The organism is Flavobacterium sp. (assembly GCF_027484205.1).
In the GTDB taxonomy this organism is placed as follows: domain Bacteria; phylum Bacteroidota; class Bacteroidia; order Flavobacteriales; family Flavobacteriaceae; genus Flavobacterium.
Genome location: NZ_JAIXUB010000023.1, coordinates 1 through 57,671, shown reverse-complemented (window position 1 = coordinate 57,671; position 57,671 = coordinate 1). Strand labels below are relative to the sequence as shown.

Annotated in this window: 53 protein-coding genes and 1 CRISPR repeat array; of the genes, 42 read left to right on the top strand and 11 right to left on the bottom strand. The window is 30.1% G+C overall.

What is annotated here, in order from left to right; translation table 11 throughout:
- The first annotated feature begins 262 nt into the window (after positions 1 to 262).
- The 6 genes from Q0049_RS10460 to Q0049_RS10435 all read left to right on the top strand — a co-directional run bounded on the left by Q0049_RS10460 (position 263) and on the right by Q0049_RS10435 (position 7,062).
- Positions 263 to 1,195 carry a hypothetical protein gene (locus Q0049_RS10460; RefSeq protein ID WP_298119471.1) on the top strand — a complete coding sequence of 311 codons (933 nt, stop codon included), beginning with the start codon at positions 263 to 265 and terminating at the stop codon, positions 1,193 to 1,195.
- A 22-nt stretch (positions 1,196 to 1,217) separates the two neighbouring features.
- Positions 1,218 to 3,038 (top strand): OmpA family protein, encoded by a 1,821-nt coding sequence (locus tag Q0049_RS10455; RefSeq protein WP_298119469.1) that lies wholly within the window; start codon positions 1,218 to 1,220, stop codon positions 3,036 to 3,038.
- Positions 3,039 to 3,057: 19 nt separating this feature from the next.
- The gene (locus Q0049_RS10450) at positions 3,058 to 4,434 is read left to right on the top strand and encodes a hypothetical protein (RefSeq protein ID WP_298119468.1); all 1,377 of its coding nucleotides are present in this window, start codon (positions 3,058 to 3,060) and stop codon (positions 4,432 to 4,434) included.
- A 188-nt stretch (positions 4,435 to 4,622) separates the two neighbouring features.
- A complete protein-coding gene (locus Q0049_RS10445) occupies positions 4,623 to 6,191 on the top strand; it encodes a YdiU family protein (protein ID WP_298119630.1) in 1,569 nt (522 codons plus the stop codon).
- 38 nt (positions 6,192 to 6,229) lie between these two features.
- Positions 6,230 to 6,601 (top strand): DUF1801 domain-containing protein, encoded by a 372-nt coding sequence (locus Q0049_RS10440; RefSeq protein ID WP_298119467.1) that lies wholly within the window; start codon positions 6,230 to 6,232, stop codon positions 6,599 to 6,601.
- 23 nt (positions 6,602 to 6,624) lie between these two features.
- Positions 6,625 to 7,062, top strand: coding sequence for a VOC family protein (locus Q0049_RS10435; RefSeq protein ID WP_298119466.1), 438 nt, complete (start codon positions 6,625 to 6,627; stop codon positions 7,060 to 7,062).
- A 27-nt stretch (positions 7,063 to 7,089) separates the two neighbouring features.
- On the opposite strand, the gene Q0049_RS10430 is transcribed toward Q0049_RS10435, so the two are convergent.
- From Q0049_RS10430 to glmM, 4 genes are all read right to left on the bottom strand, one after another.
- A complete protein-coding gene (locus Q0049_RS10430) occupies positions 7,090 to 8,694 on the bottom strand; it encodes a S41 family peptidase (RefSeq protein WP_298119465.1) in 1,605 nt (534 codons plus the stop codon).
- 5 nt (positions 8,695 to 8,699) lie between these two features.
- Positions 8,700 to 9,374 carry a putative phage abortive infection protein gene (locus tag Q0049_RS10425; RefSeq protein WP_298119464.1) on the bottom strand — a complete coding sequence of 225 codons (675 nt, stop codon included), beginning with the start codon at positions 9,372 to 9,374 and terminating at the stop codon, positions 8,700 to 8,702.
- Between the two features lie 219 nt (positions 9,375 to 9,593).
- Entirely contained in the window at positions 9,594 to 9,881 is a 288-nt protein-coding gene (locus Q0049_RS10420; RefSeq protein WP_298119462.1) for a hypothetical protein, read from the bottom strand.
- 211 nt (positions 9,882 to 10,092) lie between these two features.
- The gene (glmM, locus tag Q0049_RS10415; protein ID WP_298119460.1) at positions 10,093 to 11,481 is read right to left on the bottom strand and encodes a phosphoglucosamine mutase; all 1,389 of its coding nucleotides are present in this window, start codon (positions 11,479 to 11,481) and stop codon (positions 10,093 to 10,095) included.
- Positions 11,482 to 11,691: 210 nt separating this feature from the next.
- Between glmM and Q0049_RS10410 the strand changes: the two genes are divergently transcribed.
- Together Q0049_RS10410 and Q0049_RS10405 are read left to right on the top strand one after the other, a co-directional pair.
- Complete coding sequence (locus Q0049_RS10410; RefSeq protein ID WP_298119458.1) at positions 11,692 to 12,279, top strand: ACP phosphodiesterase; 588 nt, start codon at positions 11,692 to 11,694, stop codon at positions 12,277 to 12,279.
- Complete coding sequence (locus tag Q0049_RS10405; RefSeq protein ID WP_298119456.1) at positions 12,276 to 12,944, top strand: DNA alkylation repair protein; 669 nt, start codon at positions 12,276 to 12,278, stop codon at positions 12,942 to 12,944. The genes Q0049_RS10410 and Q0049_RS10405 overlap by 4 nt, the downstream gene beginning before the upstream one ends.
- Before the next feature lie 206 nt (positions 12,945 to 13,150).
- Here the strand turns inward: Q0049_RS10405 and Q0049_RS10400 are convergent, their stop codons facing one another.
- Together Q0049_RS10400 and Q0049_RS10395 are read right to left on the bottom strand one after the other, a co-directional pair.
- Positions 13,151 to 13,714 (bottom strand): hypothetical protein, encoded by a 564-nt coding sequence (locus Q0049_RS10400; RefSeq protein WP_298119454.1) that lies wholly within the window; start codon positions 13,712 to 13,714, stop codon positions 13,151 to 13,153.
- A 1-nt stretch (position 13,715) separates the two neighbouring features.
- On the bottom strand, positions 13,716 to 14,642 hold the full coding sequence (locus Q0049_RS10395) for a hypothetical protein (protein WP_298119452.1): 927 nt from the start codon (positions 14,640 to 14,642) through the stop codon (positions 13,716 to 13,718).
- 175 nt (positions 14,643 to 14,817) lie between these two features.
- On the opposite strand from Q0049_RS10395, the gene Q0049_RS10390 reads away from it, so the two are divergent.
- From Q0049_RS10390 to Q0049_RS10375, 4 genes are all read left to right on the top strand, one after another.
- Positions 14,818 to 15,825, top strand: coding sequence for an SIMPL domain-containing protein (locus tag Q0049_RS10390; protein ID WP_298119450.1), 1,008 nt, complete (start codon positions 14,818 to 14,820; stop codon positions 15,823 to 15,825).
- A gap of 6 nt (positions 15,826 to 15,831) precedes the next feature.
- Positions 15,832 to 16,302: a hypothetical protein gene (locus tag Q0049_RS10385; protein WP_298119448.1), complete on the top strand. Its 471-nt coding sequence runs from the start codon at positions 15,832 to 15,834 to the stop codon at positions 16,300 to 16,302.
- 97 nt (positions 16,303 to 16,399) lie between these two features.
- Complete coding sequence (locus Q0049_RS10380; protein ID WP_298119446.1) at positions 16,400 to 18,220, top strand: chloride channel protein; 1,821 nt, start codon at positions 16,400 to 16,402, stop codon at positions 18,218 to 18,220.
- 168 nt (positions 18,221 to 18,388) lie between these two features.
- On the top strand, positions 18,389 to 19,351 hold the full coding sequence (locus Q0049_RS10375) for a Fic family protein (protein WP_298119444.1): 963 nt from the start codon (positions 18,389 to 18,391) through the stop codon (positions 19,349 to 19,351).
- A 46-nt stretch (positions 19,352 to 19,397) separates the two neighbouring features.
- Here Q0049_RS10375 and Q0049_RS10370 read toward each other — a convergent pair whose 3' ends face one another.
- Entirely contained in the window at positions 19,398 to 19,919 is a 522-nt protein-coding gene (locus Q0049_RS10370) for a hypothetical protein (RefSeq protein WP_298119442.1), read from the bottom strand.
- A gap of 112 nt (positions 19,920 to 20,031) precedes the next feature.
- On the opposite strand from Q0049_RS10370, the gene uvrA reads away from it, so the two are divergent.
- From uvrA to Q0049_RS10285, 17 genes are all read left to right on the top strand, one after another.
- Positions 20,032 to 22,866, top strand: a complete 2,835-nt coding sequence (gene uvrA / locus Q0049_RS10365; RefSeq protein ID WP_298119440.1) for an excinuclease ABC subunit UvrA — start codon at positions 20,032 to 20,034, stop codon at positions 22,864 to 22,866.
- 10 nt (positions 22,867 to 22,876) lie between these two features.
- A complete protein-coding gene (locus tag Q0049_RS10360; RefSeq protein ID WP_298119438.1) occupies positions 22,877 to 23,698 on the top strand; it encodes a BRO family protein in 822 nt (273 codons plus the stop codon).
- A gap of 97 nt (positions 23,699 to 23,795) precedes the next feature.
- A complete protein-coding gene (locus tag Q0049_RS10355) occupies positions 23,796 to 24,521 on the top strand; it encodes a TIGR00730 family Rossman fold protein (protein ID WP_298119436.1) in 726 nt (241 codons plus the stop codon).
- A gap of 86 nt (positions 24,522 to 24,607) precedes the next feature.
- Positions 24,608 to 26,041, top strand: coding sequence for an MBOAT family O-acyltransferase (locus Q0049_RS10350; protein WP_298119434.1), 1,434 nt, complete (start codon positions 24,608 to 24,610; stop codon positions 26,039 to 26,041).
- The gene (locus Q0049_RS10345; protein WP_298119432.1) at positions 26,041 to 26,931 is read left to right on the top strand and encodes a hypothetical protein; all 891 of its coding nucleotides are present in this window, start codon (positions 26,041 to 26,043) and stop codon (positions 26,929 to 26,931) included. The genes Q0049_RS10350 and Q0049_RS10345 overlap by 1 nt, the downstream gene beginning before the upstream one ends.
- Positions 26,928 to 29,726: an aminopeptidase gene (locus Q0049_RS10340; RefSeq protein ID WP_366941680.1), complete on the top strand. Its 2,799-nt coding sequence runs from the start codon at positions 26,928 to 26,930 to the stop codon at positions 29,724 to 29,726. Before Q0049_RS10345 ends, Q0049_RS10340 begins: the two co-directional genes overlap by 4 nt.
- Before the next feature lie 184 nt (positions 29,727 to 29,910).
- Positions 29,911 to 32,313: a thiamine pyrophosphate-dependent enzyme gene (locus Q0049_RS10335; protein ID WP_298119430.1), complete on the top strand. Its 2,403-nt coding sequence runs from the start codon at positions 29,911 to 29,913 to the stop codon at positions 32,311 to 32,313.
- Positions 32,314 to 32,499: 186 nt separating this feature from the next.
- Positions 32,500 to 33,198 carry a hypothetical protein gene (locus Q0049_RS10330; RefSeq protein ID WP_298119428.1) on the top strand — a complete coding sequence of 233 codons (699 nt, stop codon included), beginning with the start codon at positions 32,500 to 32,502 and terminating at the stop codon, positions 33,196 to 33,198.
- 143 nt (positions 33,199 to 33,341) lie between these two features.
- On the top strand, positions 33,342 to 34,253 hold the full coding sequence (locus Q0049_RS10325; protein ID WP_298119426.1) for a hypothetical protein: 912 nt from the start codon (positions 33,342 to 33,344) through the stop codon (positions 34,251 to 34,253).
- Positions 34,254 to 34,407: 154 nt separating this feature from the next.
- The gene (locus Q0049_RS10320) at positions 34,408 to 35,433 is read left to right on the top strand and encodes a hypothetical protein (RefSeq protein WP_298119425.1); all 1,026 of its coding nucleotides are present in this window, start codon (positions 34,408 to 34,410) and stop codon (positions 35,431 to 35,433) included.
- Positions 35,434 to 35,612: 179 nt separating this feature from the next.
- The gene (locus Q0049_RS10315) at positions 35,613 to 36,254 is read left to right on the top strand and encodes a hypothetical protein (protein WP_298119423.1); all 642 of its coding nucleotides are present in this window, start codon (positions 35,613 to 35,615) and stop codon (positions 36,252 to 36,254) included.
- Between the two features lie 607 nt (positions 36,255 to 36,861).
- Positions 36,862 to 37,275 (top strand): hypothetical protein, encoded by a 414-nt coding sequence (locus tag Q0049_RS10310; protein WP_298119421.1) that lies wholly within the window; start codon positions 36,862 to 36,864, stop codon positions 37,273 to 37,275.
- Between the two features lie 90 nt (positions 37,276 to 37,365).
- Complete coding sequence (locus tag Q0049_RS10305) at positions 37,366 to 38,094, top strand: SH3 domain-containing protein (RefSeq protein WP_298119419.1); 729 nt, start codon at positions 37,366 to 37,368, stop codon at positions 38,092 to 38,094.
- 19 nt (positions 38,095 to 38,113) lie between these two features.
- Positions 38,114 to 38,779, top strand: coding sequence for a hypothetical protein (locus tag Q0049_RS10300; RefSeq protein ID WP_298119418.1), 666 nt, complete (start codon positions 38,114 to 38,116; stop codon positions 38,777 to 38,779).
- A gap of 128 nt (positions 38,780 to 38,907) precedes the next feature.
- Positions 38,908 to 39,450, top strand: a complete 543-nt coding sequence (locus Q0049_RS10295; protein ID WP_298119417.1) for a hypothetical protein — start codon at positions 38,908 to 38,910, stop codon at positions 39,448 to 39,450.
- Positions 39,451 to 39,633: 183 nt separating this feature from the next.
- Complete coding sequence (locus tag Q0049_RS10290; protein WP_298119415.1) at positions 39,634 to 40,521, top strand: hypothetical protein; 888 nt, start codon at positions 39,634 to 39,636, stop codon at positions 40,519 to 40,521.
- 212 nt (positions 40,522 to 40,733) lie between these two features.
- Positions 40,734 to 41,339, top strand: coding sequence for a hypothetical protein (locus tag Q0049_RS10285; protein WP_298119413.1), 606 nt, complete (start codon positions 40,734 to 40,736; stop codon positions 41,337 to 41,339).
- Between the two features lie 3 nt (positions 41,340 to 41,342).
- Here the strand turns inward: Q0049_RS10285 and Q0049_RS10280 are convergent, their stop codons facing one another.
- Entirely contained in the window at positions 41,343 to 42,614 is a 1,272-nt protein-coding gene (locus tag Q0049_RS10280; RefSeq protein ID WP_298119411.1) for a hypothetical protein, read from the bottom strand.
- Between the two features lie 180 nt (positions 42,615 to 42,794).
- Between Q0049_RS10280 and Q0049_RS10275 the strand changes: the two genes are divergently transcribed.
- The 10 genes from Q0049_RS10275 (at position 42,795) to Q0049_RS10235 (ending at position 48,514) form a co-directional block, all read left to right on the top strand.
- Positions 42,795 to 43,175: a VOC family protein gene (locus tag Q0049_RS10275; protein ID WP_298119409.1), complete on the top strand. Its 381-nt coding sequence runs from the start codon at positions 42,795 to 42,797 to the stop codon at positions 43,173 to 43,175.
- Between the two features lie 114 nt (positions 43,176 to 43,289).
- Positions 43,290 to 44,222 (top strand): helix-turn-helix transcriptional regulator, encoded by a 933-nt coding sequence (locus tag Q0049_RS10270; RefSeq protein ID WP_298119407.1) that lies wholly within the window; start codon positions 43,290 to 43,292, stop codon positions 44,220 to 44,222.
- A 93-nt stretch (positions 44,223 to 44,315) separates the two neighbouring features.
- Positions 44,316 to 45,083, top strand: a complete 768-nt coding sequence (locus Q0049_RS10265; protein WP_298119405.1) for an SDR family oxidoreductase — start codon at positions 44,316 to 44,318, stop codon at positions 45,081 to 45,083.
- A 246-nt stretch (positions 45,084 to 45,329) separates the two neighbouring features.
- Positions 45,330 to 45,815 (top strand): hypothetical protein, encoded by a 486-nt coding sequence (locus Q0049_RS10260; protein WP_298119404.1) that lies wholly within the window; start codon positions 45,330 to 45,332, stop codon positions 45,813 to 45,815.
- 118 nt (positions 45,816 to 45,933) lie between these two features.
- Positions 45,934 to 46,323, top strand: a complete 390-nt coding sequence (locus Q0049_RS10255; protein WP_298119402.1) for a hypothetical protein — start codon at positions 45,934 to 45,936, stop codon at positions 46,321 to 46,323.
- A gap of 282 nt (positions 46,324 to 46,605) precedes the next feature.
- Positions 46,606 to 46,932 carry a helix-turn-helix transcriptional regulator gene (locus Q0049_RS10250; RefSeq protein WP_298119400.1) on the top strand — a complete coding sequence of 109 codons (327 nt, stop codon included), beginning with the start codon at positions 46,606 to 46,608 and terminating at the stop codon, positions 46,930 to 46,932.
- Positions 46,922 to 47,095 (top strand): SRPBCC domain-containing protein, encoded by a 174-nt coding sequence (locus Q0049_RS16665; protein ID WP_367178979.1) that lies wholly within the window; start codon positions 46,922 to 46,924, stop codon positions 47,093 to 47,095. The genes Q0049_RS10250 and Q0049_RS16665 overlap by 11 nt, the downstream gene beginning before the upstream one ends.
- Positions 47,085 to 47,420 (top strand): SRPBCC domain-containing protein, encoded by a 336-nt coding sequence (locus Q0049_RS10245; protein WP_367178978.1) that lies wholly within the window; start codon positions 47,085 to 47,087, stop codon positions 47,418 to 47,420. The genes Q0049_RS16665 and Q0049_RS10245 overlap by 11 nt, the downstream gene beginning before the upstream one ends.
- A 4-nt stretch (positions 47,421 to 47,424) precedes the next feature.
- Entirely contained in the window at positions 47,425 to 47,919 is a 495-nt protein-coding gene (locus Q0049_RS10240) for an SRPBCC domain-containing protein (protein ID WP_298119390.1), read from the top strand.
- 4 nt (positions 47,920 to 47,923) lie between these two features.
- Positions 47,924 to 48,514 carry a VOC family protein gene (locus Q0049_RS10235; protein WP_298119388.1) on the top strand — a complete coding sequence of 197 codons (591 nt, stop codon included), beginning with the start codon at positions 47,924 to 47,926 and terminating at the stop codon, positions 48,512 to 48,514.
- Between the two features lie 105 nt (positions 48,515 to 48,619).
- Here the strand turns inward: Q0049_RS10235 and Q0049_RS10230 are convergent, their stop codons facing one another.
- From Q0049_RS10230 to Q0049_RS10220, 3 genes are all read right to left on the bottom strand, one after another.
- A complete protein-coding gene (locus Q0049_RS10230) occupies positions 48,620 to 48,874 on the bottom strand; it encodes a helix-turn-helix domain-containing protein (protein WP_298119385.1) in 255 nt (84 codons plus the stop codon).
- Between the two features lie 730 nt (positions 48,875 to 49,604).
- Complete coding sequence (locus Q0049_RS10225; RefSeq protein WP_298119384.1) at positions 49,605 to 49,898, bottom strand: GIY-YIG nuclease family protein; 294 nt, start codon at positions 49,896 to 49,898, stop codon at positions 49,605 to 49,607.
- Between the two features lie 461 nt (positions 49,899 to 50,359).
- The gene (locus Q0049_RS10220) at positions 50,360 to 51,157 is read right to left on the bottom strand and encodes a DUF6266 family protein (RefSeq protein WP_298119383.1); all 798 of its coding nucleotides are present in this window, start codon (positions 51,155 to 51,157) and stop codon (positions 50,360 to 50,362) included.
- A 462-nt stretch (positions 51,158 to 51,619) separates the two neighbouring features.
- On the opposite strand from Q0049_RS10220, the gene cas9 reads away from it, so the two are divergent.
- The 3 genes from cas9 (at position 51,620) to cas2 (ending at position 56,979) form a co-directional block, all read left to right on the top strand.
- The gene (gene cas9 / locus Q0049_RS10215; protein ID WP_298119382.1) at positions 51,620 to 55,660 is read left to right on the top strand and encodes a type II CRISPR RNA-guided endonuclease Cas9; all 4,041 of its coding nucleotides are present in this window, start codon (positions 51,620 to 51,622) and stop codon (positions 55,658 to 55,660) included.
- Between the two features lies 1 nt (position 55,661).
- Positions 55,662 to 56,558 (top strand): type II CRISPR-associated endonuclease Cas1, encoded by an 897-nt coding sequence (gene cas1 / locus Q0049_RS10210; RefSeq protein WP_298119380.1) that lies wholly within the window; start codon positions 55,662 to 55,664, stop codon positions 56,556 to 56,558.
- 73 nt (positions 56,559 to 56,631) lie between these two features.
- Positions 56,632 to 56,979, top strand: coding sequence for a CRISPR-associated endonuclease Cas2 (cas2, locus tag Q0049_RS10205; protein WP_298119378.1), 348 nt, complete (start codon positions 56,632 to 56,634; stop codon positions 56,977 to 56,979).
- A gap of 120 nt (positions 56,980 to 57,099) precedes the next feature.
- Positions 57,100 to 57,525: direct repeats of the CRISPR family, unit length 46 nt; unit sequence GTTGGGAATTATAAGTAAAGATACAATTTTGAAAGCAATTCACAAC.
- Positions 57,526 to 57,671 lie beyond the last annotated feature (146 nt).

The window sequence follows — 57,671 nt, the reverse complement described above, 5'->3', positions numbered from 1 at the left end:
TTTATCGATACAAAGTAAAAACAACACGAATAAAAAATCTACCGCTGTTTACCTATTTCTATATCCGTTAAAAGACGGTAAAAAATTCCGTTGTAACCTCAAGTCATTTCTAGTTAATAACTCATCAATTGAAAGTGAGGATGTTGGCAATTTTGTAGTGCAAATTATTATTCAAAATAAAATCAAAATTTGGGTAACAAATTATAAAACCAATTGATATACATCAGAATTTAAAATTAGAAACAACTTAAAAACAAAAATTATGAAACAATTAAAAAAAATCGGATTACTACTTTTAGTGACACTGTCATTTATAAGTTGCAACAATGACGATGGAAGTCCTGGAAAACAAGTTCCATCATCAGAAACTTTCAAAAATTTATTTGAAGCTAAATTAATAAGTATGAAACAAGCAGCAATCTTTGATGCAAGTTCTACTTATACGTTTACTTCTGCAAAAGGTGTTAAACTTACCATTAATGGTGGATGTTTGCGCAAAGCTGGTGTTCCTGTTACAGGAGAAGTAAAATTAGAATTCATCGAAATATTTGATCGTGGTGATATGCTTACATCAAATAAAGCTACGATGGGGAAAACTGCTGCTGGAGAAGATAGATTATTAGTTTCTGGAGGTGAATTCTTTATTGAGGCAACACAAAATGGAGTTGTTCTAACCTCTGATTGCTTCATGCAACTTGAAGTTCCAACAGCTTTATCAGGTGGAACTGATCCTGCAATGCTACCATTTGCTGGAACTCCAAATGAAGATGGCGACATCGCATGGGAACAAGTAACAGGTGTAGATTTTTCTATTCAAACAAATCCAACAAATGGAGATCCAAGTTATTTTGCTTTCTTCCAAGATTTTGGTTGGTTCAATTGTGATAGATTTTATGATTATTCAGGACCAAAAACTACAATCACTTCATTAGTTCCAGCGGGATATTCAGGTCCAAATAGTTTTGTGTTTCTCGCTTCAAAAGATTTTCCAAACTCATTAGGCAAATCTTATGGTGAATTTCCTGTAGGAATGGAATGCTATTTAATTTTTGTAACAGAAAAAGATGGAAAATTTAGATATGCGATAAAACCATCTACTCCACTCACAGAAAATCATCAAGTAACGTTCACTTTAGCAGAAACTATTGTTGGAACTCAAGAAAGCTTAACGGCCGCACTTAACGCTTTACCATAAACCTTTATTAATATTTATTATTATGAAACAATTTAAAATTCTTTTATTTATACTTTTCGCAAGTATAATATATAAAACAAATGCGCAAGTTACAACACCTGTAGCTTCTACAGTAAACAATTCAGGATTTCAATTTTCACTTCGTGGTGGCTATGATTTGATTCCGATGTATGACAACAACACACCTTATATTGATTATAAAGGTGGATTAGAACTTGGTGCTTCGGCTGATTATTATTGGAATTGGTTTGGATTAGGAGCAGATTTTGATTACATAAAAAATAGTCCTAAAAATACGTATCCAACTACAAATTTGTTTTTTGGTGGCGCACCAATTTCGGGTTTAAACTTTTCGAAAGATAATATTACTAGAACTTTCTATGGTATTGGACCAAGTTTTAAATACCAAAGAAGCAATAGATTTTCTACTGAATTAAAATTTAGAGCAGGTTTAGGAAATATTAAAGGAGGAAAACTTCAACTTGATGGAACAACTTCTACTCTATTGCCTATTCTTCTGAATTATCACGCTGGTTATGACGCAAAAAATGTACTTTCAGGAAAAGCGTCGTTACAATTCAACTATTTCTTTAATACTACTTTTGGAATCCATGCTGGAGCTTATTATTTAAGACATTTTGGTGTTGACGAACTTGTTGATACTTCAACAGGATATTCTTCTGCTTATGCACCTTTTACAACTACTTCAACTCTTAATGAAACTCCTAAAAATAATATTACAACGCTAACTCCAGCGAATCGTGAGTCATGCAATTGTGATATTTCTTCAATTGGAGTTTATGCCGGAATTACTATTAAATTAAGTCCTGGTGTTAAAGAGAAAAAAATATGTTCAGAATGTATTCAATGTACCGTTTGTGGAAAAACTCATATGCCACCAATGTGTGCTTGCCAAACTTGTGGTTGTAAAGTAAGTATAACTGCTAGAGATAAATATACTAAAGAAATCTTACCTGATACTGATATTGTTTTAGTAAATAGCTCTGGGCAAACAACTAATACAGGAAAAACAAATGGCTTTGGTGTAGTTGTTTTTGACAATGTAAAAGCAGATAACTACACAATTAAAGGTGTTTTAAATAGTGTAAATCTTATTGATGGAACATTAACTATTCAGGAATTATCTAATTGTCAAGCAAATGGTGGTGTCATTTCAAAAGAGATTTTATATGGTGATAGAAACTTCATTATCAAAGGTCGCGCTTTTGAATGTAACTCTACAACTCCAATTGCAGGAATCAATGTGACTTTAGAAAATAAAGATTTAGCTGTAAAAAAATCAACAATGACTGATTCACAAGGAAACTTCTTACTTCAATTACCTGAAACAGGAACTTATGAATTGTATGGTAGAAAAGAAAACTATTTTTCTCAAATCGAAAGAGTTACTGGTGGTGATTATAACAGAGATAAAAATCTATTCGTAAAACTTGAAATGTGTGCCGAGAAAGTAGATTGTGGAAAAGGATTAAACCTGAAAAATATTTTATTTGATTTAGATAAATATGTTATTAAGGAAGTTGCAAAACCTGAGCTAAATAGATTAGTTCGTTTTATGCTAGATAATCCAACTGTAAAAGTTGAAGTTGGTTCACACACTGATTGTCGCGACACTCATAAATACAATGCTACACTATCGCAAAATCGTGCAAATGCTTCAGTTGATTATGTTGTTTCTCAAGGAATAGACAGAAGTAGAATATCTGGTGTTGGATATGGTGAAACCCGATTATTAAACAGATGTGCTGATGGCGTAAACTGTAGCGAAGCAGAACATTCTATTAATAGAAGAACTGAGATGAAAGTAATTTGTCCTAACTAATTTCTAAAAACAGATAAAAATGAAAAAATCAATTATAAAAATTAGCGGCATTGCCATGTTGCTATTATCAACATCATGCAGCAAAGAATCATGCAGTTATGTAACTGAATGTACACCCAATGAACCCGAAGGTTTTATGGTAAATACAATGAATATGGATAATATTAGTAATACAGCAGCAATTTATAAAACTACATTTACTAGTAATGCACCAATTGGTTCCGATTGGAATGATTTATCTTTAGGTACAAATAAAGTTGTAGAAGTAATTCCAACTAGATGGAATAAATCGGACATCGGACAAGTTTTCGGAATTGCAATCGATGACAACAACGGAATTTATCTTTCAGCATCAAAGCTGTATAATATTGATTATCCTGTAGTTCCTTTTACAAGTTCTAGCTTTGGTACAGCAGGTTCAGCAGGAATTTATAAAACCGATGTTGTTAGTTTATCAACTATTGACTTTGTAACTACAGAAAATTTTTTAAATACAAACACTGTTGGCAGAGCAAAGATTCCAAACGCCGATACTGGATTAGGCAACATTGCATTTGATAAAAAAAACAATCAACTATTTGCTACAAATCTCGAAGATGGAAGAATATACAGAATTGATGGAACAACAGGTATTGTAAAGAGTATTTATGATCCATTTGTTCAAGAACTTACTCCAAGTGCAGGAATGGTTGCTGCTGGTGAACAATTATGGGGAATTGGTATTTTAGAAAAAAACAATAAAACCTATGTGTTTTTTGCCAGAACTTTAACCGAATCAATTCCAACATTCTCAAATTCATTCAACGGAATTACTGGTACAAAAAGCATTTATTCTATTGAGTTAGATTCTAGTGGTGAATTTTTAGCAAACGAAATTGGTTCAACCAAACTTTTTGTTGATTCTTCTTCACAACCAAAACTTGAAATAGCAAATGTTCCTGGTACACAAGCCAAAATAACTGATATAGCATTTTCTTGCTCAGGTAGAATGTTACTTGCCGAACGTGGTGCTCCACACGATTCTAAGGTTTTAGAATATATAAATTCAGGAAGTTCGTGGATTGTTGGCAGCATGTTTTATACCGGTGATTATCTTACTGGAGATAACTCTGCTGGCGGAGTTGACTATGGTGATAGAGAAAATTTAGGTTCGTTTGTTAAAGATGATGTTGTTTGGGCAACAGCAAACGCTATGAACTATGCAAATAATACAGGTGTACTCTTATATGGTGTTCAAGGAATGAGCTCTTCTGGTAATAGCCCAATAACTTCTGCAAATACTTTAACAGATTTGTTTATAGATTACGACCATGTTTATAACAATAGTGGGACAATAAAAGGTGGACATGGCGATGTGGAAATTTTTGATTCCAGTTGTCCATGTAACAAAAGATAAATTTTGTTTGGTTAGGTTGAAAAGAGTTAGGTAACAATAAAAACCTAACTCTTTTATTATTTCTTACTTTATAAAAGTTCCATTCAATTGATTGGGACTTTTTTGTAGATTTCATTTTACAAAAAACTATCATTTTTTTAACTGTAATTACCAATTTTATTGCTTAGATTTGAATAAATACATTTACAATAATGCAATTTAAATTAAATAATAGATTTTCCTCTGAATTAAAAGCAGACACTAACGAAACAAATACTACTCGTCAAGTGTTAAATGCGGCGTTTTCTTATGTAAATCCGAGAATACCTTCAAATCCAAAATTAATTCACTATTCTAAAGAAGTTGCTGATTTATTGAACATTACACCAGATGAAGCAAATTCAAAAGATTTTTTAGAACTATTTTCTGGTAAATCTGTTTTACCAAATTCTAGACCTTACGCAATGAATTACGCTGGACATCAATTTGGAAATTGGGCTGGTCAACTCGGCGATGGAAGAGCAATTGTTTTAGCAGAAATTAAAAATAATAATCAAACCTTTATGCTCCAGTTAAAAGGAGCTGGAGCAACACCATATTCTCGAAGAGCTGATGGTTTAGCGGTATTGCGCTCTTCTATTCGTGAACATCTTTGTAGTGAAGCTATGCATCATTTAGGTGTTCCAACAACTCGTTCGCTTTCATTAATTTCAACAGGTGACGAAGTTCTTAGAGATGTAATGTATGATGGAAATGCCGATTATGAAAAAGGCGCAGTTATTTGCAGAGTTGCTCCTACTTTCATTCGATTTGGAAATTTTGAACTTTTTTCAGCACAAAATGATATTGAAAATTTAAAAGCACTAGCTGATTTTACAATCAAATATTTTTACTCTGAAATTCAATCAGAAGGAAAAGAAAAGTACGTTCATTTTTTCAAATTAATTGCGGAAAGAACACGTAAAATGATTATTCATTGGCAACGTGTTGGTTTTGTTCATGGTGTCATGAATACAGATAACATGTCTATTTTAGGATTGACTATTGATTTTGGTCCTTATGGTTGGTTAGAAGATTACGATCCAAATTGGACTCCAAATACAACAGACAGAGAATACCGTCGTTATCGTTTTGGAAATCAACCTGATGTAGCACAATGGAATTTGTTTCAACTTGCCAATGCCTTGTATCCTTTAATTGAAGAATCATCAGAATTGGAAAAAATTTTAAATGATTTCAAAACTTTTTATGACGTTGATTATGTAGATATGATGAAGTCTAAACTTGGTCTAGAAAAATTTCATAAAAATGATGAGAAACTCATTTCTGAATTGGAAAATGTATTACAATTATCCGAAACTGATATGACCATATTCTTCAGAGAATTGAGTACTGTTAAAAAAGAAGATTCTGCAGGTTGTGGAATTTCAATTATTAATAATGCTTTCTACAATCCTAAAGAAATTACTAAATCTATTCTTAAAAGTTGGGAAAAATGGTTTACAAAATATATTGAGCGAATCAATTTAGAAGACCATTCTGATGACGTTCGTAAAGAAAAAATGGATAAAGTTAACCCAAAGTATGTTTTAAGAAACTACATGGCACAACTAGCAATAGATGCTGCAAATAATGAAGATTATTCTTTAGTTGAAGAATTACATCAAGTTTTGAAAAAACCTTATGATGAGCAACTTGAATTCGAAAAATGGTTTACAAAGCGACCAGATTGGGCAAGGGAAAAAATAGGTTGTTCGATGCTTTCTTGTAGTTCTTAATTATTTTTTATAGTTTAGTTTCATCAAATACTTGTTAAATGAATACTGATTTTAAAACAATTGACGATTATATCAAGTTACAATCTGAAAAAAATGTATTGATTCTTGAAAAAATTCGTCAATTAATTAGAACCATTGCTCCTAATGCTGAAGAGAAAATTAGTTATGGCATTCCAACATTCAAACTTCATGGAAATTTAGTACATTTTGCAGCTTATAAAAATCATATTGGTTTTTATCCTGGAGCAAGTGGTGTGGAACATTTCAAATCAGAATTATCAAAATACAACACCTCAAAAGGAACTATTCAATTTCAACTTGATGAAGAAATTCCCTATGATTTAATAAAGAAAATAACCGAATTTAGAATTAAAGAAAATATAGAAAAATCTAATAATAAGAAAAAATAACACATTAAATAGTACTCTAAAAAATGGCAACAGTAAATCCTTATTTAATTTTTAATGGAAATTGTGAAGAAGCATTTCTATTTTACAAATCAGTTTTTGGCGGAGAATTTCCTTATATGGGAAGATTTGGCGAAATGCCTTCTGACAATCCAAACGCACCAAAACCAAGTGAAGAAGAAGCAAATAGAATCATGCATGTTTCGTTACCAATAAGTTCAGAAACCGTATTAATGGGAAGCGATAGCACAAGTCAAAGTGGTGATGTTGTAATTGGTACTAACATTTCGATATCCATTAATACAGAAAGTACTGGAGAAGCTGACAGATTATTTGATGGTCTTTCTGCTAGCGGAACAGTTATAATGCCAATGACAAAAACATTTTGGGGTGCTTATTTTGGGATGTTCACCGATAAATTTGGTATTGGTTGGATGATAAATTTTGATGAAAAACCTCAATAAATTTAATTTTAAAAACGCTGATTAATTTCAGCGTTTTTTCTTTATATCATCCAAAATCCAATCTAATTGAGGATCTTTGTTTTTGACTTTATCACTTACCGTTAATGGAATTTCAACATCAGGAAAAACTCCTCTTCCGTCAACTTCCGTTTGATTGATAGTTTTTATATCCATTAATCCCAATCGCAATGGAATTTTAGAATTTGGTAAATCAACTACAGGCATAATTCCAGCAACTGTTCCGTTAAAAGCTCCGCCTGTTTCCTCTCCAACAAATGTTACATTAGGATTTGCTTTCAACGAAGCCGATAAAATACACGATGCTGAAAAACTTCCTCCATTAATCAAAACATAAATTTTTCCATCAAAATAATTTTCTGCATTAGGTCGTTTTTTCGAACCTATTAATTTGTATTGATACGTTCCATCATTATTTTTGGTAGTTCTAAAATATGAAAATCCCATATAAAAAGGATAAAAAGCCGCCGCAAATGGATAAGACAATTTTGGTATGTTTCTAAATAAACCTAACTTCCACAAACTGGTTTTAGAAGTAACAATGGCAGGTTGCAAAATGACAAACTCTTTATTTGTTAAATGCGAATATAAATCAACAGCATCAGCAACTTTTCCGCCTGGATTGTCACGTATATCAATAATTAAATTTTTGATATTTTTCTTTTTAATCGAATCAAAAATAGCTTCATAAGCTTTTTTATGAATTCCATCCGAAAAATTTTTAACTCTTAAAATTGCAACAGAACTATCAGATTGAAAAAACTTTAAACTTTTAGCATACTCGTTTAACAGTTTATTGTAACCATAAATTTTATTGAACTTATTCTCTTCTTTTAATTTTTTCTTGTCTACTGGTTTTTTAACTGCAGTTTTAACTGAATCAACTGATTTTACTTTAGTTTTAACCTTTACTCCTACTTTGTTATCTTTTTTAAATCTTGAAATAACTTGCTCAAAAACAGAATCTTTTTCTTTAAAAACAAATTTCAAACTATCATTAATTCCAATTTCATTAGTCATAAAAATAGTGTATCGTTTAGAAAATGATTTTCTAAGATACGTCGTATTAAAACCATCAGATACAAGACTTTTTTTGTATTTATTATAAATTGCTTGAGGTTGAATACCATTCACAGAAATAACTTCACTACCAAGTTTGATTTTTTTGTTAGCCGATTTATTTTGAGTGATAAATAATTTGTCGTTTTCCCATTCATAAAAAAACTGCGACATTGGTCCATCACCTGCTTTTTTCATGCGTTTGTTTTCTTTCTTAGTAACTTTTGGTAATACTGGCGTCATTGTCATGTGTCCTTGACGAACAGACGAAATTACAGGACTAATCACAAAATAAAACTCCTTGCTCGTCATAGGTTTGTTGACTACATTTCTAATACTATCAAATTTATAATCAAGCTTTTCTTTAGAAATATATCCATGCAAATTAGGATACAATCGATTCAGTTTTCGTTGTGTATAATCAATATCTTTTTGAAGTTTTTCAACAGGAATAGGTTGTGATAATTCAGAGTTATAACGTTCCACCGATTTACAGTTGGAGAAAAATACAACAATAATAAAAAATAAAAGTAGTTTTTGAATCTTGACAGGCATAAAAATTATTTTGATATTATTTGATTTATGGATTCTTGTTGAAAAAAATCTAATATTCTTTTAGTTGCTATTGCAGTTTCATCCCATTCAAAATAATTCTTTTCAATATTTTCTCTATCATTTTTTTCACTCCAAGCTTTCCATTCTTCCTCCCATTTGTAATTAAAAAAAGAATTTAATTTAGAATCAATCTTGGGAGAAAAACCAAAATTTAACAAATTAAATGGCATATTGTGTATTAAAGAAAACTCTTGAATAAATCCTAATCTAAACCAATTGATTCCTATTGAACTACATGAATTATAATAGAGTAAAACTTGTTCGTAATTTGATAATTGATTTTTTAATACACTGCTAAAAAATGAATCTTCAAGTTCAGCATTTCTCCTAAGCATTTTTGCAATTCCAAATAAATGTCTAAAGTAATGACCTAACCTATTCTGATGACCACAAAATGGCTCATAAAAAAAATCTATTTTATCAATTCTATCATTTATAGTAATACCAAAACAATACATTTTTTTATCCTCTAATTTATTTTCTCTAACATTTTCTTTTAAATATTCAACTAATGAATAAATCTCTTGCTCTCTTAAAACTAAATCTTCATTATGAATAAAAGCAGCTTGAAATATATTAGAGTTAATGGAATCATCCTTAATTCCAAAAAAGAAAAGCAAATAAGAAATATTTTGAATTTCCCATTCTTTATTAATCCAATTCGGATTATATTTTTCAATAACATTTTTATCTTTATAAAATTCATTAACGAAAAAGTAACTAATTTTAATTTCATTAAAAAATTCAATAAAAACTCTTCTTCCTTCAAACTTTCCGGAATTAGTTTTTTCTTTCTTAATTTCTTTTAAATTATCTCTATGAAATTTTATAGCCTCATATTACCTATTAATAACATTCTGTATCTGTTGATTTCTAAAAGCTATATAAGTTAAATATCCTGCTAATAAAGCAAATAATGGTGATAAAATACCTGTAAATGTAGCTCCTATTTTTTGAGTAACTGCATCAAAAAACAAAGAATTATTTACTAAGTCAAATCTAAAAGGGGAAATATTAAATTCATAGTGAGTAATTAGATAAAATAAAAAAAGACATAGATTAATATAAACAACAATCTTATATTCAAGTTTACTATCTCCTTTTTTCAAAGTACTTGAATTAGGCATACTAACTATTCTTTTTATAATAACTTTAAAAATAATTACATTAAATAAAATGTAAAAAAAAATTAAAACTACTTGAATCCACCAGTTAGTATTAAAAAAAATAAGACTTGATGTTATAAAAAATGCTAAAATACTAAAGTGAAAAAAAAAGTATTTTAATTTATGTGAATTAAGAAAAAACTTGTCCCAAAAATTTATATCATTTCTCATACTAAATTCCCGCAACTGCTTTAATCTCATCAATAATTCTAAACGCTAATGTATCGGCTTCAGCTTGCGTTGGAGCTTCAGTATAAATTCTGATTATTGGTTCAGTATTCGATTTTCTTAAATGAACCCATTCTGTTGCAAAATCAATTTTTACTCCATCAATAGTAGTAATATCCTCTGATTTATACTTTTCGGTCATTGCAACTAAAATAGCATCAACATCAATTTGAGGTGTCAATTCTATTTTATTTTTACTCATGTAATATTGTGGATAACTTGCTCGTAATTCGGCAACCGTTTTTTCTTGATTTGCTAAATAAGTTAAAAACAATGCAACTCCTACTAAACTATCTCTTCCGTAATGCAATTCTGGATAAATAATTCCGCCATTTCCTTCTCCACCAATAATGGCATTGGTTTTTTTCATCAATTCTACTACATTTACTTCTCCAACAGCACTTGCTTGATAACTTCCGTTGTGTATGTTAGTAATATCTCTTAAAGCACGAGACGAACTCATGTTAGAAACTGTATTTCCTGGAGTTTTGCTCAAAACGTAATCGGCAATAGCTACCAAAGTATATTCTTCACCAAACATTTCTCCATCGTTCGATATAAACGCTAATCTGTCAACATCTGGATCGACTACAATTCCGAAATCAGCTTTTTCTTCTACAACTAATTTACAAATGTCACCCAAATGCTCTTTCAATGGTTCTGGATTGTGCGGAAAATGACCATTTGGTTCGCAGTATAATTTAACCACTTCAACACCCATTTGCTCTAACAAATTCGGAATTATAATTCCACCAGTAGAATTTACAGCATCTACAACTACTTTATATTTTTTGGTTTTAACCAAATCAGCATCAACTAAAGGTAATTCTAGAACTTCATCAATGTGAATATCCATATAAGAATCATTAGTCGTAATTTCTCCCAACGAATCTACATCAACAAAATCAAAGGCTTCTGTTTCAGCAATTTCTAAAATCTTTGCACCATCATCACCATTCAAAAATTCACCTTTTGCATTCAATAATTTAAGAGCATTCCATTGTTTTGGATTATGAGAAGCTGTCAAGATAATTCCACCATCAGCTTTTTCCAATGGAACAGCTACTTCAACAGTTGGCGTTGTAGAAAGTCCCAAATCAATAACATTTATTCCTAATCCTATTAATGTATTTTGAACCAAATTATGAATCATTGAACCCGAAATTCTTGCATCACGGCCAATTACAACAGTTAATTTATCTTTTGAGCTATTATTTTTTAGAAAAGTTCCATAAGCCGAAGCAAATTTTACTGCGTCAACTGGTGTTAGATTATCACCAACTTTTCCGCCAATAGTTCCACGAATTCCTGATATTGATTTTATTAATGTCATTTTTTTTGTTTAAGAGTTTATGAGTTTAAATGTTTAAGAGTTAACTCATCTAAAATACAAATATAAAAAGTTATGATTTGGATTTCAATAAAACATTGAAAGATTTAATATATTTACAAAACCATATACAAATACTAAGAAAAGTTTTGTTAGTAAGATGGATTCAAAACCATTTAAACTCATAAACCTTAAACTTTTAAACTTAAAAATTTGAATTTCCTGGCTCACATATATCTTTCTGGGAACAACGATTTGCTTAAAATTGGAAATTTTATGGCAGATAGCGTTCGTGGAAATTCTTACTTAGATTATCCTGATGAAATCCGAAAAGGTATTCTTTTACATCGTTACATTGACACTTTTACAGATGCGCATCCCATTTACAGAAAAAGTAAACATCGATTACACGAAAAATACGGACATTATTCTGGTGTGATTATGGACATAGTTTATGACCATTTTTTAGCTAAGAATTGGAATAATTATTCTAACGAAAAACTAGAAGATTATTCCGCAAATTTTTACAAATTACTTCAAGATAATTACGAAATTCTAACAGAAAAAACGAAAGGAATGTTACCTTATATGATTGCCAGAAATTGGTTGGTTAGCTATGCGTCATTAGCAGGTTTAGAAATGATTTTATTCCAAATGGATTACCGAACAAAACATCGCGCCAATATGCAAGAATCGATTGTTGAAGTTCAAGAATTTTATTCCGAATTTGAAGAAGAATTTACTTTGTTTTTTGAGGAATTACGAAATCATTGTGAAGAGAAATTAAAAGAATTAGAATGAATTTTATAACTAATTTTAATACCGATTTACATCAAAAAGCCAATCGTGAAATCGCCATTCCGATGGAAAATTATATGAAAAATAATTTCTCTTTTTTAGGAATTAAAACCGAAGAAAGAAGAACTATTTTTAAAGAGAATTACGAAAAGTATAAAACGGATATTAAAGCCAATTTTAGAACTATTGCTTGGGAATTATTCAACAAAAATGAACGAGAATTTCATCAATGCGCAATAGATTTATTGGTCAAAGAATTCAAAAAAAACTATGTTTTAGAAGATGTTAAATTAATTGAAAATCTAATCATTACAAACTCTTGGTGGGATTCTGTTGATGTTGTGGCAAAATATTTATTAGGTGGCTATTTGCAACAATTTCCGAATGAAACGTTTGAAGTTATTGAACGATTTTCAAATTCTGAAAACATGTGGTTGAACCGAAGTGCCATCATTTTTCAGCTGAGTTATAAAGAAAAAACCAATTTCGATTTACTAAAATCAGAATGTGAAAAACACAAAGAATCAAATGAATTTTTTATTCAAAAAGCAATTGGTTGGGCTTTGAGAGATTACAGTCGTTTTAATCCAAATGGTGTTTTAGAATATGTGAATTCAACCAATTTAAAGCCTTTAAGCCAACGTGAAGCATTGAGAAATATCAAGTAGGCAAACCATTTCAAAAATCACATATAAACTTCACTGTTTAATTTAAATTTTACCACATAGAAACATAGATTGCTTATCTTAAAAAAGAATCTTCGATTTGGATAGATTACATAGCTATGTGAAAATGAAATGCCTAAAATTTTCTTTTTATAATTCATTGTTCTATGTTTCTTTGTGGTTAAAAAACGATAAGACTAATAAAGCAACTACATTTCACCCAAAATCGTAGAAAAAACCACTTTAGTTTCTTCTCCAAACATTTTTGGAGTTTCAAAGAAAAATACTTTTTGAACAATTTTAGTTTTAGTAACTATACCAGATTTTGTTCTTGAAACAGTGTATCCTGTTTTCCAACTTTGATATTCAACAGAATCAAATCTACTTTCATCTGAAACTGAAAATAAAATAGGTTCAGAAATTAATAGCTTCTGAATAAACTGTTGTAACGTAATTTTATCTAAAGAATCTGAAGTGAAATCAATCACTGTTGTATTCGGATTTTGAAACAATAAATTGATATTTTTGACTACTTCCTTCTTAAAATCATCATTCAATTTAGCATCAGTAAGCATCTGAAAATAAGTAAATAAGTCTTCTACTTTAGTTTTAGAATTTTCTTGATAAGCATTCAAAACTTTGGCAGAAAATCTTTTATTTAAAGTCTTAGCCGTTGCCGCTTTCTTTTCAGAAACACTTTCATTCATTGAGGATTGCGCTTCAACAAAAAAGCTACATAAAAATACAACTATAAGTAAAAATTTCTTATTCATTTTATTCTTGTTTGATTCTAATGAACTGAATCTTATCATTAGCATCGTTTTTAATTTCAACAATCTTCATCTTTTTCAATGAAGCCGTTGGTACAATCAACTTTTGTGAAAACTCGCTTTTATTGAAATATTCTGCGCCCAAATCGTCTTTCAACATCACGATTACCTCCAAATTATCTGATAATATTTTATTCAATTGCTCTTTTCTAGTTTGCCAATCTTTAATATCTGATAACATAAAAGCCTTAAGCATCATGGCATAATCATCGGGTTTTAAAGATACAACTTGACTTGGACCACTATATGGTTCACCCATTACCAAATTAACTGTTTTCGGTTCGTAAAACGGACTTTGAATGACTAATTTTGATTTCTCATTACCATTATTTGAAACTTGAACTTTACCTTCTTTTATCTCTAATTCTTGTTTGACTGAATCTTTTACCTCAAAAACTTTAACTTCTTCTGCATTGACTTTTTCATTCGTATATTCATTATTGAGTTGAATTGTTTTGGGTTTTGAATCTTCATTTCTAAAAAAAAATACAATCACAATTACAACGGCAAAAATCAATATTAAAAGAGTTAACCAAAGTCTATTTTTTGATTTAATTGGTTCTTTAGATTTTACAGATTCAAATAATTTCTCCTCAAATGAATACTCATCCCAACCTGAAAAACCCACAAATTCCGATAGAATATTCAGCATATCTTTTCGTGGAATTTTGTTGTTGGTTTCGGGTTTTAAATGCATGTAAATCCATTTTTCGCTAATGGTTTGCTTACACTTTTCTTCAATTAAACCAATCAAATTTTGAATATCCTGCGAACTAAACGTCTTCCAAGTTCCTTGAAAAAAAGGATGATGCTCTTGATATTTCAAAAGCACTTTTTGTTTCAATTCCTGAAATTTTTCAAGTTCTGTCATTCTAATAATTCGATTCAAAAGTAAATCTACAATTTGATATTTCTACTGAAAATCAACTGTAAAAGGACTGTAAATGTAAGTAAAAAACTTTACAGTTAGTTGAAAGTCGTTTTACCAAACCCACTTTGAAAAACGAGAGTAACATTGCATCATTAATTTTAAAAACTTATAAAAAATGAAGACAAATTTAATTACAACAATCGCTCTTACAATCGCATTCAATTTTGCTAATGCACAAGACATGGGAAATGCACAATACGAAAAAAAAGGAAATGCTGATTACGGTAATGGTGCTTACGGTAATGGTAGTTACACTATTAACAGAGTAAACACGATTCAAACCACGTCAAGTAGTCAAGACGAAATGGTTTTGACTATTAAAGGAATTTATAACGAACGTGCAACTGCTCAAATTGCCACGTTTGCGGTGCTTCAATTAGGAAAAACCGCAGAGGAAGCTACTAACTTAATTGACGAACGAATTGGTAACGTAATGAAAGAATTAGCATTATTCAATAAAGAAATTGTGGTTGAAACCGATATGATTTCGTTTGTACCTACTTACGATTATGCAGTTGAAAAAAAGATATTTAACCCAAAAACATACAACGAAAAACCATCTGGATTTGAATTGAAAAAGAATATTTTAATAAAGTTTAGAAACAATAATGACTTTGATAAAATTCTATCAATTTGTGGTAAAAACGAAATTTATGATATCGCAAAAGTCGATTATGTAACTACTAATTTTGATATGGTAAGAAGTCAAATGCAAAAGAAAGCTTTAGAAGTTTTTAGAGACCAAATGGCAAATTATTCTTTAATTATGAATACCGATTTAAACAAAAAAGAGAAAATCCTTCAAGAAGGTTTTAATGTTACTTATCCAATGGAAAGTTATAGAAGTTATCAAGCGTATTCTCAAGCTGATGCCAATTTTGACCCAAAAGGAGAAGTTCATAATATCAAGAAAAATACCACTCAATATTATAACCAAGCCTTAGTGAAAGACCACAATTTTGTGATGAATCCTGATATTACAGAACCAACGATTCAAGCTTTTTATGACATTACAATTCGTATCAAACTGAAAGAAGATCAATTGCCAAAAAATACTATCATTAGAAACAATCGTTATTATATCATCACGGCAACTGGAGATGTTAAACCTTTAAATTTGTAAATTAAGATGAAAAAAATTGCTCTATTTGTTATTTTACTAATTTCAAATTTCATTAATGCACAACATTGTCCTTATGATGGCTCTTCAATAATAGTTGTAAAAGTTCATACGAGAGAAAATATAAATACTATTCCAAATTTGAAAATCACTTTGGTTAAGAAAAAGAAAGATAAAATTATAAACAATAAAGTTTACATTTTAACTCAAAATAATAGATTCCCATTTTTATCTGACGAATATAGTGTAATAATTCCAAGTAGACTTGACATTGAAAATTACTATTTAAAAATTGAAAGTTTTTGCGAATATGGAAACAATGACTGGACTTTTTATGGAACTAAAGAAATTAAACTTACTGAAATTGATATATTCCCATTGTGTGGAAATTATAACTCGAATGATTATTATGATTCCTCATTTGGTGAAAGAGTTTATAAACCAATTGAGGTAATTCTTAACAAAAGAAGTTGTGAATAAATAAATTCAAAATCCGATGAAATAAATATCCTTCATCGGATTTTTTTATGTAAATTTTAAAACACTACTTTTGCCTTTTGCAGTGAATAAATAAAAAATGCCAAACAGAAAATCAGTAATCCTTCAATTATTTTTCAGAAAAATTGCGCGCCGATTAGAATCCATATTCTTCATGGCAAAAACGATTTTATCTGAACGTAATTTCATTTATTTATCTGCGGTTGTTGTAGCAATATCATGTGCTTTAGCTGTAATTATTCTTAAAAACTTTGCACATAATGTTTTCATCTTTGCAAATTATGCCAACAATTATTTAAAACTGCCCTTTGCAAATAGTATTTTCCCAATTATTGGTATTTTGCTAACCGTTTTTGTCATCAAAAAGTTTCTTGATGGATCAATTGAAAAAGGTAGTTCGCGTATTCTTTATGCCGTTGCTAAAAAAGGTGGAATCATTCCAAAAAAACAAATGTATGCGCAAATTATTACAAGTTCGTTAACCGTTGGATTAGGTGGTTCTGCTGGATTAGAAAGTCCAATTGTAATTACTGGTGCAGCTTTTGGTTCCAACTTTGCTCAAAAATATAAACTTTCTCAAAAAGATAGAATTTTATTACTTGCTTGCGGTGTTGCTGCCGGAATTGGTGCCGCTTTTAATGCTCCAATTGCTGGAGTTTTATTTGCCATAGAAGTGGTTTTGACCGATGTTAGTATTTCCGCTTTTATTCCGATTATCATTTCTGCTGCAACTGGTGCGTTAGTTTCTAAAGTACTTTTAAGTCAAGACGTTTTATTGAGTTTTGAGCAAGAACAAAATTTTGATTTTCACAACACACCTTACTATATTTTACTAGGAATTTTAGCAGGTTTAGTTTCTGTATATCATGCTAGAAATTTTAGAAAAGTAGAACATTTTTTTAGCCGATTTAAAAACAATACCTATAAAAAAGCATTATTTGGTGCGACTATTTTAGCCGTTTTAATATTCTTTTTTCCAACACTTTTTGGTGAAGGTTATGAAAGCATGAAAACACTTTCAACAGCGCATCCAGAAAGTTTACTAGAAAATACTTTATTAGAAAATCATAAAAGTAACGAATGGATTTTATTAGGATTCATTGGTCTAATTGTCCTATTAAAATCTTTTGCTACAGGTTTAACATTAGGTTCAGGTGGAAATGGAGGTAACTTCGCTCCTTCTTTGTTTGTGGGTTCGTATCTCGGTTTTTTTGTGGCAAAATTTATGGATTTGACCAATATCAATTCGCATCTTCCAGTAACTAATTTTACCATTGTAGGAATGGCAGGAATCCTTAGTGGTTTATTTCATGCACCATTAACAGCCATATTTTTAATTGGTGAAATCACTGGTGGTTATGATTTAATGGTTCCTTTAATGATTGTTTCTTCGATAAGTTATGCCGTTTCTAAACAAATGGAACCACATTCTATGGATGTTAAAACATTAGCCGATAAAGGAGAAGTTTTTACAAGTGATAAGGATAAAAATATTTTGCAAAGTATTGATTTTCTCAAATTAGTTGAAACCAATGTTAAAACTATTACTTTAGAGAAATCCTTAGAAAATCTTATCGAACATTTATCAAATGTAAATCAACAAATAATTCCTGTAATAGATGAAAAGCATAAACTTTTAGGAATTGTTGATTTTGAAAATATACGTTCTATCGTTTTTAATCCTTACCGAATAAAATTTACCGAAATTAAGGAAATCCTTTCACAACCACAAGAAATCATCAACCACGATGATGGAATGGAAACCATTATTGAAAAATTTGAAACTTCAAATGTAACAGTACTTCCAGTAACCAAAAACGGTAAATTCTTCGGATTAATTTCTAAAATTTCCATTCTTGAAACTTATCGTGAGCAATTGAAGGAAATGATTATTGAGTAAAATCAATTGCAATAACAATATCAAAAATCAATTTCAAATTCAATACCAAAACTTAATAGTACTACAATAAATTGAATTTTGAAGTTGAAATTGAATTTTGAAAAATTTTAATATCGGATAGATTTTAAATTTGCATTATCCGATATTAAGAAATATATTTGCAGTATTATGTGGAACATTGATACAAAATATAGAGATGAATTACAATCAACATTTGATAGATTGTATGATAAAATGGATGTTTTAAAAAGAAGCAGACCATTGCCAAACATTGCTTTGCAAAAAATTAAAGAATCACTTTCTATCGAATGGACTTATAATTCTAATAGTATTGAGGGAAATACATTGACGCTTCAAGAAACTCAAATGGTTTTGCAAGAAGGAATTACCGTTAAAGGAAAATCACTCAGAGAACATTTTGAAGCAAAAAATCATGAAAAAGCAATCAATTATCTATTTTCAATTGTTGATGATAGTTATGAAATTCGAGCAATCGATATACTATCCATTCATAGTTTAGTACTTAATATGATTGAAGAAGATTTTGCAGGAAGAATTAGAAATGGTGGTGTTAGAATTTCTGGAGCAAATTTTGTTCCACCAAATGCCAACAAAGTTTCTGATTTACTGGATGAATTAATTGATTTTGTAAATACCAATCCATTGCAATTGAACGACATTGAATTGGCAACTATTTTTCATCATAAATTTGTTTGGATTCATCCATTCTTTGATGGAAATGGAAGAACGATAAGATTAGCAATGAATTTATTATTAATGAGAAAAGGTTTTCCGCCTGCCATTATTTTATCTAATGATAGAAAAAAATATTATGAGGCATTAAATCAAGCCAATAATGGAAACTATCAAAAATTGATGTTACTCATGTGTCAGGCACAAGAACGAACCTTAAATATTTATCTAAGTTCGTTGCCCGATAATGATTATGATTTTCAAGAAATTTCCAATATTGTAAGTGAACCTAATTCGCCATACAGTCAAGAATACATAAGTTTATTAGCACGTCAAGGAAAAATCGACGCTCATAAAGAAGGTAGAAATTGGTACACTACAAAAAAAGCCATTGAAGATTATATAGAAAATCGTAAAAGGAAAAGAGTTATCAGCTAGTAGTGTTCAGTTGGCAGTTCGCAAACTGAACACTGACTACTGAATACTATTTTGTCTTCTCTCCAACAAAATAATCATTAGTACTTTTAAACAATACGTTAAATGTGGTCAAACTTCCGTAACATCTTGTTATGTATTGCTGCAATTCCACTTTTTCAGCATTATCTAAATTACTTGAATTGATTTTTTGCTCCATTACTCGAAGTCGATCTCTAACCATAATTATTTTATTGAAGAAAGTATCGATGGGAACTTCTTTGTTTTGAGTTGGTGTTCCTGGTTCCATTACCAACTTTCCACCTTTCCATTTGTCTGCAATGGGAACAATTTGGGTTACATCACTCCATTTCTGAAGAATATTTTTCAAAGTTTTTTCAACTTCATAAAAACTCACTGAATCTACCTCGTCTTCTACAGCTTCAATTACTTCAAATTCACTATCAACATCAATTGTTTCCAATCCATTTTCGATAAAAGTTACCCAATAATGTTTAGAAGTCACATTCGTTACAACTCCCAAACCAAATTCTGAATGTTTAATACGTGATCCTATTCCTAAAATTTTCATATTTTATAGTAATGATTGTTTTCGTCAAATATAAAAATCTTTAACAAATTCTTCTGTTCTGACTAACTAAATTTTGCTCATAAAATCGTATTTTTGCGTTTTGACTAAAAATATGCTAGAAAACGATAATACAATTGAAGTAATTGGTGCAAGAGTTCATAACCTCAAAAACATTGATATTACTATTCCAAGAGAACAACTTGTTGTAATAACTGGACTTTCGGGTTCGGGAAAATCATCGTTGGCTTTTGATACCATTTATGCTGAAGGACAACGCCGTTATATTGAAACTTTTTCTGCTTATGCACGTCAATTTCTTGGTGGATTAGAACGTCCTGATGTAGATAAAATTGACGGACTTTCTCCTGTTATTGCAATCGAACAAAAAACAACCAGTAAATCACCTCGATCTACTGTAGGCACAATCACCGAAATTTACGATTTCCTCAGATTATTGTTTGCTCGTGCTGGTGATGCTTTTAGTTATAATACTGGTGAAAAAATGGTTTCCTATTCTGATGAACAAATAAAAAAATTGATTAAGGAAAATTTTGCTGGAAAACGCATTAATGTTCTTGCTCCAATCATTCGTGCAAGAAAAGGTCATTATGCAGAATTGTTCCAACAAATAGCCAAACAAGGTTTCGTAAAAGTTCGTGTCAATGGTAAAATTACCGACATCACCACAGGAATGAAATTGGATCGTTACAAAACTCACGATATAGAAATTGTAATTGATAGATTGCAAGTAGACAATGATGATGATACTGATAAAAGATTGGCAGAAAGCATCAAAACAGCAATGTATCATGGTGAAGATGTGATGATGGTTATCGAACATGAAAGTGATGATGTTCGCTTTTTTAGTAGAACTTTGATGTGTCCAACAACTGGAATATCCTATCAAAATCCTGAACCCAATTTATTTTCGTTCAATTCTCCAAAAGGTGCTTGCGAACATTGTAATGGATTGGGAATCGTAAACGAGATCAACATAAAAAAAATTATTCCAAATCCGAAATTATCTATTAACAAAGGTGGATTTGCTCCGCTTGGTGAATATAAATCGTCTTGGATGTTTAAACAATTAGAAATTATTGGTGAGAAATATAATTTTAAATTGACTGATGCCATCGAAACCATTTCTGATGAAGCTATGGAAATGATTATGAACGGTGGAAATGAAAAATTCTCAGTGGTTTCAAAAGCAGCTGGTGTTACTAAAGAATACAAAATTGATTTTGAAGGAATTGCTAAATTTATAAAAAGTCAGCACGATGATAGTAATTCATCTTCCATAAAACGTTGGGCAAAAGACTTTATGGACGAAATCAATTGTCCAGAATGCAATGGTTCTCGATTGAAAAAAGAATCACTTTTCTTTAAAATAAACGATAAAAATATAGCTGAATTATCAGCGATGGATATTTCAGAATTGACTATTTGGTTTCAAAATTTACCAAAAGAATTATCTGAAAAACAAAAAACTATTGCCACTGAAATCCTAAAAGAAATTAACGATAGATTGAAGTTTTTAATGGATGTTGGTTTGAATTATCTTTCCTTAAACCGAAGTTCAAAATCACTTTCTGGTGGTGAAGCACAGCGTATTCGATTGGCGACACAAATTGGTTCGCAATTGGTTGGTGTACTTTATATTTTGGACGAACCAAGTATCGGTTTGCACCAACGCGATAACGAACGATTGATTAATTCGTTAAAAAATCTTCGTGATATTGGAAATTCTGTTTTGGTTGTAGAACACGACAAAGACATGATTGAATATGCCGATTATGTGATTGACATTGGCCCGAAAGCTGGAAAATTTGGTGGAAACATCATCAGTAAAGGTACACCCAAAGAATTGCTGAAAGAAAATACCATAACCGCACAATACATGAACGGCAAAATGCAAATTGAAGTTCCAAAGAAACGTCGTGAAGGCAACGGAAAATCAATAAAATTAACTGGTGCCAACGGAAATAATCTTAAAAATGTTACGGTTGAATTTCCGTTAGGAAAACTAATTTGCGTTACAGGAGTTTCAGGAAGTGGAAAATCAACGTTGATTAATGAAACGCTCTATCCTATTTTAAATGCTCATATTTTTAATGGTGTCAAAAAACCAATGCATTACAAGAAAATTGAAGGTTTAGAACATATTGACAAAGTAATCGACATTGACCAAAGTCCGATTGGTAGAACTCCAAGAAGTAATCCTGCGACTTATACTGATGTTTTTTCAGAGATTAGAAGTTTGTTTACCATGACGCCAGAAGCTATGATTCGCGGTTATAAAGCTGGACGTTTTAGTTTCAATGTGGCTGGCGGAAGATGTGAAACTTGCGAAGGTTCTGGAGTTAGAACTATTGAAATGAGTTTCTTACCAGATGTTTATGTAGAATGTGAAACCTGTATGGGTAAACGTTTTAACAGAGAAACTTTAGAAATTCGTTACAAAGGAAAATCAATTTCTGATGTGTTGAACATGACGGTTGATGAAGCGGTAGATTTCTTTGAAATGATTCCGAAAATTAATAGAAAAGTTAAAACCATTCAAGATGTTGGGTTAGGTTATATCACTCTTGGTCAACAAAGTACAACGCTTTCTGGTGGTGAAGCCCAACGTATAAAATTGGCAACAGAATTATCCAAAAAAGATACAGGAAATACGTTTTATATTATGGACGAACCAACAACTGGTTTGCATTTCGAAGACATTCGAGTATTAATGGATGTAATTCAAAAATTAGTTGATAAAGGAAATTCGGTGCTGATTATCGAACATAATTTAGACGTTATAAAATTAGCCGATTACATCATTGACGTTGGTATGGAAGGTGGAAAAGGCGGCGGAGAAATTATCTGTAAAGGAACACCTGAAGAAATTGTAAAGAATAAAAAAAGTTACACTGCACAATTTTTGAAAAAAGAGTTGGAAAAATAAATTTAACTTTATGGAAAATAATAATTCTTTGGCCATTTTTGAGAGCAAACAAATAAGAAGAAGTTACATAGAAGAAACTGAAACATGGTATTTTTCATTAGTTGATATTATTGAGGCATTAACTGATTCCGTAAATCCCACTGATTATTTAAAAAAAATTAGAAAAAGAGATATTGAACTAGGTATCTACATAGGGACAAATTGTCCCCAGATAGCAATGCAAACAAATGGAAAAAATCGTAAAACTCTAGCTGGCAATGTAAAAGATGTATTACGAATAGTCCAATCTGTTCCTTCTCCAAAAGCAGAACCGTTTAAACAATGGTTGGCAAAGGTTGGATATGAACGTATTCAAGAAATTCAAGATCCTGCGCAAAGTATTGACAGAGCAAGAGAAAACTGGAAACAACACGGAAGAAGTGAAAAATGGATTCAGCAACGAATGATGGGACAAGAAACCCGCAATAAATTAACCGATTATTGGAAAGAAGCTGGAATTGAAGAGAAAAAAGATTTTGCAATTTTAACCAATATTATCCACCAAGAATGGACAGGATTGAGTGTTAAAAAACATAAAGAAATAAAAAACTTAAAATCACAAAATCTCCGTGACCACATGAGTGAAGCGGAGTTAATTTTTACAGCATTGGCTGAATTATCAACAAGACAAATCGCAGAAAAAGAAGAAGCAAAAGGATTGATTGAAAATGCAAAAGTTAGCAAAAAAGGTGGTGCTGTAGCAAAAAATGCACGTATTGAATTAGAACAAAGTACTGGAAAAAGTGTTGTAACAGGGGAGAATTTTTTAGCACCTAAAAAAATAATAAAATAAAATAACATCTTTTTGTCAAAAAACTAAATCATATTCCACAGTTTTTGAAAAAAGAATTACTTTAGCACGTTTGCAAAAAAATTAAAATATATAGATTATGGCACATCACGATTACGAAAACGAAGATCACAGAATACACGATAAATTAATACAAAAAACTTGGAACGAGATAAGAAGTAACGACTCTTGGGCGATTTTTAAAATCATGTCAGAGTTTGTAAATGGTTATGAAACTATGGCTAGAATTGGTCCTTGTGTATCTATTTTTGGTTCAGCAAGAACAAAACCTGAAGATAAATATTATTTATTGGCAGAACGTATTGCCTACAAAATTAGTAAAGCAGGTTATGGTGTCATCACTGGTGGTGGACCAGGAATTATGGAAGCCGGAAATAAAGGTGCACATCGTGGCGAAGGAACTTCGGTGGGTTTAAACATCGAATTACCTTTCGAACAACATTTCAATCCTTATATCGATAAAGACAAAAACCTGAATTTTGATTATTTCTTTGTTCGTAAAGTAATGTTTGTAAAATACTCGCAAGGTTTTGTAGTAATGCCTGGTGGTTTCGGTACATTAGACGAATTATTTGAAGCCGTAACTTTAATTCAAACTAAAAAAATTGGTAAATTCCCGATTATTTTGGTGGGAAGCGAATTTTGGTCAGGACTTTTAGATTGGATCAAAAATGTGATGATTGACAAGCAAAAAAATGCCAATCCAGAAGATATGAATCTTATTAAAGTTGTAGATACTGAAGATGAAGTTGTTGAAGCTTTGGATAACTTCTACAAAAAATACAATTTAAGTCCGAATTTTTAAATAATTTTGAGCCGCGAATTACACAAATTCTCACAAATTATTTAGTGAATATTTGTGTAATTCGTGGCTCAACTTTTTACTAAAAGATGTTTTTCAACTCGTTACATTTTGCCATTTTCCTTCCAATCGTTTTTATAATGTATTGGTTTGTTGGGCATAAATCTAAAATCAATCAGAATTATATTTTAATTTTAGCGAGTTATTATTTCTATTCATGTTGGGATTGGAGGTTTCTGTTTCTTTTGGTTTTTTCAACATTATTGGATTATGTATCCGCAATGAAAATTGAAAAAAGCAAGACACCTTCAGAACGGAAAATGTGGCTCTGGCTTTGTATTTCCATCAATTTAGGATTTTTAGGAATATTCAAATATTACAATTTTTTTGCTACTTCATTTGCCGAATTATTACAAGGTTTTGGATTAACAGCAAGTCCAATTTTATTAAAATTAATTCTACCTGTTGGAATTTCATTCTATACCTTTCACGGATTATCTTACATTATTGATATTTATTACAAACGAATAAAATCTGAAAAAAACTTTGTTGATTATTCCTTGTTTGTAAGCTATTTTCCTCTTTTAGTTGCCGGTCCAATTGAACGCGCTACACATCTTTTGCCTCAAATTAAAAGAAGACGTAAGTTTAATTTCGAAAAAGCCAAAGAAGGAATTTACCAAATCATTTGGGGTTTGGTTAAGAAAGTTGTCATAGCCGATTCGTGTGCAATTTATGCTAATGAAATTTTTGATAATTATTCGACCATGAATTCCTTATCATTAATTTTAGGAGCGATTTACTTTTCATTCCAAATTTATGGCGACTTTTCAGGATATTCTGATATTGCTTTAGGAACATCAAAATTATTTGGAATTGACTTATTGAAAAACTTCAATTATCCTTATTTTTCTAGAGATATTGCAGAGTTTTGGCGTCGTTGGCACATTTCACTTTCTTCATGGTTTAGAGATTATTTATACATTCCTCTTGGCGGAAGCAAAGGCAATAAATTATTTCAAGTTAGAAACACGTTCATCATCTTTTTAGTAAGTGGATTTTGGCATGGCGCGAATTGGACTTTCATTGTTTGGGGTTTGATAAATGCTTTGTATTTTCTGCCACTTTTATTATTAAATAGAAATCGAAAAAATGTTGATGCTTTTACTTTGGGCTTAAATTTAGAATCAATAAGAATTTTATTCAATATCACCACAACATTTGCGATTACAGCTTTGGCTTGGATATTTTTTAGATCCAAAACCATTACAGATGCGTATAATTATATTATGAGAATGTTTAGCGATTTACATTTCTCTGAACAATATTTCAGAATCGAACGCTACAGTCACAATTTAATGGCTTTAATTTTTGTTTTTGTTTTAGTAGAATGGAACAACAGAAATAAAATCGAACCCATTTCTGGTAAATATAGTTGGCTGAAATTAGGTTTATGTTTAGCAGCAATTGTAGCTTTAGGAGTTTTTTCAGATTACAAAGAATTTATTTATTTCCAATTTTAATGCGACAGTTTATACAATTTCTTTTAAAAGGTTTTGCAATACTAATCATAACATTAGTGTTGTTAGATATTTTATATACTGCAGTTTACATGCAATCTGATTCTAGAACAAAAATTGATTACTTATACAATTCAAAAGATAAAAAGTATGATGTAGTTTTTCTGGGTTCGTCGAGAGTAAACAACCATTTTGTGCCTAAAATATTTAATGAGAAAGGTTATAAAACTTTCAATTTTGGATTAACACGTTCTCGACTCGAAGAATCAGCTTTGATGCTAAAATTGATGGTGGAACGTAATTATAAAATTGATAATTTAATACTTCAAGTCGATTTGAATATCAATACAAACGATCATTCTGAAGCCATTCGTTCCTTGTTTATGCCTTATCTACATTCATCAAAAACGATTCGAAATCATTATGAAAACATTGATGAATACGAAAAACTACTTTACATTCCGTTTTACAGATACATGCATTATGACGCGCGAGTTGGATTTAGAGAAATGTATCAAACGGCAATTCATAAAAAAACAAACGCCTTAGATAACGATGGTTTTTATCCTTTAACAAAAAACGAAAGACCAATGATTCCTGCTGATTTATCTAAATACTCGCCTAAGAAAAATAAATCTTATGAAGAAATTAAGAAAATCTGTAAAGAAAATAACATAAATTTGATTGCTATGACTACACCAATGTGCAAGGAAACAATCAATATGGAATATTTCAATAAAATAAACGCTGTTTATCCTGAAATACTTCGATTTGAAAACCTTGTTACTGAAGATGAATATTTTGCAACTTGTGGTCATATGAATAAAAAAGGAGCAGAAAAATTTACTATCGAAATCTTTGACCGATTATTTAAAACAAAAACTAAATCTTGAAAAAATATACTTTAATACTATTCTTATTTGGCTTTGTAGCTTTTGCTCAACATCATTCAAAGATGAATGTAGAATTAGATATTGAAAAAAAGACACTTAATATTTATCAAGAGTTAACCTTTAACAACCAAACAAACGACACTTTAAAAACCCTTGTTTTAAACGATTGGAATCATGCTTATTCAGATAAAGACACACCTTTAGCAAGACGCTTTTCTGACGAATTTGTGAGAAGTTTTCATCTTGCAGCCGAAAAAGAGCGAGGCAGAACAGATAATATTACTTTCATTGACGAAAATAAATCAATTTTATCATGGATTCGTTTTGGAAACAAACCTGATATTATTGAAATCCAGCTTAAAAATAAATTACTACCACATCAAGAATTAAAACTTACTATATCTTACACGGTCAAAATACCTAACGATAAATTCACGAAATACGGTTATTCCGATAACGGAAATTTCAACCTCAAAAATTGGTTTTTAACACCTGCACGCTTTGAAAATCATGATTTTATAAAAAATAGTAATGCTAATCTTGATGACATCAATAATGGTTTATCAAATTTTGAAATAGAATTCAGAATTCCTCAAGAGTTTACATTAATTTCTGATTTAACTCAAACCAAAAAAGACAATACAACTTACATCCTTTCAGGCGAAAACCGTTTGGATTTTAGCATTTACATAGAAAAAGAAACCCAATTTTCAAGTTTTAAAAACAATGAAGTAAATGTTTTTACTGATTTAAAAGACAATAAATTAGACGGAATTCAAAAGTCATTAATTATTGATAAAGTTACAAATTACGTTTCCGAAAACATTGGAAAATATCCTTTTGAAAACATAACTGTATCTCAAAATGACTATGAAAAAAATCCTTTTTATGGTTTAAATCAATTGCCAGCATTTATAAGTCCATTTGAAGATTCTTTTATTTATGAATTGAAATTCTTAAAAACCTATTTAAATAATTATTTAAAAAATACACTTAAACTAGACCAACGAAAAGACAATTGGGTTTTCGATGCTATCCAAATCTACACCATGATGAAATACATCGACGAGTATTATCCAAATGCCAAGATGATGGGAAATGTTTCTAAATTGAAATTACTTCGTGGCTATCGATTAGTTTCTTTAGATTTTAACGAACAATACAGCTATTTTTATATGCTAATGGCTCGTAAAAATCTGGACCAACCTTTAGGCGACGCAAAAAATACTTTAATCAAATTCAATGAAAAAATTGCTTCTAAGTATCGTGCAGGATTGAGTTTGAAATATCTTGACAGCTATCTTGAAAACAATATTGTTCAAAAAAGTATCAAATATTTTTACGATTTAAATAAAACACATCAAACTACTAGAAGAGATTTTGAAAGTATTATATTTTTAAACTCAAATAAAAACATTGATTGGTATTTCAATACTATCATCGATTCAAGAGACATCATCGATTATAAATTTGATAAATTATCAAAAACAAAAGACAGTATTTCATTTTCTCTAGTAAATAAAACCAATGTCCACGTTCCTATTCCGGTTTATGGTTTAAAAGGCAAAAAGATAGTTTTTAAAGAGTGGATTGACGAATTCAAAAAAGATAGTGTTTATACTTTCAACAGAAAAAATGCCGATAAAATTGTAATTAACTATAAAAATGAAGTTCCAGAATTTAATTTAAGAAACAATTGGAAATCACTTAAACCATTTAGAATCAGCAACAAGCCCTTAAAATTTAATTTCATGAAGGATTTAGAAGATCCTTTTTACAATCAAATATTATATGTGCCAACATTGACTTTTAATATTTATGATGGTTTGCTACCAGGAATGCGTTTTCATAATAAAACAATTCTTGACAAACCTTTTAATTTTGATTTCAATCCCACTTATTCAACAAAAACAAGCTCACTATCTGGTTCAGGTCATATATCCATAAATCAATTTAATCGTGAAAGTAATTTATTTTCAATTCGTTATGCTGTTAGCGCATCCTCGTTTCATTATGCGCCAGATGCTTTGTATACAAGACTAAATCCATCGGTAGTCATGCGTTTTCGTCCTTCAAGTTTGAGAGACAATAGAAAACAAACACTATTGTTTAGACAAGTTTTAGTTAATCGCGAAGCATCGAGTTTTATTACTGATAATACCGAAAACTATTCTGTTTTTAATGCCAAATATTTTAATGTCAAAACTGAAGTTACAAACCATTTCAACATCGGAGGTGATTTACAATTTTCAAGTAAATTTGGAAAACTTTCTGGCGAAATTGAATACCGAAAACTATTCAACAACAACCGTCAATTGAACGTTAGAATGTTTGCAGGAATGTTTTTATACAACAACAATGCATCCGATTTCTTTAGCTTTGGTGTGGATAGACCAACAGATTATTTATTTGACTATGAATACCTTGGACGTTCTGAAACCACAGGTTTATACAGCCAACAAATATTTATTCACGAAGGTGGTTTTAAATCAATGCTCGAAAACCGATTTGCTAATCGATGGATTGCAACCACAAATGTGAGTTTCAATATTTGGAATTGGATTGAAGTTTATGGTGATTTTGGTTTTATGAAAAACAGTAATTCTAAAGAAAAGTTCATCTACGATAACGGAATTCGTCTTAATTTAGTTACCGATTATTTTGAGTTGTATTTCCCAATACACTCTAATAATGGTTGGGAAATTTCACAACCTAATTATGGTGATAAAATTAGATTTGTGGTTACTTTTTCTCCTCAAACTTTAGTTAATTTGTTTACGAGAAAATGGTTTTAATCCGCAACTAAGCCATAACTATTTTAAATATTTCACATTACATCCTTGTTTTAACTACATAAAATTCAACTAAGTTGTGAATTTCAACAAATTAATTATCAATAATTAAATTATATTTTTTCAACAGAAATGTAATTTTTACTACTTTTTCATTAAATTTGTTCGATTAAGAAGATTTTCAGTTATGACCGAAACACAAAACAAAGTCGAAATTACTTTTGAAGATTTCAAAACCGAAGTTTTAAACGATTATAAAATTGCAACCATAAGTCGCGAATGCAGTTTACTTGGAAGACGTGAAGTACTTACAGGAAAAGCTAAATTTGGAATCTTTGGTGATGGAAAAGAAGTGCCACAATTGGCTTTAGCAAAAGCTTTTAAAAATGGTGATTTCCGTTCAGGTTACTATCGTGATCAAACTTTTATGATGGCCATTGGTGCAATGACAATTGAGCAATTTTTTGCGGGTTTGTATGGTCATACTGACATTAATTTTGATCCAATGAGTGCCGGAAGACAAATGGGCGGACATTTTGCAACCCATTCGCTTGACGAAAATGGAAATTGGAACAACTTAACAAAACAAAAAAATTCATCGGCTGATATTTCTCCAACTGCAGGACAAATGCCTCGCCTACTTGGTTTGGCGCAAGCTTCAAAAATTTACAGAAATGTAGCAGGAATTAACCAAACTAATTTCTCTGAAAACGGAAACGAAATTGCTTGGGGAACAATTGGTAATGCTTCTACATCTGAAGGTTTGTTTTTTGAAACCATCAATGCAGCAGGAGTTTTACAAGTACCAATGGTGATGAGCGTTTGGGATGACGAATACGGAATTTCTGTGCACGCAAAACACCAAACTACAAAAGAAAATATATCTGAAATTTTAAAAGGATTTCAACGTGATGAGAATGCAAATGGCTATGAAATTCTAACAGTAAAAGGTTGGGATTATCCTTCATTAGTAGCAACTTATGAAAAAGCAGCTGCAATTGCTCGCGAAGAACATGTGCCTGTTTTAATTCACGTACAAGAGTTAACGCAACCTCAAGGACATTCAACTTCTGGAAGTCACGAACGCTATAAAAATGCGGAACGTTTAGCATGGGAAACCGAATTTGATTGTTTATCCCAAATGCGTAATTGGTTAATTGAAAATAATTTGACCACAGCCGAAGAGTTAGACCAAATTGACAATCAAGCAAAAAAAGACGTTCTTGAAGGTAAAAAAGCCGCTTGGACAGCATTTGTAACTCCAATGAAAGAGGAACAAAAAGAGTTGGTCGACTTATTGAATTCCATTGCATCTTCAAGTGAAAATAAAATCTTCATTGAAAAAATTGCTTCAGATTTAGCAGCAATCAAAGAACCAATTCGAAAAGATATTTTAACCACAGCTCGTAAAGTGTTACGGATGATTGTGAAAGAAAATGGAAAATCGCAATTGGCAACTTGGATTACAAATTATACCAATAAAATTCAACCAAAATTCAGTTCGCATTTGTTTTCAGAATCCGATAAAAACGTATTAACATCAGTTGAAGTTGCTCCTACTTATGATGCTTCAGCCGAAGAAGTTGATGCACGTTTAGTATTGAGAGACAACTTTGATGCCATCTTTTCAAAATATCCTGAAACCTTAATTTTTGGAGAAGATTCCGGAAATATTGGTGATGTAAATCAAGGTTTAGAAGGAATGCAAGAAAAATATGGTGAACTTCGTGTTGCCGACGTAGGAATTCGTGAAGCTACCATACTTGGACAAGGAATTGGAATGGCAATGCGTGGATTGCGTCCTATTGCTGAAATTCAATATTTAGATTATTTGTTGTACGCTATTCAAATTATGAGTGACGATTTAGCAACATTACAATACAGAACACACGGAAGACAAAAAGCACCATTGATTATTAGAACGCGTGGACATCGATTAGAAGGTGTTTGGCATTCTGGTTCGCCTATGGGAATGATCATCAATGCCATTCGTGGAATTCACGTTTTAGTGCCAAGAAACATGACTAAAGCCGCAGGATTTTACAATACATTATTAGAAAAAGATGAGCCGGCATTAGTGGTAGAATGTTTGAACGGTTATCGTTTGAAAGAAAAAATGCCAACTAATTTAGGCGAATTCAAAACACCAATTGGCGTTGTTGAAACACTAAAAGAAGGAAATGACATTACCTTAGTTTCTTATGGTTCGACGTTGCGAATTGTAGAACAAGCCGCAAAAGAATTAGAAACCGTTGGAATTAGTTGCGAAATCATCGATGTGCAATCGTTGTTACCATTTGATATCAAGCATGATATTGCTAAAAGTTTAGCTAAAACCAATCGTTTGTTAGTCATTGATGAAGATGTTCCTGGTGGCGCAAGTGCTTACATTTTACAAGAAATTATTGAAGTACAAAACGGTTATCAATTTTTAGATGCAGCACCACAAACTTTAGCGTCACAACCACATCGTCCTGCTTATGGAACTGATGGTGACTATTTTTCAAAACCTTCAGCAGAAGATATTTTTGAAAAAGTCTATGCGATTATGCACGAAGCAAAACCAACCGTTTTTCCAAGTTTATACTAATTAAAACCATATCGTTACAAATCCTCAATTGAAAACAGTTGAGGATTTTTTTTATATATTTGAAATTAAATAGACGCATTGCACATTTATAAATAGTCGTTATTAAATTATTAATAATAAAAAGATTAAAAATAATGAGTTGCGTGTATTTATGAGTTATGCGCAAGCTCATCCAACCCGCACAAAATGAAGAACTTAATCGACATAAGCAAAAAAATATTAGAGAATATTGAAAATCTTGACGATTTAATAGATTCATATTTTGAACCTGTTAAAGATTTGACCGAAACTGCTGGTGACATTTTTTCTCCAATAAAAGCTATACATTCTCTTTACACCTTTAACAAAAAAAGAAAGTTTAAAAAATTTCTAAAATCGTATGCTTTAAATTTAGATCCGGAAAGTTTTGATTTGAAAAATACAGAAAGGTTAAAAGCTTATCTCAAAGATGAAAAAAACTATAATTTTTTGAATACAGTAATTGAAAATGCAATTAACTCAAAATCTGTATTTGGCTCAATAATCTTAGGACATTACGCCGCGGAAATTTTATCCAACGAAAAAATTATAACCTTCAAAGAATTACTTATTGTAGAAGGATTGAGAGAACTAAATGATTACGAACTTTCAAGTTTCATAAAAATTTACAGTGTTGCTGACCTATCTAAAATGGTTTACTTTAAACAGTTAAACCTCAAAGGGTCAAAGTTTTTTAGCAAGCTTACAATAGAAAAACTAATTCAACTTAGATGGATAGAGAAAGACCATACAACATATATGGGTTCTTCTGCCAATCATAATTTCACATCAGGAGAATGTGCTGAAGAAGTGTTTTTTCTAATAAAAGATACCGAAGTTTATAGTGAGTTATTAAAGTTTGAATAAAGAGCCAGCGCATAACAGCGGTTTCGCGCAATTGCTGGTTTTTATTTTTACGTGTTCACGAAAAACATTTATCTTTAACAGAAAATAATCAGTTCGCTGGCATCGCAACTGTCGCGAAGCCGCGGAACGTTATAAGCCATTTTATGAAAAAACTGCAAACATTCATATTTTTCCTTTTATTACTTCTATTTTCTTGCAAAGATGAACACGAAAGAATGCACGAAGAAATGGATAAAGTTTCTAATGAATTCCGAAAATTTGATATTCAATTAATTAAGCTTTACAAAAAATCAGAAAATAACCCAAAAGAAGTAATTACTATAGTAGACAGCTTTTTAATTGCTAATAAAAAAGAAACAGATAAATATAAATCGCAGATAAAAACTAATATCGAAAGTAGTTTGCACTATTTTAAAGCCGAGTTATTCTATAAAACTGGAAAATATGACAAATCAATTAGCGAATTAGATTTTAGTAAATATAAAAATGGTAGCGTTGCTATTGCTTATGCCGCAAACTACATTAAATTAAAAGACTATAAAACTGCTAAATCATTTATCGATAGCATTGGCAATTGGAATGGAAACTATTACGCACTTGGGAATTATTATGAAAGTGTTGGAGACAAAGCTTCTGCTATTAAAACATACAAAAAAAACCTTGAAGAAGATAAATCTAGAAAGCATTTTATTTATTATATATGGACTCAAAAAAGAGTTGAAGAACTAGAAAAAAATAAACCGTTACTCAACGAAATTTTCTTCCCAACTGGAAATCCAAATTTTGAAGTTTGTGAGATTTGTGATGTTGACAATGAAATAAGGGAAAAGATTATGGATTTAATAATGGAAATCCCCGAAAATCAAAAAGATTGGACTTCAACTGGTATTTTAGAATCACCGTTTGACACTGGAAAAAAATATTATAGGGTTAAAGTAAAAGCCGGAAATAAAGAATTAGAATATTATGTATACCAAAAAACTTTTGAAATAAAATACTTTAATCCAAAAACTAAAACTTTAATGACATTACAAGAGTGGCGGAAAGGGAAATAAAAACGGCTTATAACAGCGGTTTGCTTCAATGGCTTGGCTCGGGATTTATTTGAAATCGGAAAGGTTTTTAATTTAAAGTTTTTTCTATATTTGTAAAGGCTAGGTCATAAATCATTGCCACTGAAGCAAGCCGCGAAACGTTGGCAGATATATTATGAAAAAAATCGCGTATATAATTCTAATTTCAATATTATTCAGTTGTGGACGTGAAAAACCGTATCCAAATAAAATTTCTGACTTTAGAAGTGAACTCCAAATTCATCTGAAAAAACTAGCTTCTGAAAAAAAACTTCCTTCAAGTGATACAATTGCAAGAAACTTTATAAAAGAAAATTGCACAAAGGAAGAACTATTAAAACTACTTAATTGTGAAGACCCAATATTAAGAGTAATAGCTTATCGAACTTTAGTAAATAAAAATGATAAAGATTATTTTAAAATACTTCTGGGGCATTTGAGCGACACAACTAAAGTTGAGTGGTGGTATTACGAAGATGCAGCTGATAACTTTATGGTTTCAGATTTATTAATTAGAAAAGCTGTAGACAGTAGAAAATTAAGACAAACTGAAAAAAATATTTTAGTTGATAGTGTATTATTAAAACACATCTATTTACCTAATTCAATTGGAATGATGATGGATATAAATCCACAAGAAAAATATTATTCTATAATTAAAAATCAATCTTCAAAATCATCTGATGAATGTGAAAAATTAGCAATTACATTTTCACTTTCTAAATTTAAAAAGGAAAATGATGTTGAATACATAAAAAATAATTTCAAAAAATTTTCCGAAAACCCAAATTGTAATAATTATATTTTTAAATCTTTTGAAGAATTTCCTAATAAAGAATTCTTTCCAATTTTAGTAAATTTTTTTAACGAAGAAATTAAAAAGAAAAAGCAATTTGGTCATGATGCTTTAAAATATTATTGTCGTGCAATTGCAAAATATAAGAGCCAGGAAAGTTTAGAACTTTTAACGCAAATATTAGATAGAAAAAACTATCCCGATACTTGGTATTTTAAATACAATGAAGAATTCGTTTTCAAAGCAATTCACAAATACAATGACCCAATTTATGACAATTTATATAAAAAATTGAAACCAAAAATGAGTACATTTATAATGGAATATTTAGACAAACCTGACTATGAGGAAAGAAAAACTTGGTAAAAATACATCTGCCAACAACGGTTTCAAGAAATGGCATGGCACGGTATTTATCTGAAATTGGAAAGGTCTTTAATTTAAAGTTTTGTATATATTTGTGAAGGCTTGGTCTAGGTTCATCGCAACTTCATGAAGCCGAGATACGTTGGCAGTAATTTTAAAAAATCGTAACGAAATAAAATATGGGATTTGGACTTTCAATTTTATTACATTTAATTTTCTTATTTATTGTAAGTTCAATTATTGCTTTCTTTAGTTTAATAATAACGTATTTTATAAGTAGTCCAGAAAAGAAAAAAAGGAAATTAATTTTATCAATTTTTATTCCATTTCACATTTTCTTTTCCTTTTATATTTTTGTATTCATTGGTTCAGTATTTATTTCTGAAATCAAAAAAGTCGACATTGGTATTGGAGACTCTTGGTATGCTCCAATTGACGAATCTTACCAAATTTTAATGATTGACTTACCAGAACAAGCATATATAGAATGCGATGGAAAATCAATATTAAGTGACGTTTCCGAAATCCAACAAATTGAGAAAAAAGTATTTTGTAAAACTTACAATGAAAAATATTACTCAATAAACTTAATTGAAAAAAAACTAACCGAATATCAAAATATTGAAGAACTTAAAAAAGCTGAAAATTTCTCAAAACCAAATTTGATTAAAGTTGAAGAATTTTACCATAAAAGAAAATGGCAAATATCAGGAAGTGCAACGATTATAATTGGAATATTATCATTAATTACAAGCATATTAACAGCTATAATTATCTATAAATTTATTGTTTATGGAAAAATATTAGGTTTAAAAAAATAAAAAAACTACTGCCAACAGCTATTTTGCACAATGTTATGTAAAAGTAAACAAGCCTTATGCAAAAGTAAATAAGCCTTGTGTAAAAGTAAACAAGCCTTATGTAAAAGTAAATAAGCCTTATGTAAAAGTAAACAAGCCTTATGCAAAAGTAAATAAGCCTTATGTAAAAGTAAACAAGCCTTATGCAAAAGTAAACAAGCCTTATGCAAAAGTAAATAAGCCTTGTGTAAAAGTAAACAAGCCTTATGTAAAAGTAAATAAGCCTTATGTAAAAATAAACAAGCCTTATGTAAAAGTAAACAAGCCTTATGCAAAAGTAAACAAGCCTTATGTAAAAGTAAACAAGACACCTGCCAAAATCAAATAAGCTTGTGCACGAGTAAAATGAACACTTCAAAGAATATTACAAAGAGAAGGAAAACTGAATAAAATTTAAGACATCCACCAACAGCCGTTTGACAATATTGCAATTTTTATAGTAAATTCACGTTTCAATTTCTTAAGAAATTTTACCTTTATCAAAATAAAATCAATTCACTAGTTCTGTGCTTTTGTTTACAACAGAAATATCATGTTGACAACAAGACATATTAAATGAAGTAATAATATGAAAAAACTTAAATCAATTAGAACACTGTTTTTTATTTTATTTATATCAACTCTTTTCGCTCAAAACATTGAAGAATGTGGATTAGATGATGATTTTAAATTAACAAAAACTGAATCTGAATTCCTAAATAATTATCTTAAAGAAAAACGCAACGATTTTGATTTTACTAATAAAAAAATCATAATTGTATCAGGAAATACTGGTCAAAAAATTGATAGCAAAAAACAATATTTTAAAAATATAAAAAGTTGGCTTGAAAAAGGAGATAAAATTTCAACAGTGCTAATACTATTCAATGAAGAAGAAAAACTAAAAAGTGGATGCGATGGAATTTTAACATTGTGGGTGAAAGTTTTTACCAAAAAAGGAAAGAGAAGAATAATCAAAAAGTTAATAGCTGAAAAAAGATAAATTCATCAAATGATAGAAGCTAAGGACAATTTTAGTTTTTAGAATTTAGCAGTAATTTTAAAAATCGATTAAAACCGAAACGAATACAAAATGAAAAAATCAATTTTATTACTCCTAATTTTATTTCCAATATTATTTTTTTCTCAATCAGCCAAACGCGGCATTATTGTTCCAATTATTGATAGTTTGAAAACTTCTGAAAAGTATTGTTGCGTGCTTTCACCAGAACAAGGTTTTTCAGTTTATGACAATCCAAATGGAAAATTTATTGGAAAACTGAAAAGAATAGGTGACATAAAAAAAGATGATCAAGTTCCATACAATATCTATTTACAAACCGGTAATAAGAAAATAAAAGTTGACAACTATCGACAAATTTCTTATGAAATTTATGCCATAAATTATAAAGATTCAATCCAAGGATTTATAAAAGTACTTGACACTTCTAAAAGCTACTGGTTAAAGGTTTCTGAAATTAGAAACCAAGGTTTTAAGACTGTTAGTTGGTTGGAACACTTAATTAAGCAAAGTGAAAATGAATTAGGTTATTACGCTAACGAACCAGGATTGAGATTACGAAAAGAACCAAACTCAAATAGCGAAGTAATTGGATCTGTACGAGGAGAACTATTTGAAATTAAGCTAACAAACACTACCGTCGGACAATGGTGCAAGGTTAAAATCACAAAATACAAAGAACATCCTTGCAATACTGAATTAAGTGAAGACCAAAATATGGAATACACTTCAGAAGGTTGGCTAAAAGTAATTGACGATAATGGAGAACCAAACCTTTGGAGTTATACAAGAGGTTGCTAAAAAAAACTATGGTTAACACATGAAAAAACTTCAAACAATATCATTACTTCTTTCAATAATCTTTTTTATTAGTTGCAAAAAAGAAATAACCGAAAAGAAAACAACAGTAAAGAAAAGTGAAATCGTAGAAAATAATAAAAGAATATTCGATGATTATATAAAATCTATAAAACCTGAAAGGGTAAATTTAAATACCGATTCTATTCCTGAATATATTTTTTGTGAAATGGGAAATTATATTTTTTTTGATGGAAAAACTAAAAATGAAATAGACTATATAGCTAATGTTTCAAAATATGGTGGCAGTGAGGATTTGAAATTTATAAATGTAAATTGTAATGATGACCAAAAAGAATTTATAGTTGAATCTGCTGGTGGCGGCACATTGGGAAATTACCACTACATGGATATTATGAGATACAATTCTGAAACACACAAAATAAACTCAATTTTCAATTATGAAATATCCTCATTTCATTGGAACGAAGACAAAGAAATTTTAGATTATGTACATTATATTGATGTTCTTTATAAAAAAAACGATAATTGTATTGATACAATCAAAGTTTTTCAAGGTGAATTCATCGATAAACCAAAAAGCTATAGCTTAAATATAAAACCTAAAAAACTAATCGAAATATATTATTTCAACAAAAAAACAGGAAGCTTCGATAAAAAAGTATAATAATATAGATTCTTGGCAAGAATTTTTATCTTTATAAAAATAATTGATTCCAGTTTACACAAACTCTATAATTAACAATACTTCACAAGACATTTTGAAAAAAACCATAAAAAATTAAAATTTCCACTATGAAAAAAATTTTTATCATTTTCTATTTTCTTCCATTCATCATGCTTTCACAATTTAAAATAAAATTCAAAGAAATGGAGAAAGTAGAAAATCCAAGTTTTAATAATTACGATAAATTGGTATTTGAGGCAACTACATATATTTTTTCTAATCCGATGAATCCAAAATCAGAGGAATTTCTTTATGCTGCCAAAATTGCTCAATTTTGGATGAATAAAGACACTGAATTTGGTATACCAACCTTCGGAGAGTTTTACAATAAACTAACAAAAGAGAATAATCAACAGTTTATGTATATATTGTCAATGATGCATTATAATCTTATTCAAAAAATTGAAAAAAACCGTATTATTAAATTTGTGAAAGTAGAAGGAATAAAATTTTCTGACTTACCTGAAGTAAGAGAAGTGCAATATGAAGGAGCAAAAATATTCCTCGATTATTCAAAACAAATAGAAAATAATTTGCCATTAAATAACGATATGCAAATATATATTGATGCAAATAATAATGGAAAACTTCAAGAATTAATGTTTAAATAAAACCATTGAAAAAAAGTTTTAAGCTTTTACAATTTTAGTATTAATTTAAATTCTACTCAATATAATTGATCTTTAGTATCCATTTGAAAGTTTCAAACTTACGATTTGTCAACTTTTTAAAGTGAGGAAATTTATCTTTAATTTTTCTAAGAACACGGTCAAATTCAATAATTTAATGCAACTATGAAAAATATTTTAATTATAACTTTTATTCTCTGCTTTCAGAGCATCTGTTCACAGAAAATTATTTTAAATGGAATAGCTAACACTTCTAAAAATCAAGGGAATATAATGATTGTTCTAAACGACACTTTGAATAGATTATCTGAAAATTATCCTGATTCACTTTATCAGAAAATGTGGGAAAATAAAGATTTAATTTGTTTTTCAGATGAAAATGGAAAATTTTCTATAAAAGTAGACTTAAAAGATAGTTTGGTGTTTTCAAATGATCAATATTATCCGCAAACTCATAAAGTATCAAAATTGATGTTAAATAAAGATTCAATAAATATTATTTTGAAACCTATACCTTGTGTAGAATATGTTCCTTGCATTGAAAAAAAACCAGAATTATACATTTTTATTGGAAAAAAAATAGATGTAAGTTATGCAAGTCAACCAAATTATTGTAACCTAATTTCAATGGATTCTAAATTCAAATCTAAATATAAAATCCTAAAGAGTTTTACTAATAATTTTAATTCTGATACTATTGAATTTGTTTCTTATGATCATTTTTCAAAGGTAAAATATGATGAATTTGAAAATGTATTGCTATTTGTTGGTAAATATTGTGATAGTCTAATTCATAAAAAATATCAATATCAACCAGTTTACAAAACGAAGAATGGTAAATGGGCTTCGCCTATTTTTGAAGAATATGACTCTACAAAAAGAAAATGTGAAAAAGAACCTCACAAAGTAAAAATGGCAGAACCAATAATTATTTCAAGATATAACTCTCATGGAAAATTAGAGGATATTTACAAAAAGCCTTATTATAAAATTAAAAAAGGTAAAGTTTATATGTTGTATGGATATTACCCCGAGGACTTTATAAAAAATTAAAGCCGAAAAAATAGAAAATAAAGGCTTTTAGAAATTAAGGCTTTAGGAATTTCACTATTTGACAGAATTAAAATATGTTTTGTATTTTTGATTTTCAGTGTTTAATGATTTTTTTTTCTTCTTTATTGCATTATTTTATAAAGTTGAAAAAAGGGTTCCAATTTAGGAATACAATATAAAAATATTTTAAACATTAAATTTTAAAAATAAATATGAAAAAAAACACATTCTTATTAATCATAGTCATACTCCTTTCTTCTTGCTCTCCTGAATACTATATTTATAAGTTACAACTCAAAAAACCAACCGTTTCTAATGAATTAAAGTTTGAAGATGAAAAACTTATAGTAGAGTTCTTATTTATGGAATCTGAAGTCGCATTAAAAATTATGAATAAAAGCGATAAACCTTTAAAAATAAATTGGGATGAAGCATCTTTCGTTTATAATGGTGAAGCTCAAAAAATTATTCATAAAAATGTGAAATATATTGACAAAGAAAAATTACAAGCTCCAACTGTAATTCCTCCTAAATCATTTATTCTAGACTTTGTACAACCTATTGACGATATAAAATATAACCAAAGTTCATTTTCTCATGATTCTTATTGGAGCAATAAACCAATCTTTCCTATAATTTCTTATTATAATCCTAAAGATAAAGAACGAATTGAAAGAGCAAAAAAAGTTATGGGAAATAATATAAAAATTTACATTCCTATTCTACAAGATGGAAAATCATTTGATTATTATTTTGAGATGGAAGTAAATGATATACATTACAAAAAAAGTAAAAATCAAACAGAATCGATTTTCTAAAAACTAAAACTTCATTATCTCAATCCTACTTCCATCCATAAAAATGGCTCTATCGGAGCGAAGTATGATGGCATTCTTATCGCCTTCAAAAGTGATTTTAGCACTTTTCAATTCAAAATGTTTTTTTACCAAATCTGTAGTGTTTTTATGCGCATGAAAAAAACGAGGTAAATTAGGAGGATTTTGTTGTGATGTTTTTGTGCTGAATAACGTTTGCCCAAAATAAAAATGCATAGGATAAAAAACATTATCCATAATCAAGGAATCCTTACTTTTAATATAAAAATAGCGACCTTTAAAATCATTCTTTTTAAAGAATTTTGTGTACTCTTTTACCATTTCAAAATCAGAGAAAACAATTAAATCATAATCTGTTTTATTTTCTATAGTAACAGTTTCTTTTGATTCAGCAACCACATAACTTGAACTCACAAAATCAAAACCCGTTTTTAAAGTATCTGAATAATTACCAATGAGTAACACATTATTTTGAGTAGGTTTCGCAAAACTTTCATAAAATCCTTTAGGTTCTAAATCGCTTTGTTTAATGGGTTCCTCTTTCTTTAAAAATAAAATCCCAACCGCAATAATTAATATCACAACGCCTAAAATTCCAGTCATGAATTTAAAATCACCCATCACACGACGACGAATTTTCAATTCTTTAGGATCAGTTGGAACGTGAAACATGTAATAGAAACCTTGAGTCATCACTTCAAAAAATAATACAATACCAGGTTTATTGATATTACCTAAGGCATCATATAATTCTTGCGCTATTAACTCTTTTACTTTCTTTTCCTTTTTTACTAAAATAGAAGATGGAAATAATTTGATTAAATCGGAAATATTTTTAAACTCACTTTGACTGTCTATTTTTCCTTTTTTATTAATAGCGTCAATATAACTATCGAGTTTAAACTCTAACCGATGTGTCAATAAATCCAACACTTCCATAGGAAGAAGTTCTTTATATTTCAGTAATACTTTTAAAGCTAGAAAATCCTGTTGCTCTAATCGCGTGATGACAAATTGATTTAATTCATTCATCAAATTAGCAGAAATTTCTTGTTTTAAAGCAATATAATCGTAGTTATCGAAATTAGGAACGCCATAGTCTTTCAAGAAATTAAATCGTTCAAAAAGCAACGAATAGAATTCTTCATTTTCGGGCAAAAACTGAAGCAATGCACTTCTATTTTTCAATGCTTCTAGAAAACGTTCCACATCATTAGTATTGAACTTTGAGTTATCAATTCGTACTTCAGTCTTCAATAACTTTTCATATTTGACTATCGTCTCCGAATCCAAATGTGAAAGTGACTGAGAAGCTAACTTTTTTAAGTATTGATAACAATTGATAAAACTCATCTTCAAAAATAATATAAGGCTTACCACAATAATACAATTTTTTTTTACATTTGAAATAACAATCAATAACTAAAAACAAACCCTATGAAAAATCCATTTGCGTGGGTAGAAATTTATGTGTCCGATATGGCACGTGCCCAAAAATTTTATGAAACTATATTAAACATAACCATGATTCCAATGCAAACTCCTGGTGGTTTTGGCGACCTAGAAATGCTATGTTTTCCTTGGGAAGAAGGTGGAAAAAACATCAGTGGTGCATTGTGCAAAATGAAAGACATGTCACCAGGAAATGGCGGAACGTTAGTTTATTTTGGATGCGATGATTGTTCTGTAGAACTTTCTCGTGTGGCACAAGCTGGCGGAACTGTGCTTCAAGAAAAAATGTCTTTAGGCGAACACGGATTTTGCGGTATTGCTTTAGACACTGAAGGAAATTCAATTGGATTTCACTCGATGGCATAACTGTTTTAAAAGAAAATAACAACTAGCCACAAGTACACACTTGTGGTTTTTTTATGTTTTTCATCTAAAAAATATAAAAACTATTACCTTTGCAAAATATTTGATTTTTACAAAATGACAACCATTTCCATAAACGAATTCTACAAAGAAATATTTGACGATAAATGCCCGTTAACCGAATTGTTTTTCAGTGAGCAAAGTAATAACGATATTGGTCATTTTAACATATTCAATATTGGTGAAATGAACAGGGTTTGCAAAGGCAAAATCGTAATGCCTTACAACCGAAGAACATACTACAAAATCAGTCTTATAAACGGACACAATCTTGTGGAATATGCCGATAAACAAATCGAAATCAAACAAAAAGGAATTCTTTTTGCATCACCACGAATTCCATACCGTTACATGCCACAAGACGAAAACCAATCGGGTTATTTTTGTGTCTTTACTGCTGATTTTATGCACAAATCTAAAACCGCTTTAAATCTTGATACACTTCCTATTTTTAGCAATCAAAGCGATTTTGTTTTCCATATCACAGACGAACAATTCAATGACATTGAACGCATTTTTCTAAAAATGAATAGCGAAATTCAATCCGATTATGCTTTTAAATATGATCTTTTACGTAATTATGTCAGTGAACTTATTCATACGGGACAAAAACTAAAACCTATTGAAGGAACTAAAGAAACCCACAATGCGACCTCCAGAATTTCGTCGCTTTTTATAGAACTACTCGAACGACAGTTTCCCATAGAATCGATTAATCATGAACTTCAGTTGCGCACTGCAAAGGAATATGCAGAAAATCTTCGCATCCACGTCAATCATTTAAATAAAGTACTTAAAGAAGCTACCGGAAAAACCACCACCGAAATCATCGCAAGTCGCATCACACAAGAAGCTAAAATACTTTTAAAACAAACTGATTGGAATATTTCTGAAATTGCCAATTGCCTCGGATTTGACGAAGTAGCTCATTTTTCTAATTTCTTTAAAAAGCAAACCCAAACTTCGCCATTACATTATCGAGAAAACTAATTATTTGATTTTTACAAATAACACTTTGAATCTCGCAACAATCACTTGAGGTAGATTACCCAACTTTGCACTGTAATTAATTCATAAATAAAAATGACAAATACAGTAAACAAAATTGCCTTAGTAACAGGTGGAAGCCGTGGACTTGGAAAAGATATGGCGTTGCAATTAGCAAAAAAAGGTTTTGATGTAATTCTAACCTATCAAACTAAAAGCGAATTCGCGCAAGAAGTTGTAAATGAAATTAAAAATAACGGACGTAGAGCATTCGCACTTCAACTGGATGTTGCCGATGCCAATTCATTTGACCATTTCGCAAGCACATTAGCTACGACTTTAAAGAACGAATTCCATACCGAGAAACTTTCTGCTTTAGTCAACAATGCTGGAGTTGGAATTCATGCTTCTTATGCTGAAACAACTATGGAACAATTTGATAGCATGGTGAACATTCATCTAAAAGGAGCATTCTTTTTAACCCAAAAGTTATTGCCATTACTACAAGATGGCGCCAGTATTGTAAACATTTCTTCAGGATTGGCACGTTTTAGCTTTAACGGATATGCTGCGTATGCAATTATGAAAGCCGCAATCGAATCGTTAAGCCGTTACCAAGCTTTAGAATTAGGTGTGCGTAAAATTAGAGTTAATACTGTTGCACCAGGCGCAATCGAAACTGATTTTGGTGGTGGTGCTGTTCGTGATAATAAAGATTTAAACGATATGTTATCGTCAAATACCGCTTTAGGAAGAGTTGGATTGCCAGACGATATTGGTTCAGTTGTTGCCTTTTTATGTAGTGAAGAATCTAAATGGATTAACGCCCAACGCCTTGAAGTTTCTGGAGGATTTAATATTTAAGAAACTTTTTTAATATTTTGAACCACAAGTTATTGCTTGTGGTTTTTTTTATGATTATTTCACAAGTAAATTCGATACTTAATTTTATTGTGTCACAAAAAATAAGTAGTCACAAGAAAAAAATAAACGTTACATCAGAATTATGGTTTCCGAATAATAGCCGTTTCTCGCAATTTCAAATTCTGTTGTAAATTCATGTTTACGTTTCGCAATAATTTTTATCTTTAGCCAAAAAAAAAACGTATCATGAAAAGAATTTTACTAATTATATTAGCAATAATAGCTATTGGTGCTCTAATTATAATCTTAATTATCAGAAGCAAAGCAAGAAGACAATTTCAAAAATCGAAAAATAAAATTTCAAAATTAAAAGAAGGCAAAGCTAATTATGAATTTGAGATTCCATCAAATTATAGTGAGGCATCCATCTTAAAAATTAGAAAATTATTAGAAGAAAATAATTTCAGAATAATTGAAGATGTAAATGATGGCTTAATTGCATACTCAGGTAAAAGCGAAGATGCCGTTTTAAATGGATGGTTAAATGTAAATCCTTTAAGTTTACCTATGAGAATCATCGTAACAAGTTCATTAACAAATACTATAAAGGTTAATTTTGCAGATGATTATGGTTTTCAAATATTAAATTCCAATCAGAAACAAAAATTTAATGATGCCTATAAACCAATTTTTAATCATTTCGAAATTTTAATTAAAAATCATTTAAATTAATTTTTTAAACATCTTCAAAAACATCAAAATATATTATTTTCGATAGAAGTAACATGTAAAAGATATTTTAAAAGAATCCCATAATAAATAACATATAACAATTAAAACAAAAAAGAAAATGAAAAAAAACATTTTAACCTTAAGCTTACTTTTTATGTGCCTTGTAGGTTTTAGTCAAGAAATTAAAATTAAAGATGATGTTGTGTCAATTGACGGCAAAGAATGTCTGAAAATAAGTGGAGATGTAAATAATGTTTCGATTTCAGATTTAGATGGAAATGAAATAATATTTTTAAAATACATCCATAACAGTAGATATGGTTCACTATACAATAAGATAACTTTTCTTGACAAGAAATTAAGCTTTACATCAAAGTCATATATATTCACAAAGAAATTATTAATTAAAAAATTACTTGCAGATAAAACATTAAACGAGTGCAAATTAGATCCAGATAAAGTAGAAAAATTTGTATTGAAATTTGATGAAAATGTAGAGACAGATTAAAACAATAATTGGAGTTTTAATACGCTATAAAGTACTATTTTGCGCATCTATATCTCCTGAACTTACAATAATATTAAGTCATAAATAAAAAACAAAAGACTTTCTATAGTACTAAAGAGAAAACAAAAACTACCTCAGCAATGATGTAGTTTTTTTTTGCTTTCAATATTTCAACTTCCTCACTTCTACCCTACATTTTAAAAAAAGTGTAAAAAAATTTGCGCAACCGAAAGGTTGCATTTATATTTGCAACCAATTGGTTTCATTAAAATAATATTACAAATGAGAAGAGACATATTTCAAGCCATTGCCGACCCAACTCGGCGAGGCATTATAACCTTGATTGCGCTACAAGCCATGACGCCAAATGCCATTGCAGAGAACTTCAATACTACTCGACAAGCCATTTCAAAACATTTGCGAATACTATCAGAATGTGATCTTATAAAACAAGAGCAAAAAGGTAGAGAAATTTATTACTCACTTGAAATTGACAAAATGAAAGAAATTGACCAATGGATGGAACAATTCAGAGCGATTTGGGAAACCCGATTTAATCAACTTGACACTCTATTAGCAACAATTAAAAACAAAAACAATGAACAGTAATTTATTATTTGATTTTACTATCAATAAAGAAGCACAAACCGTAAATGTAAAACGTGAATTTAATGGAACTTTGGAATTAGTTTGGGATGCATGGACAAAACCCGAATTGCTCGACCAATGGTGGGCACCAAAACCGTATCAAAACAAAATCAATGGATTTTAAAGAAGGTGGTACTTGGCTATATGCCATGATTAGTCCTGAAAATCTATCCCATTGGTGCAAAAATGATTATATAAAAATTAATCCTCTAGTGAGTTATACTGGTTTAGATGCTTTTTGTGATGAGAATGGCGTTACTAACCTTGACATGCCAAGAACTGAATGGACCAACACGTTTACTGAAGCAAATGGAATAACTTTAGTAACTATAGAAGCAAAATATGAAACCTTAGCCGATTTAGAAAAAGTAATTGAACTCGGCTTCAAAGAAGGGTTTACTATGGGCTTGAATCAATTAGACGCTTTATTATCAACTTTTAAAAAATAACAACATGAACGCTTTACAATTTGACTTTATAGTGAACAAATCAACAAAAACGGTAACGATTGAAAGAGTATTTAATGCGGAACTTTCCTTAGTTTGGGAAGCATTTACAAATAAAGAAATTCTAGACCAATGGTGGGCACCAAAACCATTTGAATCAAAAACTAAAGTAATGAATTTTGAAGTTGGTGGACGACGATTTTATGCCATGGTAAGTCCAGAAGGACAAGAAATGTGGTCCATTCAAAAATATACTTCAATCACGCCAAAGACTAATTTTAAATTCCTAAGTTCATTTGCAGATAAAGAAGAAAACCCTAACTTACCTGGTTCTAATTGGGATTTGAATTTTAGTGAAGAAAACAATTATACAAAGGTTAGCATTTCTATTTACAACGAATCGCTTGAAAGAATGGAAAGAATGATTGAAATGGGCTTCAAAGAAGGATTTACGGCGACTTTGAACGAATTAGCAAATTTATTACCAAATTTAAATAACTAATACAATGAAAAAACTTTTAACCTTATTGATAATAGCCAATTTAACAGCTTGTGGAAATTCGCAACAGAATGCTGACAAAAATAATAAAGTTGATACTACTTCAACAAAAAAAGCAAGTTCAATTACCCAAAAAATAACACCATGCCTTTGGGTTGATAAAGATGCCAAAGCGGTGGCAAACTATTACCTTTCGATTTTCAAAGATGGTAAACTAAAAGAATACCACAACTATGAAAATCCATCCGAAGCTAAAGAACAAGGTGGACAGGACAGCTTTGATACAGCAGTAATAGAAATTGGCAACATTGAGCTAAGTATTTTAGCTGCTGGACCATATTTCAAATTCAACGAAGCTGTTTCAATGGTTGTTAATTGCAAAGACCAAGCAGAGGTTGATTATTATTGGAACGCATTAACGGCAAATGGCGGCGAAGAAGGTTCTTGTGGTTGGTGCAAAGACAAATATGGCTTATCATGGCAAGTGGTTCCTGTGGAGTATTTTGACCTCATCAATAGCAATGACCCAAAAGTTAGAGAAAAAGCAATGAAGAATACTTTTAAACAGAAAAAAATAGTTCTCTCTGAACTTAAATAATTAGTTAAGTAATTAATTTTTATAAAAAAACTACATCAACAATAGAAAGTGATGTAGTTTTTATAATTATGCGCAACACAAATAAAAATAGTAGTCAAAATAAAACTACTTCTCTTTTATTTTCCCCATCAACACATCACTAAAATAACTCTTAGGATACATGTATCGACCTCCAACTAAAGTACAAGGTATTAGATTTGCTTTTCGAAGACGGTACAACTTACTTTCACTAAAATGAAATAACGTTTTTACATCAGCACTATCAAGCCATTGCTCCTCCTCGCTTTTCTGTATAGCATAATGAAGTAATGCTTTCAATGATGCCACTTCCTCCTGTAATTGCTTGATCTTTTTACTCATTAAACTAATATTATGAAGGCTATAACGAAACTTTCCATACAGTAGTATTGTGCAAAATGTTAAAGTTGTAGGAAAATAACACTACTTTGTGTTAAAGTTATATTTTATTTTAAAAATAACAGTTTTTGAAATAGTATTATGAAGTATCGGGACTAACGAAAACCTTTTGAAAATGAAACACAGTCTCAAAAAACCGTTCTTAATACTTATCGTCAGTTCGAGTGATTTTTATAAAACTGCGACCAGCTGTTTTATAGAAATTGTATCGAGAACCTTCTGAAAATGAAACGATATAGATAACAATCGTTCTCGATACTTATCGTCAGTTCGAGTGATTTTTATAAAACTGTGACCAGCTGTTTTATAAAAATTGTATCGAGAACCTTCTGAAAATGAAACAAAGTCTCAAAAAACAGTTCTCGATACATACCGTCAGTTCGAGTGATTTTTATAAAACTGCGACCAGCTGTTTTATAAAAATTGTATCGAGAACCTTATGAAAATGAAACGATATAGCTAACAACCGTTCTCGACACTTATCGTCAGTTCGAGTGATTTTTATAAAACTGCGACTAGCTGTTTTATAAAAATTGTATCGAGAACCTTATGAAAATGAAACAATATAGTTAACAACCGTTCTCGATACTTATCGTCAGTTCGAGTGATTTTTATAAAACTGCGACCAGCTATTTTATAAAAATTGTATCGAGAACCTTATGAAAATGAAACACTATTTATCAAAATCTTTCTTTGCCAAATTCGGCAAAGCTTCATAATCATCATTTATTAAAGCTTCTTTTTTTAATCTTGACCATTTTTTAATTTGTTTTTCTTTTTCAATTGCCAAATTAATATCTGTGAATTCTGCTATGAAAACTAACTCAACAGGTCTTCGCGAAGAAGTATAACAATCAGGAAAAAAAGCGGTGTTATGCTGAAACATTCTTTGTTCTAAATTACTTGTAACTCCTGTATAATAGGAACTATCAGAACATTTTAACATATAAACATAAGATTGTTGCATTTAGCAAAATATAAAATATTGTTTTCATACCGTTCTCGATACTATTTTATAAAACAAAAATTGCATTTTCATTTTATAAAATCACTCGAACTGACGTGAGTACTAAAAAGAAAATCGTCAAACTAACACTTCCGTCAGTTCGAGTGATTTTTATAAAACTGCGACTAGCTGTTTTATAGAAATTATATCGAGAACCTTTTGAAAATAAAACACAATCTTAAAGAACCTCTCTCGATACTTACCGTCAGTTCGAGTGATTTTTATAAAACTGCGACCAGCTGTTTTATAGAAATTTTATCGAGAACCTTATGAAAATGAAACGATATAGCTAACAACCGTTCTCGATACTATTTTATAAAACAAAAATTGCATTTTCATTTTATAAAATCACTCGAACTGACGTAAGGGTTGAAAAAAAAATCCCGAACAAAATCGGGATAATTTTTATTACATTAAAAATACTAAGCAACTAAAACACTACCTAAATAAACACTTGTAGCATACTTTTTATCATCTACCGAAACAAACGTACCCCAAACCTCAACCGTCAATCCAGTCAACGACGTTGGTACAAGAATAGCACCCGTCAATGCACTTCGAACAGCAACCGATAACGAATAAACCGTTGACTTCAAAGTAGGCTCATAAAGAGCAATCACAAGCTTATCCGTAGGCTTTGCCTCTCCTTCGCCCGAGTTGTCTGACCATACAATACTAACCGTACTTGGATCAGTCGAAGAAATAACACCCGCTTGAATCCCGGTTAAATCACCTTTTGCAATTAACACCTTGTTATACACCATATCAAAGACAGGCTCATTATACACCATTGCCTCTTTAATGTGATACGACATTGCCTGATTCAACCTTGTTTTTTCGCCTGTATTGTTTCCATAATAGCGGCTTAAAACAGGATAAAACGGATTTAAAAACGAAGTAACCGTACTAAACTTCAATCGTTGCAATGCCTGATTTGGCGTTGCTGTTCTATTGGCTCTTCTTGGTAAACTACGCAATACCTCTTTACCTCTCCAACTTGCGCCTACAACAGGACCAACTTTACCTGAAAACGCACCTAAAATTCCTTTGTTATATGTTCCCATATAGATTAAAAATAAATTGATTAAACACCCTTTACTTGTAACGTTACAACCATATAACGCAACACCTCCAACATCAAGTATATAATTTAACCCTAATGACGTACGTTGACGTGTTTTGACGTACTTTGACGTACTTTGACGTGATTTGACTAACAAAACAGCCCTTTTTTGCTACTTTGTTCGGGGTTTGTTCGGGATTTGTTTTGACAAGATGCAGTAAACACTGGTTTCTCTCGAACGAAACCCGAACGAAACCCGAACGAAACCCGAACAAAACTCCTTGAAGTAAAAAAAAAATGAAAAAAAATCGCTTTTACGGTTTTCCGTAAAATAGTATAACATTTGAATTTTATTTTTGAAAAAATTAAGTATTTGTACGTAGTTTATTAATAAAATAATTTGCTAATTTTGGTAGGTTTGAAAATTAAACAAGGTAATTAAAATAAAAAAAAGCGACAACTTTAAGTTGCCGCTTTGAATGTTTTCACAACGGAATAATCCTTATTGTGAATTGCTTCAAAATTGTAATACAATATTAAAAAAAAAATATTAATTAAAATAATTATTAGGAATAAATAATCTAATTGATAGTTACAAGCAATTAAAATTAATTTAAAAATGAAAAAAATATTAGGTTTAGATTTAGGTACAACATCAATTGGATGGGCATTTATACATGAGGGTGAAGAAAATGAAACTTCAAAAATAATAAATTCAGGAGTTCGCATTGTACCCTTAACAACTGATGAGGAAGCTGATTTTAAAAAGGGTAACACTATTTCCATAAATGCTGATAGAACTTTAAAACGTGGTGCAAGAAGAGGTTTACAACGCTTTAAACAAAGAAGAAATGCTCTAATAGAATTATTTAAAGGTATCAAATTTATACCTGATGGTTTTGTTTATGCGGAAAATGGAAAAGAAACTACATTTTCATCCTATCAAGTTAGAGCAAAAGCTGCAACAGAAAGAGTAACTAAGGAAGAATTGGTTAAAGTGTTGTTGATGCTTAATAAAAAACGTGGTTATAAAAGTAGTAGAAAAGCTAAAACAATTGAAGAAGGAGAAGCAATTGATGGAATGGCAATTGCAAAAGAATTATTTGAAAATAACTTAACACCCGGACAATGGATATTTAATTCTTTAAGTAAAGGAGGGAAATTTATTCCCGATTTCTATCGATCGGATTTGCAAAAAGAGATTGAAAAGATTGTAAAATTTCAAAATAAATTTCATACAGAGATTAACAATATGTTGATTGAAGATTTAAAAGGAAAATCAAGAACGTTGACTTCACAGCACTTCACTAAAACACTAAAAATAGAATTAGTAGAAAATAAGGGAAGTAGAGAAGAAACAAAGCTACAACACTATCGATGGAGAAATGAAGCTCTAGAAACAAAATTGGAATTGAATGTTTTGGCTTATATTTTGACTGAAATTAATAATCAGATTAACCAATCTAGTGGTTATTTGGGCGCTATTAGTGACCGAAGCAAAGAATTGTATTTTAATAAACAAACTGTTGGACAATTTCAATATAATCAGCTTAAAGAAAATGCATATTCTCGTTTAAAAAATCAAGTTTTCTATAGACAAGATTATATGGATGAGTTTGAAACTATTTGGCAAACACAAGCTACATTTTATCCTGAACTTAATGATAAATTAAAAACAGAAGTTAGAGATATAACTATTTTTTATCAAAGAAAGTTGAAATCACAAAAACACTTAATTAGTCATTGTGAATTTGAAAAAGGACATAAAGCCATTCCTAAATCGTCTCCATTGTTTCAAGATTTTAGAATATGGCAAAATTTGAACAACATAATTGTAAAAAATGAAGTCACAAAAGAGCCGTTCTTGTTAAGTGAAGAATTAAAAAAACAAATTGCGGATGCTTTAACTTTTAAAGACAGTATGTCTGATTTGCAATTGATTGAATTTTGTGGTTTGAAAAAAAATAGTCATACTGTGAACTTTAAAAAAATTGAAGGCAACAGAACTAATACAGCATTATTTAAAGCATTTGAAAAAATATTGATTTATGAAGGTTATGATGAATTGGATTTATCAAAACTTGATGCTGATGATATTGTAAAAATCTTTAAAAGTGCCTTTGAGGATTTAAAATTGTCAACATCATTATTAGAATTTGACACTTCTATACAAGGAAATGAATTTGACAAACAACCGTCTTATCAATTATGGCACCTGCTATATTCTTCTGAAGAAGATGAGCAATTAAAACAAACTTTAATCAATAAATTTGGTTTCAAACCTCAACACGTTCCGTTTTTATTAAATGTTAGTTTACAAGCAGATTATGGTAGTTTAAGTGCTAAAGCTATCAAGAAAATATTACCTCATTTGAAAGATGGGCATATTTATGATAAGGCATGTTTAATGGTTGGATATAATCATTCTTCTTCTTTGACCAAAGAGGATAATGATAAAAGAGAATTAAAAAATAAACTTGATTTAATTAAGAAAAATAGTTTGCGTAACCCTGTGGTAGAAAAAATATTGAACCAAATGGTTAATGTTATAAATGCCATTATGGAAGACCCAACTATGGGAAAACCAGATGAAATAAGAGTTGAGTTGGCTCGTGAGTTGAAAAACAATAATGAGCAAAGAAATGAAATGACTAAAGCTATTAATAAAAGTACAGCAGAGCATGAACAAATAAAGAAATTACTACATACTGAATATGGCATTGCTAGAGTAACTCGTAATGATATTATTCGTTATAAACTATGGAAAGAATGTGATGGAATTTCAATATATACAGGAAAACCCATTGAGGCTTCTAAGTTATTCTCTAAAGAATATGATATTGAACATATCATTCCAAAATCAAGATTGTTTGATGATAGTTTTTCAAATAAAACAATTTGTGAACGTCAATTGAATATTGATAAAAGCAATAAAACGGCTTATTCTTTCTTGAAAGAAAAACTATCGAATGAGGAATTTGATCAATTTGAAAAAAGAGTAAAAAGTTTGTTTGGCAAAATTAGTAGAACCAAACAAAATAAATTGTTAATGGCTGACAATGAAATACCTGAAGGATTCATTGATAGACAATTAAGAGAGACACAATATATAGCTAAAAAAGCAAAAGAAATATTGCTAGAAGTTTCAAGAACTGTAACCTCAACTATTGGTAGTGTAACGGACAAGTTGCGTGAAGATTGGGAATTGGTTGAAGTAATGAAAGAATTAAATTGGGATAAATACCACAAACTTGGATTAACGATAGAAGAAGAAGGTAAAAATGGTGAACGTTTATACAAAATAAAAAATTGGACAAAACGTAATGACCATCGTCATCATGCTATGGATGCTATAACTGTGGCTTTTACAAAGCCTGTTTATATACAATACTTAAACAATCTAAATGCACGAACCAAAGAAGATAAAAAAGGTGCTGAAATTTATGGAATTGAAACTAAATATTTGAAGAAAGATAAAAACGGAAAATTGAGGTTTATTACTCCAATAACAAATTTTAGAGAAGAAGCTAAAAAACAATTAGAGAGTATTTTGATTTCATATAAAGCTAAAAATAAAGTTGTTACTAAAAACAAAAATAGTATCAAAATAAAAGGTGGAACTCTTGAAAAAATACAATTAACTCCAAGAGGACAATTGCATAAAGAAACTGTTTATGGCAAACTGCAACAGTATGTTACAAAAGAAGAAAAAGTAAATGCCAATTTTACTGCTGATTATATTACAAAAGTTGCCAAAAAACAATATCGTGAAGCTCTTTTAAAACGATTAGAAGAGCATGACAATGACCCTAAAAAAGCATTTACAGGGAAAAATGTTTTAGCTAAAAATCCTATTTATTTAGATGCTAATAAAACAATAGCAGTTCCTGAGAAAGTAAAATTAGTTTGGTTTGAAGATGATTACACTATAAGAAAAGATATTACGCCAGATTTAAAAATTGAAAAAGTAATTGATATTGGTATAAAAACCATTCTGCAAAACCGATTAAATGATTTTAATGGTGATGCTAAAAAAGCTTTTGTAAATCTTGACGAAAACCCTATTTGGCTAAATAAAGAAAAAGGAATTTCTATAAAAAGAGTAGCTATTAGTGGTGTTAGTAATGCGCAAGCATTACATACTAAAAAAGACCATTTAGGAAATGAGATTTTGGATGAAAACGGAAAACCAATACCAGTAGATTTTATAAGTACTGGAAACAATCATCATGTAGCTATTTATAAAGATGAAAAAGGAAATTTACAAGAAGAAGTAATTTCTTTTTATGATGCTGTAGTGAGGAAGAATTTAGGATTATCAGTAATAAATAAAAATCATGAAAAAGGATGGGAGTTTTTATTCTCTATCAAGCAAAATGAATTCTTCATTTTTCCTTCAGAGAGTTTTAACCCACATGAAATTGATTTATTAGAACCAAATAATTATCATTTAATTAGTCCTAATATTTATAGAGTTCAAAAATTTGGCTCGTTACTTTCTGGTTTTTGGTTTAGACATCATTTAGAAACACAAATCGAAACTCCAAAAGAATTAAAGGGCATTACATATAAAGTAATTCAAAGTGTAAATAATTTAAATAACATAATAAAAGTGAGATTAAATCATTTAGGTAAAATTGTTCAACTAGGCGAATATTGATATGATTAAAAAAACACTTTTCTTCGGTAATCCAGCTTATTTAAGTACAAAAAATGAGCAGTTGGTTGTAACTTATCCGGACAAGGAACAAGAAACTAAAACTGTGGCTATAGAAGATATAGGTGTTATTGTGATGGAAAATCAGCAAATTACAATCACTAATGGATTGTTGGAAAAATTGACTAACAACAATGTAGCATTAATTAATTGTGATCAATATCATTTACCTATTGGTTTATTGATGCCTTTAAGTGGTCATTCGGAACAAACGGAGCGATTTCGGAATCAGATTGAGGCTTCACTCCCATTAAAGAAAAATTTGTGGCAACAAACTATTAGTGCGAAAATTAGTAATCAAGGTGCATTGCTTAAAGAAAAAGGAATACCAATGCGCAAGATGGAACTTTGGGCAAAAGAGGTTACTTCGGGCGATGCACTAAACCACGAAGCTAGAGCAGCTGTGTATTATTGGGATAATTTATTTAAAATTGAAGGTTTTACTAGACAACAAAAAGGATTACCTCCTAATAATTTGTTGAATTATGGCTATGCTATTTTAAGAGGTATTACAGCGAGAGCACTTGTTAGTTCTGGTATGTTGCCCACATTAGGGATTTTTCATCGCAATAAATACAATGCTTATTGTTTAGCAGACGATATTATGGAACCATATCGACCGTTTGTGGATTTGATAGTTTGTCATATCATGGAAACAGAGGATAATATCAAGGAATTAACTGTTGACATAAAAAAACAATTGTTGAGCATTGCCTCTATTGATGTGCAAATTGATGGAAAAAGAAGTCCACTTATGGTAGCTATGAGTAGAACAACAAATTCGTTGCATGAATGTTTTGAAGGGAGTTCTAGAAAGATTTTATATCCAGTTTATTTATAATTGCCTCTCGACTGAACTCGAGGTAACAAAATAAGAAGTTAAAATGGTAACTCATTTATAAAGTAACTACAAAATGTATGACGAACATTATAGTAGATTAAATCAGTATAGAAGTTTGTGGATATTAGTATTTTTTGATTTGCCCACTGAGACCCGTAAAGAACGTAAAATAGCAGGTTTATTTCGTAAAAAGCTATTAGACGATGGTTTTTCTATGTTTCAATTTTCTATCTATATGCGGTTTTGTGCTAGTAGAGAAAATGCTGAGGTGCATACTAAAAGAATTAAAAATAGTTTACCTGAGCATGGCAAAATTGGTGTCATGCAAATAACCGATAAGCAATTTGGTATGATGGAACTATTTTATGGTAAAAAACCAGTAGAAACTGACAAACCTTCGCAACAATTGGAATTATTTTAATTTTAGGTAGAATTATAAAAAAACTAACTCGTTCTCTACACTATCATTTCAACTACACGTATTTTTGAATTCTAATATTACTCACAACTCCCAACATTTCAATCTATTACGACTCGGCATGTTGGGAATTATAAGTAAAGATACAATTTTGAAAGCAATTCACAACTTAATTTTTCTTGCATTATCTTTTCCAATTGTTGGGAATTATAAGTAAAGATACAATTTTGAAAGCAATTCACAACCATTGTCGTACCATTCTTTAAAATGACTTCGTTGGGAATTATAAGTAAAGATACAATTTTGAAAGCAATTCACAACACCAAGCATCATTTGTTGTTGCTTGCTCTTGTTGGGAATTATAAGTAAAGATACAATTTTGAAAGCAATTCACAACATTGGGTTATCGGTGGTAAGTTTAGTTTTGGTTGGGAATTATAAGTAAAGATACAATTTTGAAAGCAATTCACAACAAAAGATAATTATTACATAGTAGACGCAACGTTGGGAATTATAAGTAAAGATACAATTTTGAAAGCAATTCACAACATAACATTGATGTAAACCGTGTAAGGTATCGTTGGGAATTATAAGTAAAGATACAATTTTGAAAGCAATTCACAACGGTGCTGAAATGGCTTTGTTTAAATCATCTGTTGGGAATTATAAGTAAAGATACAATTTTGAAAGCAATT

Excerpts from the sequence above, each read along its gene's own strand:
- Q0049_RS10435 (WP_298119466.1), top strand. The coding sequence starts at position 6,625 with ATGGCAACAGTAAATCCTTATTTAATTTTTAATGGAAATTGTGAAGAA.
- Q0049_RS10250 (WP_298119400.1), top strand. The coding sequence starts at position 46,606 with ATGAGAAGAGACATATTTCAAGCCATTGCCGACCCAACTCGGCGAGGC.
- Q0049_RS10390 (WP_298119450.1), top strand. The coding sequence starts at position 14,818 with ATGAAGACAAATTTAATTACAACAATCGCTCTTACAATCGCATTCAAT.
- Q0049_RS10240 (WP_298119390.1), top strand. The coding sequence starts at position 47,425 with ATGAACGCTTTACAATTTGACTTTATAGTGAACAAATCAACAAAAACG.
- Q0049_RS10260 (WP_298119404.1), top strand. The coding sequence starts at position 45,330 with ATGAAAAGAATTTTACTAATTATATTAGCAATAATAGCTATTGGTGCT.
- Q0049_RS10290 (WP_298119415.1), top strand. The coding sequence starts at position 39,634 with ATGAAAAATATTTTAATTATAACTTTTATTCTCTGCTTTCAGAGCATC.
- Q0049_RS10285 (WP_298119413.1), top strand. The coding sequence starts at position 40,734 with ATGAAAAAAAACACATTCTTATTAATCATAGTCATACTCCTTTCTTCT.
- Q0049_RS10400 (WP_298119454.1), bottom strand. The coding sequence starts at position 13,714 with ATGAATAAGAAATTTTTACTTATAGTTGTATTTTTATGTAGCTTTTTT.
- Q0049_RS10255 (WP_298119402.1), top strand. The coding sequence starts at position 45,934 with ATGAAAAAAAACATTTTAACCTTAAGCTTACTTTTTATGTGCCTTGTA.
- Q0049_RS10450 (WP_298119468.1), top strand. The coding sequence starts at position 3,058 with ATGAAAAAATCAATTATAAAAATTAGCGGCATTGCCATGTTGCTATTA.
- Q0049_RS10355 (WP_298119436.1), top strand. The coding sequence starts at position 23,796 with ATGGCACATCACGATTACGAAAACGAAGATCACAGAATACACGATAAA.
- Q0049_RS10310 (WP_298119421.1), top strand. The coding sequence starts at position 36,862 with ATGAAAAAACTTAAATCAATTAGAACACTGTTTTTTATTTTATTTATA.
- Q0049_RS10235 (WP_298119388.1), top strand. The coding sequence starts at position 47,924 with ATGAAAAAACTTTTAACCTTATTGATAATAGCCAATTTAACAGCTTGT.
- cas9 (WP_298119382.1), top strand. The coding sequence starts at position 51,620 with ATGAAAAAAATATTAGGTTTAGATTTAGGTACAACATCAATTGGATGG.
- Q0049_RS10395 (WP_298119452.1), bottom strand. The coding sequence starts at position 14,642 with ATGACAGAACTTGAAAAATTTCAGGAATTGAAACAAAAAGTGCTTTTG.
- Q0049_RS10330 (WP_298119428.1), top strand. The coding sequence starts at position 32,500 with ATGAAGAACTTAATCGACATAAGCAAAAAAATATTAGAGAATATTGAA.
- Q0049_RS10380 (WP_298119446.1), top strand. The coding sequence starts at position 16,400 with ATGCCAAACAGAAAATCAGTAATCCTTCAATTATTTTTCAGAAAAATT.
- Q0049_RS10225 (WP_298119384.1), bottom strand. The coding sequence starts at position 49,898 with ATGCAACAATCTTATGTTTATATGTTAAAATGTTCTGATAGTTCCTAT.
- cas1 (WP_298119380.1), top strand. The coding sequence starts at position 55,662 with ATGATTAAAAAAACACTTTTCTTCGGTAATCCAGCTTATTTAAGTACA.
- Q0049_RS10300 (WP_298119418.1), top strand. The coding sequence starts at position 38,114 with ATGAAAAAACTTCAAACAATATCATTACTTCTTTCAATAATCTTTTTT.
- Q0049_RS10230 (WP_298119385.1), bottom strand. The coding sequence starts at position 48,874 with ATGAGTAAAAAGATCAAGCAATTACAGGAGGAAGTGGCATCATTGAAA.
- Q0049_RS10245 (WP_367178978.1), top strand. The coding sequence starts at position 47,085 with ATGGATTTTAAAGAAGGTGGTACTTGGCTATATGCCATGATTAGTCCT.
- cas2 (WP_298119378.1), top strand. The coding sequence starts at position 56,632 with ATGTATGACGAACATTATAGTAGATTAAATCAGTATAGAAGTTTGTGG.
- Q0049_RS10350 (WP_298119434.1), top strand. The coding sequence starts at position 24,608 with ATGTTTTTCAACTCGTTACATTTTGCCATTTTCCTTCCAATCGTTTTT.
- Q0049_RS10305 (WP_298119419.1), top strand. The coding sequence starts at position 37,366 with ATGAAAAAATCAATTTTATTACTCCTAATTTTATTTCCAATATTATTT.
- Q0049_RS10430 (WP_298119465.1), bottom strand. The coding sequence starts at position 8,694 with ATGCCTGTCAAGATTCAAAAACTACTTTTATTTTTTATTATTGTTGTA.
- Q0049_RS10320 (WP_298119425.1), top strand. The coding sequence starts at position 34,408 with ATGAAAAAAATCGCGTATATAATTCTAATTTCAATATTATTCAGTTGT.
- Q0049_RS10270 (WP_298119407.1), top strand. The coding sequence starts at position 43,290 with ATGACAACCATTTCCATAAACGAATTCTACAAAGAAATATTTGACGAT.
- Q0049_RS10275 (WP_298119409.1), top strand. The coding sequence starts at position 42,795 with ATGAAAAATCCATTTGCGTGGGTAGAAATTTATGTGTCCGATATGGCA.
- Q0049_RS10325 (WP_298119426.1), top strand. The coding sequence starts at position 33,342 with ATGAAAAAACTGCAAACATTCATATTTTTCCTTTTATTACTTCTATTT.
- uvrA (WP_298119440.1), top strand. The coding sequence starts at position 20,032 with ATGCTAGAAAACGATAATACAATTGAAGTAATTGGTGCAAGAGTTCAT.
- Q0049_RS10360 (WP_298119438.1), top strand. The coding sequence starts at position 22,877 with ATGGAAAATAATAATTCTTTGGCCATTTTTGAGAGCAAACAAATAAGA.
- Q0049_RS16665 (WP_367178979.1), top strand. The coding sequence starts at position 46,922 with ATGAACAGTAATTTATTATTTGATTTTACTATCAATAAAGAAGCACAA.
- Q0049_RS10345 (WP_298119432.1), top strand. The coding sequence starts at position 26,041 with ATGCGACAGTTTATACAATTTCTTTTAAAAGGTTTTGCAATACTAATC.
- Q0049_RS10455 (WP_298119469.1), top strand. The coding sequence starts at position 1,218 with ATGAAACAATTTAAAATTCTTTTATTTATACTTTTCGCAAGTATAATA.
- Q0049_RS10295 (WP_298119417.1), top strand. The coding sequence starts at position 38,908 with ATGAAAAAAATTTTTATCATTTTCTATTTTCTTCCATTCATCATGCTT.
- Q0049_RS10460 (WP_298119471.1), top strand. The coding sequence starts at position 263 with ATGAAACAATTAAAAAAAATCGGATTACTACTTTTAGTGACACTGTCA.
- Q0049_RS10420 (WP_298119462.1), bottom strand. The coding sequence starts at position 9,881 with ATGCCTAATTCAAGTACTTTGAAAAAAGGAGATAGTAAACTTGAATAT.
- Q0049_RS10370 (WP_298119442.1), bottom strand. The coding sequence starts at position 19,919 with ATGAAAATTTTAGGAATAGGATCACGTATTAAACATTCAGAATTTGGT.
- Q0049_RS10315 (WP_298119423.1), top strand. The coding sequence starts at position 35,613 with ATGGGATTTGGACTTTCAATTTTATTACATTTAATTTTCTTATTTATT.
- Q0049_RS10375 (WP_298119444.1), top strand. The coding sequence starts at position 18,389 with ATGTGGAACATTGATACAAAATATAGAGATGAATTACAATCAACATTT.
- Q0049_RS10265 (WP_298119405.1), top strand. The coding sequence starts at position 44,316 with ATGACAAATACAGTAAACAAAATTGCCTTAGTAACAGGTGGAAGCCGT.
- Q0049_RS10440 (WP_298119467.1), top strand. The coding sequence starts at position 6,230 with ATGAATACTGATTTTAAAACAATTGACGATTATATCAAGTTACAATCT.
- Q0049_RS10335 (WP_298119430.1), top strand. The coding sequence starts at position 29,911 with ATGACCGAAACACAAAACAAAGTCGAAATTACTTTTGAAGATTTCAAA.
- glmM (WP_298119460.1), bottom strand. The coding sequence starts at position 11,481 with ATGACATTAATAAAATCAATATCAGGAATTCGTGGAACTATTGGCGGA.
- Q0049_RS10405 (WP_298119456.1), top strand. The coding sequence starts at position 12,276 with ATGAATTTTATAACTAATTTTAATACCGATTTACATCAAAAAGCCAAT.
- Q0049_RS10385 (WP_298119448.1), top strand. The coding sequence starts at position 15,832 with ATGAAAAAAATTGCTCTATTTGTTATTTTACTAATTTCAAATTTCATT.